General features: G+C 65.6%; 48 protein-coding genes, 1 tRNA gene and 1 pseudogene. 24 read left to right on the top strand and 26 right to left on the bottom strand.

Going from position 1 to position 52,733, the window contains the following annotated elements; translation table 11 throughout:
* On the top strand, positions 1-225 hold a 225-nt coding region (locus AC3WJI_RS13700; RefSeq protein ID WP_492757830.1), incomplete at its 5' end, for a phage tail assembly chaperone.
* Positions 218-784, top strand: coding sequence for a tail tape measure protein (locus AC3WJI_RS13695; protein WP_492757829.1), 567 nt, complete (start codon positions 218-220; stop codon positions 782-784). The genes AC3WJI_RS13700 and AC3WJI_RS13695, both read left to right, overlap by 8 nt.
* On the opposite strand, the gene AC3WJI_RS13690 is transcribed toward AC3WJI_RS13695, so the two are convergent.
* Together AC3WJI_RS13690 and AC3WJI_RS13685 are read right to left on the bottom strand one after the other, a co-directional pair.
* Positions 781-1,038 carry a hypothetical protein gene (locus tag AC3WJI_RS13690; protein ID WP_492757828.1) on the bottom strand — a complete coding sequence of 86 codons (258 nt, stop codon included), beginning with the start codon at positions 1,036-1,038 and terminating at the stop codon, positions 781-783. The genes AC3WJI_RS13695 and AC3WJI_RS13690 overlap by 4 nt on opposite strands.
* 85 nt (positions 1,039-1,123) lie before the next feature.
* Entirely contained in the window at positions 1,124-1,471 is a 348-nt protein-coding gene (locus AC3WJI_RS13685) for a hypothetical protein (RefSeq protein WP_492757827.1), read from the bottom strand.
* A gap of 76 nt (positions 1,472-1,547) precedes the next feature.
* On the opposite strand from AC3WJI_RS13685, the gene AC3WJI_RS13680 reads away from it, so the two are divergent.
* From AC3WJI_RS13680 to AC3WJI_RS13645, 8 genes are all read left to right on the top strand, one after another.
* Positions 1,548-3,800 carry a DUF2460 domain-containing protein gene (locus AC3WJI_RS13680; protein ID WP_492757826.1) on the top strand — a complete coding sequence of 751 codons (2,253 nt, stop codon included), beginning with the start codon at positions 1,548-1,550 and terminating at the stop codon, positions 3,798-3,800.
* Positions 3,797-4,603 carry a phage/gene transfer agent baseplate hub protein gene (locus AC3WJI_RS13675; protein ID WP_492757825.1) on the top strand — a complete coding sequence of 269 codons (807 nt, stop codon included), beginning with the start codon at positions 3,797-3,799 and terminating at the stop codon, positions 4,601-4,603. Before AC3WJI_RS13680 ends, AC3WJI_RS13675 begins: the two co-directional genes overlap by 4 nt.
* Complete coding sequence (locus AC3WJI_RS13670; RefSeq protein WP_492757824.1) at positions 4,600-4,995, top strand: NlpC/P60 family protein; 396 nt, start codon at positions 4,600-4,602, stop codon at positions 4,993-4,995. Before AC3WJI_RS13675 ends, AC3WJI_RS13670 begins: the two co-directional genes overlap by 4 nt.
* Position 4,996: 1 nt before the next feature.
* On the top strand, positions 4,997-7,162 hold the full coding sequence (locus AC3WJI_RS13665) for a GTA baseplate fiber-binding domain-containing protein (protein ID WP_492757823.1): 2,166 nt from the start codon (positions 4,997-4,999) through the stop codon (positions 7,160-7,162).
* Positions 7,162-7,665, top strand: coding sequence for a DUF2793 domain-containing protein (locus AC3WJI_RS13660; protein WP_492757822.1), 504 nt, complete (start codon positions 7,162-7,164; stop codon positions 7,663-7,665). The genes AC3WJI_RS13665 and AC3WJI_RS13660 overlap by 1 nt, the downstream gene beginning before the upstream one ends.
* 110 nt (positions 7,666-7,775) lie before the next feature.
* Positions 7,776-8,903 (top strand): OmpA family protein, encoded by a 1,128-nt coding sequence (locus tag AC3WJI_RS13655; RefSeq protein ID WP_492757821.1) that lies wholly within the window; start codon positions 7,776-7,778, stop codon positions 8,901-8,903.
* A gap of 140 nt (positions 8,904-9,043) precedes the next feature.
* Complete coding sequence (locus AC3WJI_RS13650) at positions 9,044-9,553, top strand: Panacea domain-containing protein (protein ID WP_492757820.1); 510 nt, start codon at positions 9,044-9,046, stop codon at positions 9,551-9,553.
* Positions 9,531-9,938 carry a hypothetical protein gene (locus AC3WJI_RS13645; protein WP_492757819.1) on the top strand — a complete coding sequence of 136 codons (408 nt, stop codon included), beginning with the start codon at positions 9,531-9,533 and terminating at the stop codon, positions 9,936-9,938. The genes AC3WJI_RS13650 and AC3WJI_RS13645 overlap by 23 nt, the downstream gene beginning before the upstream one ends.
* Before the next feature lie 732 nt (positions 9,939-10,670).
* Here AC3WJI_RS13645 and ygfZ read toward each other — a convergent pair.
* A complete protein-coding gene (gene ygfZ / locus AC3WJI_RS13640) occupies positions 10,671-11,414 on the bottom strand; it encodes a CAF17-like 4Fe-4S cluster assembly/insertion protein YgfZ (protein WP_492757818.1) in 744 nt (247 codons plus the stop codon).
* 47 nt (positions 11,415-11,461) lie between these two features.
* On the opposite strand from ygfZ, the gene AC3WJI_RS13635 reads away from it, so the two are divergent.
* The gene (locus tag AC3WJI_RS13635) at positions 11,462-12,784 is read left to right on the top strand and encodes a dihydroorotase (RefSeq protein WP_492757831.1); all 1,323 of its coding nucleotides are present in this window, start codon (positions 11,462-11,464) and stop codon (positions 12,782-12,784) included.
* Positions 12,785-12,849: 65 nt separating this feature from the next.
* On the top strand, positions 12,850-13,626 hold the full coding sequence (locus AC3WJI_RS13630; RefSeq protein ID WP_492757817.1) for an energy transducer TonB: 777 nt from the start codon (positions 12,850-12,852) through the stop codon (positions 13,624-13,626).
* An 83-nt stretch (positions 13,627-13,709) separates the two neighbouring features.
* Here the strand turns inward: AC3WJI_RS13630 and AC3WJI_RS13625 are convergent, their stop codons facing one another.
* The 4 genes from AC3WJI_RS13625 to AC3WJI_RS13610 form a co-directional block, all read right to left on the bottom strand.
* On the bottom strand, positions 13,710-14,063 hold the full coding sequence (locus AC3WJI_RS13625; protein ID WP_492757816.1) for a hypothetical protein: 354 nt from the start codon (positions 14,061-14,063) through the stop codon (positions 13,710-13,712).
* A 137-nt stretch (positions 14,064-14,200) separates the two neighbouring features.
* A complete protein-coding gene (locus tag AC3WJI_RS13620; protein WP_492757815.1) occupies positions 14,201-14,467 on the bottom strand; it encodes a DUF1294 domain-containing protein in 267 nt (88 codons plus the stop codon).
* A gap of 46 nt (positions 14,468-14,513) precedes the next feature.
* Positions 14,514-16,490 (bottom strand): hybrid sensor histidine kinase/response regulator, encoded by a 1,977-nt coding sequence (locus AC3WJI_RS13615; RefSeq protein ID WP_492757814.1) that lies wholly within the window; start codon positions 16,488-16,490, stop codon positions 14,514-14,516.
* 98 nt (positions 16,491-16,588) lie between these two features.
* On the bottom strand, positions 16,589-17,335 hold the full coding sequence (locus AC3WJI_RS13610; RefSeq protein WP_492757813.1) for a DUF1134 domain-containing protein: 747 nt from the start codon (positions 17,333-17,335) through the stop codon (positions 16,589-16,591).
* A 159-nt stretch (positions 17,336-17,494) separates the two neighbouring features.
* On the opposite strand from AC3WJI_RS13610, the gene AC3WJI_RS13605 reads away from it, so the two are divergent.
* A tRNA-Ser gene (locus AC3WJI_RS13605) sits at positions 17,495-17,584 on the top strand.
* A gap of 478 nt (positions 17,585-18,062) precedes the next feature.
* Here the strand turns inward: AC3WJI_RS13605 and AC3WJI_RS13600 are convergent.
* Positions 18,063-19,601 carry an FAD-dependent monooxygenase gene (locus AC3WJI_RS13600; protein WP_492757812.1) on the bottom strand — a complete coding sequence of 513 codons (1,539 nt, stop codon included), beginning with the start codon at positions 19,599-19,601 and terminating at the stop codon, positions 18,063-18,065.
* A gap of 625 nt (positions 19,602-20,226) precedes the next feature.
* Between AC3WJI_RS13600 and AC3WJI_RS13595 the strand changes: the two genes are divergently transcribed.
* The 4 genes from AC3WJI_RS13595 to AC3WJI_RS13580 are packed head-to-tail and all read left to right on the top strand — an operon-like array spanning position 20,227 to position 24,375.
* Complete coding sequence (locus tag AC3WJI_RS13595; RefSeq protein ID WP_492757811.1) at positions 20,227-22,533, top strand: xanthine dehydrogenase family protein molybdopterin-binding subunit; 2,307 nt, start codon at positions 20,227-20,229, stop codon at positions 22,531-22,533.
* Positions 22,530-22,835 carry a YciI-like protein gene (locus tag AC3WJI_RS13590; protein WP_492757810.1) on the top strand — a complete coding sequence of 102 codons (306 nt, stop codon included), beginning with the start codon at positions 22,530-22,532 and terminating at the stop codon, positions 22,833-22,835. The genes AC3WJI_RS13595 and AC3WJI_RS13590 overlap by 4 nt, the downstream gene beginning before the upstream one ends.
* The gene (locus tag AC3WJI_RS13585) at positions 22,832-23,380 is read left to right on the top strand and encodes a 2Fe-2S iron-sulfur cluster-binding protein (RefSeq protein WP_492757809.1); all 549 of its coding nucleotides are present in this window, start codon (positions 22,832-22,834) and stop codon (positions 23,378-23,380) included. The genes AC3WJI_RS13590 and AC3WJI_RS13585 overlap by 4 nt, the downstream gene beginning before the upstream one ends.
* The gene (locus AC3WJI_RS13580) at positions 23,377-24,375 is read left to right on the top strand and encodes an FAD binding domain-containing protein (RefSeq protein ID WP_492757808.1); all 999 of its coding nucleotides are present in this window, start codon (positions 23,377-23,379) and stop codon (positions 24,373-24,375) included. Before AC3WJI_RS13585 ends, AC3WJI_RS13580 begins: the two co-directional genes overlap by 4 nt.
* A gap of 361 nt (positions 24,376-24,736) precedes the next feature.
* Here AC3WJI_RS13580 and AC3WJI_RS13575 read toward each other — a convergent pair whose 3' ends face one another.
* Together AC3WJI_RS13575 and AC3WJI_RS13570 are read right to left on the bottom strand one after the other, a co-directional pair.
* Entirely contained in the window at positions 24,737-25,729 is a 993-nt protein-coding gene (locus AC3WJI_RS13575) for an XdhC family protein (protein WP_492757807.1), read from the bottom strand.
* The gene (locus tag AC3WJI_RS13570; protein ID WP_492757806.1) at positions 25,701-25,868 is read right to left on the bottom strand and encodes a hypothetical protein; all 168 of its coding nucleotides are present in this window, start codon (positions 25,866-25,868) and stop codon (positions 25,701-25,703) included. The genes AC3WJI_RS13575 and AC3WJI_RS13570 overlap by 29 nt, the downstream gene beginning before the upstream one ends.
* Before the next feature lie 266 nt (positions 25,869-26,134).
* Here AC3WJI_RS13570 and AC3WJI_RS13565 point away from each other — a divergent pair, with 266 nt between their 5' ends.
* The 3 genes from AC3WJI_RS13565 to AC3WJI_RS13555 all read left to right on the top strand — a co-directional run bounded on the left by AC3WJI_RS13565 (position 26,135) and on the right by AC3WJI_RS13555 (position 28,455).
* The gene (locus tag AC3WJI_RS13565; protein ID WP_492757805.1) at positions 26,135-26,710 is read left to right on the top strand and encodes a UrcA family protein; all 576 of its coding nucleotides are present in this window, start codon (positions 26,135-26,137) and stop codon (positions 26,708-26,710) included.
* Positions 26,711-26,852: 142 nt separating this feature from the next.
* Positions 26,853-27,872: a zinc-dependent alcohol dehydrogenase family protein gene (locus tag AC3WJI_RS13560; protein WP_492757804.1), complete on the top strand. Its 1,020-nt coding sequence runs from the start codon at positions 26,853-26,855 to the stop codon at positions 27,870-27,872.
* 34 nt (positions 27,873-27,906) lie between these two features.
* Entirely contained in the window at positions 27,907-28,455 is a 549-nt protein-coding gene (locus AC3WJI_RS13555) for a GNAT family N-acetyltransferase (protein ID WP_492757803.1), read from the top strand.
* Positions 28,456-28,678: 223 nt separating this feature from the next.
* On the opposite strand, the gene AC3WJI_RS13550 is transcribed toward AC3WJI_RS13555, so the two are convergent.
* From AC3WJI_RS13550 to AC3WJI_RS13520, 7 genes are all read right to left on the bottom strand, one after another.
* On the bottom strand, positions 28,679-31,234 hold the full coding sequence (locus AC3WJI_RS13550; protein WP_492757802.1) for a TonB-dependent receptor: 2,556 nt from the start codon (positions 31,232-31,234) through the stop codon (positions 28,679-28,681).
* Positions 31,235-31,634: 400 nt separating this feature from the next.
* A complete protein-coding gene (locus AC3WJI_RS13545; RefSeq protein ID WP_492757801.1) occupies positions 31,635-33,857 on the bottom strand; it encodes a xanthine dehydrogenase family protein molybdopterin-binding subunit in 2,223 nt (740 codons plus the stop codon).
* On the bottom strand, positions 33,854-34,843 hold the full coding sequence (locus AC3WJI_RS13540) for an FAD binding domain-containing protein (RefSeq protein ID WP_492757800.1): 990 nt from the start codon (positions 34,841-34,843) through the stop codon (positions 33,854-33,856). Before AC3WJI_RS13540 ends, AC3WJI_RS13545 begins: the two co-directional genes overlap by 4 nt.
* A complete protein-coding gene (locus tag AC3WJI_RS13535; protein ID WP_492757799.1) occupies positions 34,840-35,397 on the bottom strand; it encodes a 2Fe-2S iron-sulfur cluster-binding protein in 558 nt (185 codons plus the stop codon). Before AC3WJI_RS13535 ends, AC3WJI_RS13540 begins: the two co-directional genes overlap by 4 nt.
* A 108-nt stretch (positions 35,398-35,505) precedes the next feature.
* Positions 35,506-35,964 (bottom strand): nuclear transport factor 2 family protein, encoded by a 459-nt coding sequence (locus tag AC3WJI_RS13530; protein ID WP_492757798.1) that lies wholly within the window; start codon positions 35,962-35,964, stop codon positions 35,506-35,508.
* 226 nt (positions 35,965-36,190) lie between these two features.
* A complete protein-coding gene (locus AC3WJI_RS13525; protein ID WP_492757797.1) occupies positions 36,191-37,126 on the bottom strand; it encodes a LysR family transcriptional regulator in 936 nt (311 codons plus the stop codon).
* A gap of 197 nt (positions 37,127-37,323) precedes the next feature.
* The gene (locus AC3WJI_RS13520; protein WP_492757796.1) at positions 37,324-37,734 is read right to left on the bottom strand and encodes a hypothetical protein; all 411 of its coding nucleotides are present in this window, start codon (positions 37,732-37,734) and stop codon (positions 37,324-37,326) included.
* Between the two features lie 57 nt (positions 37,735-37,791).
* Between AC3WJI_RS13520 and AC3WJI_RS13515 the strand changes: the two genes are divergently transcribed.
* Positions 37,792-38,388 (top strand): TetR/AcrR family transcriptional regulator, encoded by a 597-nt coding sequence (locus AC3WJI_RS13515; RefSeq protein WP_492757795.1) that lies wholly within the window; start codon positions 37,792-37,794, stop codon positions 38,386-38,388.
* Positions 38,389-38,687: 299 nt separating this feature from the next.
* On the top strand, positions 38,688-39,470 hold the full coding sequence (locus tag AC3WJI_RS13510) for an alpha/beta fold hydrolase (RefSeq protein WP_492757794.1): 783 nt from the start codon (positions 38,688-38,690) through the stop codon (positions 39,468-39,470).
* 193 nt (positions 39,471-39,663) lie between these two features.
* Here AC3WJI_RS13510 and AC3WJI_RS13505 read toward each other — a convergent pair whose 3' ends face one another.
* Positions 39,664-40,773, bottom strand: a complete 1,110-nt coding sequence (locus AC3WJI_RS13505; protein ID WP_492757793.1) for an aldo/keto reductase — start codon at positions 40,771-40,773, stop codon at positions 39,664-39,666.
* A 97-nt stretch (positions 40,774-40,870) separates the two neighbouring features.
* Between AC3WJI_RS13505 and AC3WJI_RS13500 the strand changes: the two genes are divergently transcribed.
* Positions 40,871-41,764, top strand: coding sequence for a LysR family transcriptional regulator (locus AC3WJI_RS13500; RefSeq protein WP_492757792.1), 894 nt, complete (start codon positions 40,871-40,873; stop codon positions 41,762-41,764).
* 109 nt (positions 41,765-41,873) lie between these two features.
* Here AC3WJI_RS13500 and AC3WJI_RS13495 read toward each other — a convergent pair whose 3' ends face one another.
* Genes AC3WJI_RS13495 through cyoA form a run of 7 tightly spaced genes read right to left on the bottom strand, consistent with a single transcriptional unit; the run spans position 41,874 to position 48,582 of the window.
* On the bottom strand, positions 41,874-42,404 hold the full coding sequence (locus AC3WJI_RS13495) for a response regulator transcription factor (protein WP_492757791.1): 531 nt from the start codon (positions 42,402-42,404) through the stop codon (positions 41,874-41,876).
* Positions 42,404-43,699, bottom strand: a complete 1,296-nt coding sequence (locus AC3WJI_RS13490; protein ID WP_492757790.1) for an ATP-binding protein — start codon at positions 43,697-43,699, stop codon at positions 42,404-42,406. The genes AC3WJI_RS13495 and AC3WJI_RS13490 overlap by 1 nt, the downstream gene beginning before the upstream one ends.
* The gene (locus AC3WJI_RS13485; RefSeq protein ID WP_492757789.1) at positions 43,699-44,394 is read right to left on the bottom strand and encodes an SURF1 family protein; all 696 of its coding nucleotides are present in this window, start codon (positions 44,392-44,394) and stop codon (positions 43,699-43,701) included. The genes AC3WJI_RS13490 and AC3WJI_RS13485 overlap by 1 nt, the downstream gene beginning before the upstream one ends.
* Positions 44,395-44,399: 5 nt before the next feature.
* Entirely contained in the window at positions 44,400-44,783 is a 384-nt protein-coding gene (gene cyoD, locus AC3WJI_RS13480) for a cytochrome o ubiquinol oxidase subunit IV (protein WP_492757788.1), read from the bottom strand.
* Positions 44,780-45,415 (bottom strand): cytochrome o ubiquinol oxidase subunit III, encoded by a 636-nt coding sequence (cyoC, locus tag AC3WJI_RS13475; protein ID WP_492757787.1) that lies wholly within the window; start codon positions 45,413-45,415, stop codon positions 44,780-44,782. Before cyoC ends, cyoD begins: the two co-directional genes overlap by 4 nt.
* Before the next feature lie 3 nt (positions 45,416-45,418).
* Positions 45,419-47,416 (bottom strand): cytochrome o ubiquinol oxidase subunit I, encoded by a 1,998-nt coding sequence (gene cyoB / locus AC3WJI_RS13470; protein ID WP_492757786.1) that lies wholly within the window; start codon positions 47,414-47,416, stop codon positions 45,419-45,421.
* Between the two features lie 14 nt (positions 47,417-47,430).
* Positions 47,431-48,582 (bottom strand): ubiquinol oxidase subunit II, encoded by a 1,152-nt coding sequence (gene cyoA / locus AC3WJI_RS13465; protein WP_492757785.1) that lies wholly within the window; start codon positions 48,580-48,582, stop codon positions 47,431-47,433.
* Positions 48,583-48,730: 148 nt separating this feature from the next.
* Between cyoA and AC3WJI_RS13460 the strand changes: the two genes are divergently transcribed.
* Positions 48,731-50,095: an MFS transporter gene (locus tag AC3WJI_RS13460; RefSeq protein ID WP_492757784.1), complete on the top strand. Its 1,365-nt coding sequence runs from the start codon at positions 48,731-48,733 to the stop codon at positions 50,093-50,095.
* A gap of 142 nt (positions 50,096-50,237) precedes the next feature.
* Here the strand turns inward: AC3WJI_RS13460 and ligD are convergent.
* Positions 50,238-52,662 (bottom strand): annotated as a pseudogene (gene ligD / locus AC3WJI_RS13455) (DNA ligase D).
* Positions 52,663-52,733: the final 71 nt, after the last annotated feature.

Genomic DNA, 52,733 nt, shown 5'->3' with positions numbered 1-52,733 from the left:
CACGTCGCCGTCCAGCGCCCGCACCGGAACGGGGAGGAGTTTGCTGTCGCCGCCGTCCGGCTCGCCGGGGTGGCGGGGCTGGCGTTCGGGTGGGCGCCCGAGACGTTCTGGAATGCGACGCCGGCCGAATTTGCGGCGCTGGTGCGGGCGCTGGACGGCGACGTGCCGGCACCGCCCGGATCTGGCGAGATCGCGCGGCTCAAGGAGCTTTTTCCCGATGGATGAAGAGATCGAAAAGCTGGTGCTCAGCGTGCGCGCCGACACGCGTGGCTTTGCGCGCGACGTGGCGGAGATGCGCGGGCAGATCGAGGGGCCGCTGGAAGCCGGCGCCGACCGTGCCGGGCGGGCGATCGAGAGCGCGCTCCTGCGCGCGGTGAAGAGCGGGAAGGTCGGGTTCGAGGATCTGCGCAGCCTGGCGCTCGGCGTGCTCGGCGAGATTGCGGCGTCGGCGCTGCACCAGGGGCTGGCGGCGCTGGGCGGCGGCGGCGGTGCGCATGGCGGCGGGTTGCTCGGCGCGATCGTCGGGCTGCTCGGCGGATCGCCCGGGCGTGCGACCGGCGGGCCGGTGAGCCCCGGGCGGCCCTATTGGGTCGGTGAGCGCGGGCCCGAATTGTTCGTCCCGGCGAGCGCGGGATCGGTGGCGGCACCGGTCGGGAGCGGTCCGCGCGAGGTGCGCGTGGCGATCACGATCAACGCAGGGGCGGGCGAGGCGCCGCGCGCGCTGGCGCAGTCCGGGCGGCAAGTGGCGCGGGTGGTGAAGGCGACGCTGGCTAGTCTCGACTAGGCATGGCCTTCGAGCAGGGCGCGAAGCCAGGGGAACCGGGCCGCGGCATCGTTTTGCGCGTCCAGCACCGAGGGATATAGGCCGGAAAGCGCTACCGGTGTCCAATAATCGTAAATGCCGCCTCCCTCCGCGGTCTCGTCGAGCGTGACGAAATGCTCTTCACGATAACGGAATACGCCCGACGGCTCGCGCGCGATGACGAGGCGCCGCGTCTGTTCGGAATTGGTCCATTCGAGGATCGGCTCGGCGGGCATGCGGCCAGCATGCGCGATGCGCGGGCGTTTGCAAACGGCGCACGGGCTGAAGTCCGCGCGGCGCGGGCGCGAGTGGAGTAACTGGCTAGTGCCGGATCGCCGACCTGGTCTGGACGATCCGCCACGCTTTAGCAGTCTTCGCGAGCGTGGCGGTGCGCGTTTCGCGGTGATCGGGATAGTGGAGCGTGAAGCGGCATTCGAGCGTCCGCGGGGGCAGCTCGAAGGGTTTTCCGCAGGAAAGGGCAGTGATGCGCTGCGGCCGATCGAGGGCGATCACGCCCGGGCTGTCGGGGTGCGCCTCGCCCTCGATGTGGTTGATAGTGCCTTCGAGCCTCTGGCGATCGTCTTCGATTGCGCGTTCGAGGTCCGCACGCGTCGGACAGAAGCCGGGATCGACGCACGGCGTAGCAGCGAGCAGCAGGGCAAATAGCATCCGGTCCTCCGATCGCGGGCGATCCTAGGAAGCCGGGAACGGATTGTCAGCCTTAGCGCGGGACAAGGAGAGCAGCATGGCACATTGGCTCGCATCCGAACGGCGCGGGCAGGCGGAGGGCGTGCTCTCGCGCTTCGATCCTGCCTATTGGACCGTCAATTTCCCGCGGCCGATGATGGCGGCGGTGACGACCACGGCGCCGGATGCGCTGCGCGTCGATGCGGTCTTCTATCGGCAGGACGATCTCGCCGGGCTGATCTGGGAGGCCGAGGACCGGCACGACCATCCGCTGCTGCGCTATGACACCGATCGCGACTTTCGCGGGTGCAGGCTGCGGTTTCGCTGGCGCTCTTCCGGGGTGCTGGCGCTCGATGCGGTGAGCGGGCCGGTGCTGACGATCGAGGGGCGCGACGCTGGGGGTAATCCCCGCGCCTGGTATGTGCGGCTGTGGAACTACGCCAGCGGCAGTCCCGAGGACGCGCTGGTGTCGATCGACTTTGCGAGCGTCCAGGGCGGCTTCCTGCTGCCCGGCGAGGCCGATCCTGTGTTCGCCGGGGATGTCGATCGGATGTTCGTGTCGCTGGTGCCGCAGGGTTATTCGGGGAGCGACGCGGCGCTGGCGGCGCCGGTCGAGGCCTGGGTCGAGATTAGCGGGATCGCCTGCGAAGGATCGGGCGCGGTGCTGGCGCTCGGCGACGTAGTGGTGCCCGAGCATGGGCTGCAGATCGCCAATGGTTATGACGATTGCTATCACCTGACCCCGGCGCGGGTGCTGCGCAACATGCTCCAGCTCGGCTATCGCGGGAGCATCCTGCATTATGTCGGCATGAGCCATTATTTCCGGCTCGAGCCCAATTCGGGGGGCTATTATGCCAGCCTGGCGGGGGGAACGCTCAACGTGGCGTGTGCGGCGTGGCATGCCGACTTCGCGCGGCGGGCCAAGGCGTTCGATTATGCGGTGATCTGGTCGCTGTCGTACGAATTGCTCGACCAGCATTGCTGGAACGACTGGAAGCAGCGTGCCGCCGACGGGTCGCCCGGGCTGACCGGGTGGAGCCCGCCCTCGGCGCTGCTGTCGCCGGCGCAGGACGGGGCGATGTATTACCTCCGCGTGGTGGCGCTGGCGTTTGTCGGGATCGCGCAAGCCGCGGGGCTGGCGGTCAAGTTCCAGGTCGGCGAGCCGTGGTGGTGGGTGATGCCCGACGGGCGGCTGTGCATCCATGACGATGCCGCGAAGGCGGCGCTGGGCGATCCGGTGGAGCAGAATGTGCGCGGGGCGGTCGATACCGCAGTGCTCGACGCGGCGGGGGCGTTGCTGGCGGAGTCGACGCTGAAGCTGCGCGATGTAGTGCGCTGGGCGCCGGGCGCGGAAGTGATGCTGCTGGCGTATCTGCCGACGGTGCTCGATCGCGCCGCGCCCGAGCTGGTGCGCGCGAATCTGCCGGTCGGCTGGGCCGCGCCGGCGTTCGATATACTCCAGCTCGAGGATTATGACTGGGCGGCGGCGGGCAATTCGGCGGCGAGCGCCAAGGGCGTTGCGCGCGCCGAGGCGCGGCTCGGCTATCCGGCGGCGCATCAGCATTATCTAGCGGGGTTCGTGTTGAACGCCGCGGACAAGGACCAGTGGCGGGGAATCGCGGCGGCGGCCGAGCGCGGGCGCAAGCGGGGCGTCGCGGCGACCTTCGTCTGGGCGCTGCCGCAGGTGCTGCGCGACGGTTTCGTGCATTTCGATGGGGAGGAAGACGTGGACGCGTTCGACGACGTGCAGTTTCCGCTCGCGCTGGGGCGCGAGGCCGAAGTGGCGCCCGAGGTCTCGACGGCGATCGTGACCAGCGCCGGCGGCCGCGAGAACCGCAATGCCGAATGGGCCGAGGCGCGGCTGCGCTACGATGTCGGGCCGGGGGTGCGATCGGAGGCGGACATCGCCGCGCTGATCGGGTTCTTTCGCGCGCGAATGGGGCCGGCGCGCGCCTTCCGGCTGCGCGATCCGTTCGATCATGACGGCGTGGATGTCGTGCTGGGGGTCGGCGACGGGAGCGAGGCGCGGTTCCAACTGGTCAAGCGCTATGGCGAAGTGGTGCGGCGGATCACCCGGCCGGCGGCGGGCAGCGTGCGGGTGGCGGTGGATGGCGCCGGGACCGCCGCGTTCACGCTGGAGGCGGGGGGCTGGGTGACGCTCGACGTGCCGCCGGGTGCGGGCGCGGTGGTGACGGCGAGCTTCGCGTTCGACGTGCCGGTGCGCTTCGCCGAGGACCGGCTGAGCGTGAGCCGCGCGACCTATCTGGCGGGGGCGGCGGCTTCGGTGCCGCTGGTCGAGGTGCGCGAATGAGCTGGCTCGACGGCGAGGTCACCACATTGGCCTTGTGCTGGCGGATCGACCGGCGCGACGGTGTGACGATCGGGATCACCGCGCACGACCGCGACCTCGATATTGACGGGCTGGTCTATCGCGCGGCGCCGGGGATGACGCCGAGCGCGATCAGCCGCAGCGCGAGCCTCGACGCCGACAGCATGGACGTGACCGGCGCGCTGACCAGCAATGCGATCGGCGAGGCGGATCTGCTCGCCGGGCGCTGGGACGGTGCCCGGGTGGAATTGTTCGCGACCGACTGGCGCGACGCGACCGTGCGCGTGCCGCTCGGCGAGGGGACGATCGGGGCGGTGGAGACGCGGAGTGATGTGCTGACTGCCGAATTGCGCGGGCGGGCGGCGGCGCTCGAACGGCCGGTGGTCGAGGAGACCTCGCCCGAATGCCGGGCGATGCTGGGGGACCGGCGGTGCCGCGTGGCGATGGCGGGGCGGAAACGCTTCGCGCGCGTGCTTGCGGCAAGCGATGCGGTGCTGACGCTCGATGCCGTGGAGCCGGTCGCCAATGCCTATGGCGGCGGGCGGCTCCGCTGGTTCGGAGGCATGAATTCGGGGCTGGAGGATGCCGTCGCGCGCTCGGAGGGCGCGACGCTGACCTTGCGGCGGCCGCCGCGCTTCGCTGCGGTCGGCGCGCTGGTCGAGGTCGAAGAGGGGTGTGACAAGAGGCTGGCGACCTGTGCGGGGCGGTTCGGAAACGCCGTCAATTTCCGCGGCGAGCCCTATCTGCCGGGGATCGACCTGCTGACGCGCTATCCCGGGGCATGAGCCCAAGCGAGCGCGCCGTAGCGGCGGCGCGGGATGCGATCGGCGTGCGGTTCCGCCTGCACGGGCGGGAGCAGGACGGGCTCGATTGTATCGGGCTCGCCGGGCTGGCGCTGCAGGCCGCAGGCGTCGAACTGGCATTGCCGACCGGTTATGCCCTGCGCAGCAATGATGTCGCGCGGATCGTCGCGGCGGTGGAGGCGGCGGGGTTGGTGGCGGTTGGCGAAGGTCGCGACGGTGACCTGTTGCTGCTGCGCGCCGGGCCAGGGCAGCTGCATTTCGCGATCCAGAGCGGGCACGGGATGATCCACGCCGACGCGATGCTGCGCCGCGTGGTCGAGCGATGCGAGATCCCCTGGCCGGTGCTCGGCCGCTGGCGATGCCGAGGAGACTGACATGGCGACGGTGGTATTGACGGTCGCCGGCACGCTGATCGGCGGGCCGGTGGGCGGCGCGATCGGCGGGATGATCGGCAGTGCCATCGACCGCGAAGTGCTGTTCAAGCCCAAGGGGCGCGAAGGCCCGCGGCTGACCGAGTTGCGCGTGCAGACCTCGTCCTACGGCACGCAGATCCCCAAGATCTTCGGGACGATGCGGGTCGCCGGATCGGTGATCTGGGCGACCGACCTGATCGAGCATCGCAGCAAGCAGAGCGGCGGCAAGGGCCGGCCGAGCACGATCGGCTACAGCTACACCGCGTCGTTCGCGGTGGCGCTGTCGTCGCGGCGGATCGCCGGGGTCGGGCGGATCTGGGCCGACGGCAAGCTGCTGCGCGGCGCGGGCGGCGACTTCAAGACACGCAGCGGCTTTCGGCTGTACCTCGGCAGCGAGGACCAGGCGCCCGATCCGCTGATCGCCGCGGCGGAGGGGCTGGCGGCGACGCCGGCGCATCGCGGCATAGCCTATGCGGTGTTCGAGGATCTCGAACTCGCCGATTTCGGCAATCGCATCCCCTCGCTGAGCTTCGAAGTGATCGCTGATCCCGCACTGGCGGCGGGCGCGATCGCGGCGGAGCTGGCGGGCGATGTGCTTGCGGTGCCGGACGATACGGTAGCGCTGGCCGGGTTCGCGGCGTCGGGCGCGAGCGCGCGCGCCGTGGTGGAGACGCTCGCTGGGGCGGCGGGCGGCTGGTTTCGTGCCGACGGCGATGCTTTGAGCCTGATACGGGGCGGCGGCGCGGCGCTGCCGCTCAGCGATGGCGGGGCGGCAGAGGCGCAGGGCGGGCGCGGGCGCCGCGACATCGCCGCGGCGGAGAGCGCGCCGCGGACGCTGACGCTCGCTTATTACGAGCCGGCGCGGGATTATCAGGCGGGCGTCCAGCGCGCGGTTCGTCCCGGCGCCGGGGTGCGCGAGGCGCGGATCGAACTCGCCGCGGCGATCGACGCCGACAGCGCCAAGGCGATGGCCGAGGCATCCTTGACGCGGCTCGACCTCGAGCGCGAGCGGCGGACGCTGGCGCTGCCCTGGGGGGCGCTGGCGACGCGGCCGGGCGAGCGCGTGACGATCGCGGAGGCGCCGGGGCTGTGGCGCGTCGATCGCTGGCGGCTCGAGAATATGGTCGTGCTGCTCGAATGCGTCGCGGTTGCGCCGGCCACGCCGACCCCGGCGGCGAGCGGCGGGCGTGTGCTGGGCGCACCCGATCTCGCGATCGGCGAGACGGTGGTCCATGCCTTCGAGCTTCCGCCGCTGGGGCCGCTCGCCACGGTGCCGCAGCTCGCGATCGCGGCGGCGGGAACCGGGCCAGGCTGGCGCAGCGCGGCGTTTCTCACCAGCGTCGATGACGGTGCGAGCTGGGTATCGGCGGGCGCGTCGGCGCTGCCGGCTATACTCGGGCAGGTGGTCGTGCCTCCGGGCGCGGCGCCGGCGCAGCTTGCCGATCGAATCCATGCGGTCGTGGTCGAGCTCGCCAACGGTGCGATGCTGTTGCACGACGCCGATGACGCTGCACTGGCGGCGGGCGCTAACCTGGCAATGGTCGGCGACGAGCTGCTCCAATTTGCCCGGGCCACGCCGCTCGGCGGGCGGCGCTGGGAATTGCGCGGGCTATGGCGGGGACGCCGGAGCACCGAACCGGCGATCGGCGGGCAAGCGGCCGGCGATCGCTTCGTGCTGGTCGATGCCGAGACGTTGACCGTGTCGGACCTGCCGCTGGCGGCGATCGGCGGGACGGTGCGGGTGCTTGCGCAAGGTGTCACCGATGCGGAGGCCGCCGAGGGGGTGGCGCAGGTGCGGGGCCTGGGGGTGGTTCCGCCGGCGCCGGTGCACTTACGCGCGCGGCTGCTCGGCGACGGCACCACTGAGATCGTCTGGACGCGGCGCAGCCGGAACGGCTGGGATTGGATCGACGGCGTCGACGCGCCGCTCGGCGAGGAAAGCGAACGCTACCGCGTCACGCGCACGCGCGCGGTGGGAGATGTCGACACGGTCGAGACGAGCACGGCGCGGGTCGTGCTCGATCCCGAGGAGCGCGCCGCGACGGTGAGGATCGGCATTCGCCAGATCGGCGCGCATGGCCTGTCGCCTATGGCGATCCTGGAATTGCCGATAGCGGGAGAAGCATAATGACCGAGACTGCGACGCCGCGCCTGGCGCTGCCTTTGCTCCAACCGGGGCAGGCGCAGAAGGAGATGACCTGCAACGAGGCGTTGGCGCGACTCGATTTCGTCGTGCAGGGCGCGATCGTCGCGACGGGGCTGAACGTGCCACCGGCGAACCCGGCATCGGGGAAGTGCTGGATCCTGGGGGCCGCACCCGAAGGATCATGGGCCGGACATTCGCATGCCGTCGCCGGCTGGACGGCCTCCGGCTGGATTTTTATCGCGCCCGAGGAAGGAATGCAGCTCTGGCTCGGCGCGGACCAGGGCAGCGCGCGCTTTTCAGAGGGGCAATGGCACCTCGGAAAACTGCACGGAAAAGTTTTTGTCGAAGGAGACCAAGTGGTTGGCACGCGCGGTGAACCGATCGCGGAACCGAATGGGGGGATGACGGTTGATGCCGAAGCGCGGGCAGCGATTGTTTCGGTGCTGGAAGCATTGCGCGCACATGGTTTGATCGAGCGAGGTTAAACCTGTGACGTTCATGCAACAGTCCCCGGTTTTGTGTGCTTGCGCAGAAACTTTCGTTTCGGTAGTGAGTTTGTCGCTGTCCGTAGTGACAACTTTGAAAGGGGATTAAAATGCGGAAGCTTGCCGTAACTCTGGCACTTGCGACGACCGCGCTCAGCACGCCCGCACTTGCACGCGATGATGCATGGTACGTGGGTGTCGAGGGCGGCGCCATGCTGGTCGAAGACATCGATTGGGACGTTGGTGCTGCAATCGACAGCACGACCGTCGACCACCGCGCCGGCTATGACGTCGGTGGCACCGTGGGTTATGACCTCGGCGTGTTCCGCCTCGAAGCCGAAGTCGGCTATCGCTCGGCGGGCGTGACCGGTCTGCGCTCGACCACCACCATTCCGTTCGTCAATGCAGCCGGCGGCACGTCGTTCGCACCGGGCGGCACCTATGACGGTGCCGGCGGTCGTACCTCGGCGCTGAGCTTCATGGTCAACGGCCTGTGGGACTTCGGCGACGACGATGGCGTCCAGGGCTTTGTCGGCCCCGGTCTCGGCGTCGCGCGCGTCAAGACCCGCCTTGCCCTGAACGGCAATGGCAATGGCATCGACGATTCGGACACGGTCGTCGCCTGGCAGGCGATCGCGGGTGTCCGCGCGCCGATCAACGACAACATCGACGTGTCGCTGAAGTATCGCTTCTTCAACGCACCGGGTGTCGAGCTGGTCGATATCGGTGGCCGCAACTGGTACGGCCGTTTCCGCTCGCACAGCATCATGGGCGGCCTGACCTTCAACTTCGGCGCGCCTGAGGAAGTTGCACCGGTCGTTGAGACCCCCGCGCCGCCGCCGCCGCCGCCGGTCGCTGAGCAGCCTGCTCCGCCGCCGCCGGTCCAGTGCACCCCCGGACCGTACATCGTGTTCTTCGACTGGGATAAGTCGGACATCACGCCGGAGGCTTCGAGCATTCTCGACAACGCCATCAGCAACTACCAGAACTGCGGTAACTCGCAGGTCATGCTGGCGGGCCACGCCGACCGTTCGGGTTCGGCGAGCTACAATGTCGGTCTCTCGCAGCGTCGTGCCGATGCGGTTAAGGCCTATCTCTCGGGCCGCGGCATCTCCGACGGTGTCATCTCGACCGAAGCGTTCGGTGAAAGCCGTCCGCGCGTCGAGACTGCCGACGGCGTCCGCGAGCTCCAGAACCGCCGCGTGGAAATCATGTACGGCCCGGGCTCGGGTCAGTAAGCCACGCAGGTTCTTCGGGACTGCAAGGAACAAGGGGAGGTCGGGAAACCGGCCTCCCTTTTTCTTTGTGCGGCCCAGGCCCCGAGCGGCCGCTTCGTTTCTGTGCCGCCTTGTTGTATAGCGTGCTCGAAGGAGCGCTGATGGCCGCCTGGTCTGCCGAGATTGCCAACGAATTCATCCGCCGCGCCGCGGCCGAAGGGCGCGCGCTCACCCAGATGCAGCTCCAGAAGCTCGTCTATATCGCGCATGGCTGGAACCTCGCGATCAACGGCGACAAGCTCACCCGCGACGACCCGCAGGCCTGGGACTATGGCCCGGTCTATCGCGACTTGTGGAATGCGCTGCGCAGCTATGGCCGTGCGCCGGTGACCCGCGAGATCCGCAACGGCGAGTATCTTCCCGAGATCGTCGACGACGAGACCGCCGCCCTGCCTGCGCGTGCGCGACTGGACGCGGACGAAGCCGCGATCATCGACCGGGTCTATCAGAGCTATGGCCGCTTCCATGCCTTCAAGCTCTCCGCGCTGACGCACGAGCCCGATACGCCGTGGACCGACGTCTACGCCGAAGGCGATGGCCGCTTCCAGACCATCGCGCCCGACATGATCCGCCGGTATTTCCTTGACCTTGCCGCCCGCCAGGCCGCCTGAGCCGACGCTCGACGCGATCGATGCCGGGACCGCGTTGGTCGAGGCGAAGACGCGCCCCGACCTCAACGACCTGCGCGAGAGCGAGGAACTCGAGGCGGTCCGGCTGCGCAACCGGCTGGCGCGCTCGCAGATCAAGAACGTCAAGGCCGACCGGCGGATGCGCAAGACCTATGCGGGGCGCATCCTGCTGTATCTCGAACTCTATTCCAGCGCGGTCGGCATCATGGTGCTCGGCTCGGGCTTCCACGTGGCGGGATTCGCGCTGCCGGTCGAGATCCTCGCGACGCTCGTCGGCAGCACCGCGGTCGCGGCGATCGGGCTGGTCGGCTTCATCGCGCGCGGCCTGTTCCGCACGCCGCCACCGGATCCTGGGCAGCTTCCCTGAGCAACGCTAAGACGCAAAAAGTTCTCGGGCGCTTTCGCCCCCAGTTGCAGTCGTTCGACGCTGGCACAGCGGATTCCAGAAGCGACAGACAGCAACCTGCCAAGGGGTATTTCCGGGTCTGAAAAGGGTTGTTGCCGATGCTAACGGCAAACAGGATATGTCGCGCATGATAGCGCGCTCGATCCTTGCAGGCTTCCTGATAGCACCGTGCGCATGTGCCGTACCGACAGAGCGAGCGCTTCCGCCTTGTTGGGTGAATAAGTCCTACAAGGATGGCGATCGGGTTTCCGGCAGGGTGACCCTTCTCATAAGTGACGAGGCAGATTGGGTATCGGACGGTCCTTCGATAAGCGTGTCTCCCCTGACGTGCGAGAACGGGTCATTTCGCGTATTGAACCCGCCATCCAATCTGATGAAGCTCCGAAAGGCATTTCATGAGAAGCGCCCAGTGTTCGGTAGCGTCTATGACGCAGATATACGCGGAACGGTTCGGCTGATCCGGCCTGCGAGCCACATCAAGTCCGAAGATGACAGCCCCTTCTCACTCGAAATTTCAGAAGCGCGCAATCTGGTGAGCATCCCGCAGCCTCGCTGGTGGAACTCCCCGGCCGGCGCGTCGGTGCCTGCAACTGACCGTTAGTCGATTGATGCCGTTGAAGCGTCTGTCAGCTTCCCACCCAACGTCGGCCCTTCAGCGCTCGCGCCGGTAGCGGTAGGTCCTGCGGACACGGCCTAGCCGGCGGGCGCCTCTGCAACCAGCGCCGGGACGAGCCAGGCGGGCGGGGGGGCGTCGCCGAGCGCTTCGACGCGGCGCAATTCCACCATCACGCCGAGCTCGGGATAGACCGCGCGGGTGCGGTCTCCCGCCTCGCCGAGCGGGGCGACCACTAGGCGCCGGTTGACCTTGGCGCGATAGTGCATGCGCGCGGTGTTTTCCTGGCCGACATAACAGCCCTTGGTGAAGCTGACTCCGTTCAGCTCGGCGGCATTGGCCTCGAGCCAGAGCGTCTTGTCCTGGCCGAGCTCGGTTGCGCCCTCGGTCACGCCCAGGGCAAGGCGATGTGCCTGCCATCCTTGGGCAGGCGCGCCGCCGGGGGGTCCGAGCCAGCGGCGCCCGAGTTCGGCCAGGCGGGGGTCGGGGACGCCTTGCGCACCGTCGAGCGCCCAGTGCACGCCGCCCTCGACCGGCTCGATCGTTATCGCGCGGCGCAGGCGATAGAGCGTCAGGCGGCGGGCGAGGGCGTCGCGTTGCTCCGCCTCGCAATCGATCAGGATCGCCTCGCCATCGGCCCAGAGCAGGAAATCGAACAGCGCCTTGCCCTGCGGCGTGAGCAGGCCCGCCCATTGCGGCGCACCGGGCGTGACCAGCGCCATGTCCTGCGTAACCAGCCCCTGGAGGAAGCCGCGGACGTCCTCACCGCTGAGGCGCAGCAGCGCGCGGTCGGTCAGCCATGTTGCGGGACTGGTTTCGCTCATGGGGAACAGGTAGGAGCCGAGGACGCACGACGAAAGAGGGCGCCATGATGAACGTCGATCTCAAGCTCAAAGGCGGACGCGTACATCTGCCCGGCGGACCGGCCAAAGTGGATGTGGGGGTCAGCGGCGGCCGCATCGTCGCGATCGGTCAGGTCGGCGACGCGGGCGAGACGGTCGACTGCACCGGGCTCGACGTGCTGCCCGGGGTGATCGACAGCCAGGTCCATTTCCGCGAGCCGGGGCTCGAATATAAGGAAGACCTGGAAAGCGGCAGCCGCGCGGCAGTGCTGGGCGGGGTGACCGCGGTGTTCGAGATGCCGAACACCAAGCCGAATACCGATAGTGCCGAGGCAGTGAACGACAAGCTCGCGCGGGCGAAGGATCGTATGTGGTGCGATCACGCCTTCTATGTCGGCGCTACCAACCACAATGCCGCGGCGCTCGCCGAGCTCGAGCGGATGCCCGGGACGGCGGGGGTCAAGATCTTCATGGGCGCGTCGACTGGCGACCTGCTCGTCTCCGACGACGCCAATCTCGCGCGGGTGCTCGCGTCGGGCAAGCGCCGCGTCGCGATCCATGCCGAGGACGAAGAGCGGATGAATGCGCGGCTCGACGAGCGCGTGGCGGGCGACCCGGCGTCGCATCCGTTATGGCGCGACGACGAGAGCGCGCTGCTGGCGACGCGGCGAATCCTGAGGCTGGCGCGCGCGGCGAAGCGGCGGATCCATGTGCTGCACGTCACTACCCCCGCCGAGCTCGAACTGCTCGGCCAGCACAAGGACATCGCGACCTGCGAAGTCACCCCGCAGCACCTGACGCTGGCGGGCGAGGATGCCTATCCGCGGCTCGGCACCTGGGCGCAGATGAACCCGCCGATCCGCTCGGGCGCGCATCGCGACGGGCTGTGGCATTGGCTGCGCCAGGGCGTTCCCGATGTGATCGGTTCGGATCACGCGCCGCACACGATCGAGGAAAAGGCCAAGGAATATCCGGCGAGCCCGAGCGGCATGCCCGGCGTGCAGACGCTGCTGCCGCTGATGCTCAACCATGTCGCCGAGGGGCGGCTGACCCTGCAGCGGCTGATCGATATGACCAGCGCCGGCCCGCAGCGGATCTTCGGGATCGCCGGCAAGGGGCGGATCGCCGTGGGCTATGATGCCGACTTCACCGTAGTCGACTTGCATGCGCGCTGGACGATCGAGGAAGCATGGCTGGCCTCGCGTTGCGGCTGGTCGCCGTTCACCGGCATGATGCTCACCGGCAAGCCGGTGGGCACGATCATTCGCGGCAACCGCGTGATGTGGGAGGGCGCGCTCGCCAATGCGGCGATCGGAGCGCCGGTGCGCTTCGAGGCAGTCGAATTCGGCTGATCGCAGCGATGCATCCATGAAGGGCCAGCGCTCGTTCATCCGGTCTGTGGTGTCGGCGAGACGGCATGACCTTTGTGCGATCGACACGGATGGAGCGCGGCCGGGCCGCGTTGGGCGCGGCGGCGTTGACGGCGCTGCTCGGCTATGCGCTCGCGGTGGGCCTGGCGCTCGGCAATGGCGCATCGCCCGAGGCGGCGCTCCAGCTGTTCGAGGTTGGCCCGGAGCCGCCTCCACCACCGCGCGAGAAGCTGGCGCCGCACCGCATCCATAGCAGCCGGCCCGAAGGCGCGGCCTCACCGCCCAATCTGCGATCGGAGCCTACCGAGATCGTCGCGCCGGTGCCCGTAATGCCGGTCGCGGTGCCGCCGCCGGTGGTGGCGGCGCCGATCGCCGGGGTCGGAAGCGATCCGTCGGCGGGGAGCGCCGAGGTGGCGGGGCCGGGGACGGGGAGCGGCGGCGAGGGCGACGGGCGCGGTAGCGGTGGCTCGGGCGACGGCGATGGCGATGGCGGCGACGAGACTCCCCCGCGCCGAATTCGCGGCGACATGCGCGACGCCGATTATCCGCGCGGCGCCGCCGAGGCGGGGATCGGCGGAACGGTGAGCGTGCGCTATTATGTCGAGACCGACGGCCATGTCAGCGACTGCGACGTGACGCGCTCCAGCGGCAACGCCGAGCTCGACGCGGCGACTTGCAGCTTCATCGTGCGGCGCTTCCGCTTCCAGCCCGCGCGCGACGGCCGCGGCAGGCCGGTGCCCGCCGCGATCGTCGAGAACCATAGCTGGGAAATCCAGCAGGAGCCTGCCGAGGCACCGCCACGGCGACGACGGTTTGGCTGGTAGGGCGACGGTATCAGCGCGTCATCTATGCGAAATGGAGGCCGATCTCGATCACGCGCGGCGAATAGCGCCTGGATGGTTTGCGGTCATACGTCAGCGTGCCGTTCAAGCCACCAAACATGCGCCGCAGTGCCGCCAGCGATCGCGCCGAGAATGCAGATCCAGTAGCCGTCGGTCGCGGCACCGAGAAGTAAAGTCGCGGCCGGGATTAGTGCACCCAACAAGGAGCCGGCGATGTCGTAAATCGCTGCCTTCTCCAGTCCGGCATGCTCAAGCATGAACGTGAAGGGGATGCCGATGACCAGACTGGCGGTGAACACAAAAACGAAACATACGGCCAGAGGAGATAGCGCGAGGCATAAGGAGGCCATGATGGCGCGTTCACCGGGCACCACGGGGTCAACGATGTTGATGATACCCAACGGCAAGGTGACGATCATGGCAGGGATAGATCCAGCCAAAGTGCCCGCCGCCACCGCCTTCGCAAATGCTCTCATGCACGGCTTGTTGGCGCAGCGGTTGGAACGAGGCAATGCCCGCTAGCAGAGCGATCGCCGACTCGCGGCTTCGTGACTCTTCAACCTAGAGCGAAGCCGATCGCGGCGCCGAGCTGGATGAAGGCGATCAGCATCAGCCAGGTCGAGAAGGGCTGCTTGCGCGTCTTGTGGTGGAAGAGGCGGCGCGCGGCGAAGGCGCCGGGGGTGCCGCCGATACAGGCGAGGAAGAGCAGGTCGGCTTCGGGGATCCGACGCTTGCCGGCGATCGCGCGCTGCTTGTCGTCATGGAAGCGCAGCATCGTCCAGAGATTGACGAGCAGTAGCGCGGGGATCGCATAGGCGAGCATCGCCGCAACATAACCCCTGTGAGGTTAGGGAAGTCCTGCGCCGTAATCAGCGCCGTTTGCGGCTGGGAAACTCGAGCACCTCGGCCGCGGGGCGTGTCGCTGCCACGGCATGCGCGACGCAGCGGAGAAGCTGGTCCTGGCGGAACGGCTTGGCGAGCTTGGGCAGATCCACCGCCGCGCCCTCGGGGAGTTCGGCATAGCCCGACACCAGCACCACCGGCAGCCCGGGCCAGCCCGCCTGTGCCGCCTCGGCAAGCTGCGCACCGGTCATCTCGGGCATTGCGAAATCGGTGACGAGCACGTCGACGCGGTTTTCGCTGAGCAATTGCAGCGCCGCCTTGCCGGAGGTCGCCTGGAGCACGCGGTGCCCGCCATCCTCGAGCATCGCCGCGGTGTTGGTGAGCACCAGCGCATCGTCGTCGACCGCGAGCACCACGAGCTGCGTGCCGAAGCTCGGTTGCTCACTGTCGCCCGTCTCAGCGGGGGCCGCGTTCACCGTTCCGTCCGATACCGGCAGCCAGATCTCGGCGGTGGTGCCCTCGCCAGCCTCGCTTCGCAGGGTCAGCTTGCCGCCGCATTGTTCGGCGAAGCCGTGGACCATCGACAGGCCGAGCCCGGTGCCCTTGCCGATGCCCTTGGTCGTGTAGAAGGGCTCCATCGCGCGGGCGAGCGTCTCGGCGTCCATGCCCTGGCCATTGTCGGTCACCGACAGGCAGACATAGGCTCCTGGCTTCATCCCCGCACCCAGGCCGACCTCCTCCTCGCGTGCGGCGATCACGATGCGCCCGCCATCGGGCATCGCGTCACGCGCATTTACCGCGAGATTGAGCAGCCCGAGCTCGAGCTGCGCGGGATCGGCATGAACGCGCTGGATCACCAGGGGGAATTGGGTGTCGATCCGCACCCCGCCGCCGATCGTGCGCTGGAGCAATTCGGCCATGCCGCGCACCAAAGCGGTGGGGTCGACCGTCTCGAGCTTGAGTTCCTGCTTGCGGGCGAAAGCGAGCATGCGCTGGGTGAGCGTCGCGCCGCGCTCGGCGGCTTTCATCGCATTGTCGATGAATCGCGAAACGTCGGCGCCCTCGGCGAGCTTGCGGCGCGCGAGATCGAGGCTGCCGACGATCGCGGCAAGCAGATTGTTGAAATCATGCGCGACGCCGCCGGTGAGCTTGCCGATCGCCTCCATCTTCTGCGCCTGGTGGAACGCCTCCTGCGCCTGTTCGAGCGCGAGCTGCGACTGGCGCCGCTCGGTCAGGTCGCGGGTGATCTTGGCGAAGCCGATCAGTTCGCCCGAGGGCGCGCGCACCGGATCGATGACGACGCTGGCCCAGAAGTGGGTGCCGTCCTTGCGCACGCGCCAGCCTTCGGCCTCGAAGCGGCCCTGGGTCCGCGCCTGTTCGAGCGCCTTGACCGGAATCCCCGCGGCGCGATCCTCGTCGGTATAGAAATTGGAGAAGTGGCGGCCGATGATCTCATCGGCGCGATAGCCCTTGAAGCGCTCGGCGCCGGCGTTCCAGCTCGCGACCTTGCCGTCGGTATCGAGCATGTAGATCGCGTAATCGGTGACGCTCTGGACGAGCAGGCGGAAGCGTTCCTCGCTGCTGCGCAATGCCTCTTCATTGGCCCGGCGCTCGGTCAGGTCGCGGGTGACCTTGGCAAAGCCGATCAGATTGCCCGCGGGGTCGCGGACCGGATCGATGACGACATTGGCCCAGAAGTGGGTGCCGTCCTTGCGCACCCGCCAGCCCTCGGCCTCGAACCGGCCGACATGTTCTGCGGTGTGCAGCGCGCGGGCGGGGATGCCGGCGGCGCGGTCTTCATCGGTATAGAAGCGCGAGAAATGCTGGCCGACGATCTCGGCTTCGGCATAGCCCTTGAAGCGCTGTGCCCCGGCGTTCCAGCTGACCACCACCCCGGTCGGATCGAGCAGATAGATCGCATAGTCGGTGACGCTCTGGACGAGCAATTCGAAGCGATTGATGGCCGGTTCGGCGCCGGAATCGGAAGCAGCGATGGTGGTCATGAAGTCCCCGCGGGTCCGGCATACGGCCCGGCTCCCGGCGCAAAACGCAACCGTTGAGACTTCGTTCCCAAATATTTGAGTTCAGGCGGTTCTGTGCCTCAGAACGGCAGCCAGCGCTGCTTTTCGCTGAACTTCATGTAGCCGGCGTTGACGCCGAGCCGCCAGCCGACGCCGAGCCGCACCGGGATCAGCACCACGTCGCCGCGGCGCATATAGCTCGCCGAGAAGCCACCGACGAAATAAACGCGGCCCTCGCCCGCCGGGAAGCGCTTGTAGAGCTCCTGGCTGTCGTAGAGATTGTAGACGAGGACGAACACCTTGTTGGCGTCGCCGCCGACGTCGAAGCCGATCGACGGGCCGGTCCAATAGACCTTCCGCTGGCCCTCGACCTTGTGGAACATCTCGCCCGAGCCATAGCGCAGCCCGACGCCGAGCGCGCCCCCGGCCTCGCGCCCGGCGATATAGGCATTGGGCTCGCCCTGATCCTTGAGGATGTTCTCGATGATCCCGGCGAGCCCCGAGGCGCCCTTGCCGAACACGCCTTCCGCCGCGCCGATCAGATCGTCGTGCTGATAGGTATTGGCCTGGCTGCGGGCGTCCATGGCGCCGCGGGTATCGGCGGGCGGCGGGGTCTGGACGGGTTGCGGATCGACCGGGACTTCGCGCGGCACTTCCTGATAGGCGCCCTGATCGATCGGCTGCGGATCGTTCTGCGGCGGGGGCGTCTGCAGGTCCGAATCGATCGCGCTGTTGGGATCGATCGTCGTGATCTGGGCGGAGGCGGGAATTGCGCCGAGCCCGAGCGCGGCCGTCGCCGCCCACAGCATCCAGGTCCGCACGCGCATTCGATCGTTACCCCCGCAAAGTCCAGCTTGGCACGCTAGCCCGCGGCGGATGACGCTGCAATGAACGGGCGACGACGGGAATCGATTTCGCGCCGAGGCGGTTATGCCCGTTGATCGCGCAAAACTCCGTCGCTATAGGCCTCGCTTCGAGCCTCTTGCGGAGACGTGGGTGAGTGGCTGAAACCAACGCTTTGCTAAAGCGTCATACGGGAAACCGTATCGAGGGTTCGAATCCCTCCGTCTCCGCCATCGGCACCATTTTCGGCTCTCGCCAAAAACTCCGAAATACGCTATAAACCCGCAGAAATCAGCGGTTTTTCGTGCCGTTAGATCTCAAGCTATCCGACGATGTCCCAAAAAAGTGTGGGGTAAAGTGTGAGGTAATTCGGCTCACGAAGAGCGTGAGAGGGGTTGGAAGAACGGCAAGCTCAGGCGCAGTGGACCGCGACCTTGAGGACCTACGCGTCCCCCAAGATGGGTGATCTGCTGGTTAGCGAGATTGAGGCCGTTGATCCGCGACGCTTACCAAGCCGGAGACGGCTCGCCGCGTCCGTCAACGCATCGGCACCGGTCTGGACTGGGCTTACGCGAAGGGCTTTCGTACGAGCGAGGCGCCGGTGGCGCTCGCTCTCCAAGGCCTGCCTCGACAGCCCAAAAGGATGGCCACTTCGCCGGATGTCCTATGCGGCCGTACCTTGCCGCGGAGAGCCCGTTCGCTCAACTCGCTTCACTCGCCCGCATGCTCTTGAACGGCACCAAACCACTTTGCCAAGAGCGGCGCCACTTTCGCGCTGTCCAATCGGGTACTTGCCCATGCCACGAAACCATCGGGTCGAAGCAGCAAGGTGGACAAACCTGTCTGGCTCTTCACGTCGGCAATAAGCGTTTGAACCTGGCCTTCGTAGCGGCGGCCAAGCGTCCGTAGCGAAGTGCTGCCCTCGCAATCGATCAGGAGCGCGCGCCCTTTGCGAAGGTGCTCGTTCAAGCGCGTGCCGTCGCTCAGTACGAGATCAGGAGCACTACGCCCGATCAAGGGGTGCTCCGCTCCCAGATTGTAAGACAAACTGACGCCCCAAATTCGCTCGGCGACATAGGTGGCGCCATCTCGCGTGGCGATCAGGTCGCGGACGATAGACCGGAGTGCTTTCGCGCTGCGTTGCGGCCGCATAATTGCAACCTGCGCACGCGACCAGTCGAGCACTTGCTCGGCGACCGGCCGACGCTCGTGCTCGTAACTATCGAGGAGGTCGGGGTCCGCGCCGCGCCGGATCATGGCGGCGAGCTTCCAGCCGAGATTCATCGCATCGCCGATTCCAAGATTGAGCCCCTGCCCGCCCAGAGGCGAGTGGATGTGTGCGGCGTCGCCGGCAAGCAGCACTCGCCCTTTTCTATAATCGGTCGCGAGAAAGGCACGATCTGTCCAGGTGGTAGCCAGGCCGAGCCGCTTTATCGCAACGTGACTGCCAGAGATTCGGTCGAGCACGGCCTGAACATGGTCGCGCGTGACCGCACCGGCACGGTGAAAGGCGCCGCCGTCGAACTCAATCATCCTGATCATACCGGCGTCGTAGATGTAAGTACCAAATTCCGTCTCGTGATATCCAGGTGCCAGCACCTCGGGGCGAGTGAGTTCAATCTCGCCAAAATAGCCGGTGAATTCGGGTTCGGTTCCGGCGAAGCCGAAACCAGCCGCCTTGCGAACTGCGCTGCGCGCGCCGTCGCACCCAACCAGCCAGCAGCCTGCGGCCGTCTTCCGACCGTCGTGAACGACCACCGCATGCTTTGTGGTTTCTATGTCCGTGACAGCGAACCCGCGCCGGATGACAACGCCAAGCGCTCCCGCGCGGTCGGCCAGAACGGCCTCGATGCTCGCCAGGTCCGCCGCGACAGGGCCGGAGAAATTCTGCGAGTGATAGGGCCACTTGGCCTGATCGATCTGGTCCTCGAAGATATCGATGCCGGCGAAGTGCCCCGCGCGCTTTCGTTTCTGGCTCGGCCTCGGGCCCGCAGTTGCGATCGCGTCCACGTCGATGGCCGCTCTGAGAGCCTCGAGCATGCCCCGTCGATCGAAAGCCTCGATGGTCGCCACGGAAAGTCCGCGCAATCCGAAAGGGGCGCGCTTCAGGGGGCTCTCCGGAGCGGGTGCCTTTTCGAGCACCTGCACGGAACAACCGGCGAGACGAAGTTCGCATGCGAGAAACAGACCGACGGGGCCGGCGCCGGCGATGAGCACGTCGTAAGGATCGGCACTGGGGAGGTTCATCATTTTGCTCCATTATCGATGTTCGACCGGAGCGTTTCTCGAAGCGGAGACCCACGCCGACGAACAACTGGACGCCGACAAGCGTCCGCAGTTCGTCGCGGGGATCTCGTGCACGAAGCCAAAGACCAGAGCTTCCGTTACCGGAAGGACTTGGGCTTACCAAACCAAGTCTGCCTTTTCCGACAAAGCCCGTTTAGCGGCGGGCGGGTCGAGGCGCAACGGGTGTGGATCGCTGCGATCCGGTCACGACGCGCAAAGGCGAGGCGCCGATGCCGGTTTCTTACCGTCATACATTTCTCCGCCAAAAGGAAAGATCGAAACGCGCATGGGGTCCCGGGCCGGTGCATGGTGCGCCCGACCACCAATGGCGACCGCCTCGCTATGCTCGAGTCGGTAGCCCCCGTCTGTCACGTCGCGCATAGCCCGCCACCCGCAAGTGATGCGCTTGGCGCGGCCTCTGCCATGGTCCGCCCTGTGGCGACAATTTGGCGCGGAAAGTCGCCTCCGCCGCGCGCTATTTATCCTCGATCACCTTCGGAGGACGCGTTCCATTGCCGAGCCCCTATTTACACCCCGCGATCATCGGAGTCCGCTGGCCGTTCGCCTGGCGACGCGATCAGCAGATTGGATGGCGGCGATCGACGCGCCGCTGCGTTGCCCGGCCGGCAAGGCCGGCAAACGGCCGCTATGCGTGAAAAAAATGTCGCAGGTTGAGGGGGCGCCTTCGGCAACATCCCCGTCCGGCACGACGCACTCCGGCGGAGCTTACGACAGACTGAAGCGCGTCGACGCGCCCTTGAAGGTTACAGGCGCAGCAAAATATACTGCGGATCATCAGCTCGGCGATCTGACGCACGCGGTGCTGGTCTGTAGCCCGATCGCGCGCGGCCGCGTCGTATCTATCGACGTGGAACCGGTTCTTCGCATGCCGGGCGTGCTCGGCATTGTCTCGCATTTGAATGCGGCGGAGCTGCGGGGCGTGCCGGCGCCTGCCTGGCCCATGCAACCCGAAGAGTTGCTCCGGCGTCCGGATCACGGTGCGGCATTATCAATGGCCGATACCACCATCCGTTACGCCGGCCAGGCCGTTGCTGCGGTGATTGCCGACAGTCTGCACCATGCCACCGATGCCGCGCACTCCCTCAGGATCAGCTATGTTGAGGAGGAGCCGATCGTCAGCCTCGGCGAGGGTGAGGATCAAGCGAAGAGTCCGCAGACCGGTCAGATCCCGGGCGGTGAGCCAGCTACATCATCGCGCGGAGACGCGGACGCCGCACTCGCGGACGCGGCGTTCAAAATTTGCGCGACCTACGTCTCACTCGCAGCCCATCATAACCCGATCGAGGCGCCCGCTACGACAGCCTTGTGGAACGACGGGAAACTTCTGGTCTACGATTCAAACCAAGGTCCGCACATCGTCGCGGCTGCGCTCGCGAGCGCGTTTCGCCTCGATACAAAGGATGTGCGCGTCGTCACCAAGTTTGTCGGAGGCGCATTTGGCTGCAAGCTCCAGCTATGGCCGCACGGCTACATAGCGGCCTTGGCCGCACGCCTCGTGAGGCGTCCGGTCAAGCTGGTCCTAACAAGGCCGCAGATGTTCACTTCCGTCGGGCACAGGCCAGCGCTGATCCAGCATCTGGCACTGGGCGCCGATCGCGAAGGCAAGCTAATGGCGATCAAGCACGAAGCCATTGTCAAAACAGGGCTGATCGACGAATATGTCGAAGGCTGTGTCGGGCGCACCCGTACGCGCTATGCCTGCCCGAACGTATCGGTTCGCACGCGGCTCGCGCACTTGAGCCTGCCGGTCGGAACATCGATGCGGGCACCAGGCAAGAGCACCGGCTCGCTTGCGCTAGAATGCGCAATGGACGAACTCGCCGCGGACTTGCGCCTTGATCCGATCGAGCTTCGTCTGCGCAACTTTGCCGAGATCGATCCGGATGCGGAAAAGCCGTGGTCGAGCTCGGCTTTGCGAGAATGCTATGCGGTCGGCGCGACCAGGTTTGGCTGGCGGGCCGGCGGGCAACGCCGCGGGGGCAAAGAGGGCCGGCTGTTGATCGGCCATGGCATGGCCACCGGCAGCTATCCTCGCTACGCCTCAATGGCGACGGCGCAAGTGACTCTCCACAAGTCCGGGCGCGCCACCGTCTCGACCGGAGTCTCGGAAATCGGGACCGGCAACACGACGGTGATGCCGCGGATCGTGGCTGAGGCGTTCGGCCTCCGTGTCGAGGATGTCGATCTTCAATTCGGCGACACTGAACTGCCCTTCGCGCCCCAGGCTGGCGGCTCGCGCATCGTCGCGAGCGTGGGGCGAGCCATTCTGCTGGCGTGCGACGATTTGAAGACCAAGGTCGCGGCAGTGGCAGGCGCGCAAAGCCCGCTGGCTGGCGATGCATGTCTCGAATTGATGAACCGATGCGGAATCGAGACTGCGGACGGCTTCGGCAAATGGTCTCCGGAAGGCCCGCTGCCGGTGAGCGTCGAGAGCAATGCGGCGCATTTCTGCGAAGTTGTCGTCGACCCGAATCACGAGACCATTCGCGTGCGCCGGTTCGTCAGTGCCGTCGACATCGGTCGCGTGCTCAGCCCGGTCACCGCTCGCTCCCAGATCATCGGTGCAGTGACGATGGGCCTTGGGCAAGCATTGTGGGAAGGGACGCACGTCGATGCGCGGTTCGGCCGATACATCAACACCGATCTTGCCGAGTATCTTGTGCCCGTAAGCGCCGATGTTCCTGAGATCGATGTCGCCTTTGTCGGAGTACCGGACCCCGACAGCGGCGTGCTGGGCGCGAAGAGCGCCGGTGAGATCGGCATCGTCGGCGCGGCGGCGGCCGTCGCGAACGCTGTGTACGATGCGACCGGCAGCCGGCCGCGCAGCTTTCCGATCCGTTTCGAAACACTCCGGCACGGAGGATCAGAACTGTGAAGCATTACATCGTTTTTCTGGAGTTCAGTGACACCTTTGAGGCGCGCAGGCCGGAATTTCGCAACGAGCACCTCACAAAGGCATGGGCGGCGGTGGAACGCGGCGAATTGATCCTGGCGGGCGCTCTGACCGACCCGGTGGATGAAGGGATCTTTCTGTTCAAGAGCGAGGGCCCCGCGCCCGCGCGAAAGTTCGTCGACGAGGATCCCTATGTGAACAACGGGCTGGTGCGGAATTGGCGCATCCGTGAATGGGCGACGACGGTGGGTGAACAGGCGTCTTCCATCGTGCGGCCAGAATGATGACCGAGCAAGTGTCGTCCGCGGGAGATACGCCGGGCCCGATCGATGTGTCTCTCATCGTCAACGGAGCGCAGCACAAGATCGCAGTCGACACGCGCGTGACGTTGCTGGATGCACTGCGCGACAGGCTCGGCCTCACCGGCAGCAAGAAAGGGTGCGACCAGGGGCAGTGCGGCGCGTGTACCGTGCTCGTCGAGGGGCGGCGGATCAATAGCTGCCTGTCGCTGGCCGTCATGCACGACGGGGATCAAATCGCTACGATCGAGGGCTTGGGCTCGCTCGAGCAGCTTCACCCGATGCAAGCCGCGTTCGTCGCGCACGACGGGCTTCAATGCGGCTATTGTACGCCTGGCCAGATCTGCTCTGCCGTGGGCATGCTCGATGAATTTGACCGCGGGCTGCCAAGTCACGTCAGCGCCAGCCTCGGTCGGCCGCTGCTTTCCGACGACGAAATCCGCGAGCGGATGAGCGGAAATATCTGCCGTTGCGGCGCCTATCCCAACATCGTTGCCGCAATCCGCGACGTGCTGGAGGCGCAGGCATGAGAGCTTTCACCTATGAGCGGGTATCGACGCCATTCGAAGCTGCCGACGCGTTTGCGCGCACCCCCGGTTCCCGTTTTCTCGCCGGCGGGACCAACTTGGTCGACCTCATGAAGCTTGGCATCGAAGCCCCTGCGCATCTCATCGACATCAACCGCATTGGTCTTGATCGCATCGAGACCTGTGGCGACGGGGGGCTGCGTATCGGGGCGCTCGTGCGGAACTCGGATGTCGCTATCGACGAGCGTGTTCGCCGCGATTATCCCGTTCTCGCACGCGCCCTGCTGTCCGGCGCATCCGGTCAGCTGCGAAACAAGGCATCGGTGGGCGGCAACTTGCTGCAGCGAACGCGATGCGCCTACTTCTATTCCGGCGATCTGCCTTGCAACAAGCGGCGGCCGGGCTCGGGCTGCTCGGCGATCGAGGGACTCTCGCGCTCGCTCGCCGTCATCGGCGGGAGCGACGCGTGCATCGCGACCCATCCCTCCGACATGGCGGTCGCCCTTCGGGTGCTGGACGCCGTAGTCGAAACCGTGCTGCCCGGCGGTGCCACTCGATCGATACCGGTGGCAGACCTGCACGTGCTGCCCGGAACGACGCCGCACATCGAGACGGTTCTCGCAGCCGGCGAACTTATCACCGCGGTCATTCTGCCTGCTCCGATCGGGGGAAAACAGCATTATCTCAAGCTCCGCGACCGCACCTCCTACGCCTTTGCCAATGTGTCGATCGCACTTGTCGCGCATTTCAATGGTCAGGAGCTGAGTGTGGCGCGCGTGGCCTTCGGTGGCCTGGCGCCAAGGCCGTGGCGGGTTGAAGCAGCGGAAGAAGGGCCTCTTGCCGTCGAACCAGCCCGCCGGATTGCCGAGGTGGCGCTGCGTGAGGCGAAGCCGACGGTACAGAATGAATATAAGCTTCCGCTCGCCGAGCGCGCACTGTCGGCACTCATCGACGACGCGCGCAATGCCGAGATCGACCGGCGCACGTTCGATCGCTGAGCCGACCAGGGACGGCGCAATGCCAGAAACTGGGTATCAGCTGCCAATAGCGTTCGCCGGTTTTCGAGCGTACCGACATTGGTGATGCCGATGGGGGTAGGTGCCTGCTTCACGCCCGACGCAAGGCCGAGCAATGGCGGTCCTACCTTCGAAGGACGGGACGGCGTCGCGTCTCTAGGACCGAACCGACAACACCGGCGTGCGCTCGCATCTGCTCCATCCAACATCCCATATGTGGGCAAGCTGTCGGTAAGCATCCGTGTCACTGGCGGGGGGGTTAAGCGGCAGCGGCCGGATGGGTTCGCCCTGAGCGGCGATCACGTCGCCGCCTGGGTATAGACTGGGCGGGGATCAGATCGGCTCAGACCTTGGCAATAGGCACCGGATCGTCAACTCGATAGGCTTCAGGGTTCGACATCGACGGCTCGGGAGGCTGCTGCAGCCCGCGCAAGGCGGCCACTCCAACCGCGGGCGCTGATCCGGGATGGAGCGGCGACCGCTTGCGTCGCCTTTCCTGATCCTCAGCGACGACTTCAGCAAGGATCGAGATCGCCAGAGTCATCGGGTCACGCGCAGAGCGTATCACTCCCACCGGACTTCGCACCCGGGCGACGTCGGCCGGTTCGACGCCCCGGTCGGAAAGTCGCTGCAATCGCGCCCGCCGCGCAAGATCGCCGCCGATGCTGCCAATGTAGAACGCTTCCGTCGCTAACGCCCAAAGAAGGATCTCCTCCTCCCATTCATGGTCGTGGAAGAGGAGAATGATCGCAGTGCAGGCGTCGGCTGTGCAACCGGACGGTGGCTGCCCCAGTGCCAGCCCCGGCCCACCGGCGACCCGCATATCGGTTTCGATCCCGGCGGCATTTGCGAGTCGGACGAGCGCGCGGAGCTCCGGACCGCTTCCAAACGCGAGGATGCGCAGCGCCGGCTCGAAGGTGCGCATGCTGGAGCCGAAGGCTTCCGTGACGGGTAGCGTCAGTGCCGCAGGTCGACGCGCGTCCAGTGCCTTGCAGACCTGTTCGATCTCCGCCCGGTTCGGGAAGGGATCAACAAGGACGTCGATCCCGGCGCCACACGGCAGTCGAAAATCGATCCACGGCGATCCCGCGCCGTAACGCAGCACGACCGGCCCGCCCGCCGAGCGGGCTGCTGCGGCCTGCAAGGCAAGTTCGCGCTCGAGGCACCCGTCGCTGAGACTTCCGGCGAATTGATCATCCTGCGTGATTGCGAGCTGAGCCCCGGGCGCACGCGAAAAGCTGCCATCTACGCGCATGATTGTGCACAATGCGCCGGGCGTGGTGCGCAGCAGGCGAAGGGCCGCCTGTTCAGCGGTATTCGGCACAGTCGCTGTCATTCTGCAGAATGCGCAAGTTCAGTCGGTTGGGGCGCCGCAACGCAGCCGCAATCGTCGACGCCGACGTGCGCGCCACCGCCACGCGGCGGATCGAGAGCCCGAGACGTGATAAGGCGAGCCCGTAACTATTCGTACGCATAGTCGCGCGACGCCTTCCCTGCCTGCTTGTCGCGACGCAGCAGTACATGGAACTGCCCTCCTGTCCGCCTCCAAAACGTCGCGCCTGCGCGGAGACAAATTCACGCGCCACTGACGGTGCATCCTGGCGCTCTGTCACTATGTCAGAAAGCCTCCACGCTACCCGAGCAAAATGGGTCTGGTTACCTTCTATCGCCAAGCGAGGTGCGCGTCGGCCGCTTGACTACATCTGTAATCGTCGACTACGATTGTAGTCATAGGTGAAAGATGAAGGATATATACAATGTACTATTACGATGGACGGTTGGTCCGAGACAATGCCAAGCTTTTTCGGCGCGGTACTCCGACGCACAGGTGAATAACGCGCGAATTATTCGAAGCACTGATCTGAGGGGCACGTTAGTATGTCAACTAGGATCACGCCAGACGATACGATTATACGTTAATATTCGAAAATATGTTGATAGGCACGCTTCATTGAATCTGATTTTATTGCAGGCTATCAGCATAAATAGGCATTTCATATGGTCGTTCTTTGCGTTGGCAATGCTGTCAGGTGGATCTTTGACCGAAGCATCGGAAGTCGACGATCCTCGCATCGTGGTCAGAACGTCTGACCTGGATCTAACGACAAAGGGCGGCCAAGCACATCTGGACAGACGAATACACGCAGCCGTAGAAATCTTATGTCCGCCGCACAGTGCTCTTGAACAATTAAGTCCGGCTTCCGAGTGCAGGCGACGCGCCTATCGAAAAGCTGCGATCCAGCGGAAGCAAGCCGTTGCCGAGGCGGTCAAGGCCCGCAAGGCTTCCGAGGCTGAATCGGAACGGACCAGCCGCTGACCGGACAAGATCCGCAAGGCTGAGACCGAGCTGGCAAAAGCGACCCGTCCGCTGCGCCCAGCTCGATACACCCGAATGGATGGCTCGTGCTCCGACACTTCGCCATCAGCCATGCAGTGAAGGAACGGAACCGATGAAGGCCATGATACTCGACGCGCCGGGCGGACTCGACCGGATCCGGCTGACGCAGCTCGAGGATGCGCGCGCGCCCGGCAGGGGCGAGATCCGCATCCGCGTTGCAGCAAGTACGCTCAACTTTCACGACTACCACGTGGCCACAGGCGCTTCCCCAAGTGCAGACGGGCGCGTGCTGCTGCTCGACGGAGCAGGAACGGTCGACTCGGTGGGCCAGGATGTAACCGACTTTGCGCCTGGCGATGCAGTGGTGAGCACCGCTTTCCCGCAATGGCGTTCCGGTCCCCCAAAGGTCGACGACTTCTCGCAAACGCCTGGCGACGGCGTCGATGGTCTCGCTTGCGAATTGTTCACAGCCTCGGCGGCGGGGTTCACCCGCGCTCCCTGCGGGTACAGCATGGCCGAAGCTGCGACTATCCCGACCGCGGGCGTCACCGCATGGCGCGCACTTGCAGTCAACGGCCCGCTGCGGCCCGGCGACACCGTTCTGGTCCAGGGTTCCGGCGGCGTCTCCATTTACGCGCTCCAGATCGCGAAGGCGCTGGGTGCGACGGTGATCGCCACCTCATCGTCGGATCGCAAGCTCGACCGGCTGCGAGAACTCGGCGCCGACCACCTGATAAACTACCGCGAGGAGCCCGAATGGGGGCGACTCGCTCGCGCATGGGCGGGCGCAAGGGGAGTCGACCATGTCCTCGACGTGGGCGGCCCTGCGACGCTCGCGCAGTCGATCGAGGCAGTGAAGATCGGCGGCCATGTCGCGATGATCGGCACCCTTGGCGGCTTCGACGCCATGCTCCCGGTGATTCCCGTGCTCGCCCGGCAGATCAGGATCCAGGGTTGTCTCAACGGCAGTTGGCAGGATCAGGCGGACTTCGTCGAATTCCTCGGCCAGCACCAGATCAGGCCCGTGATCGACCGTAGCTTCCCTCTGGAAGCACTTGCCGAGGCGTTCCGCTACGAAGAGTCCGGCGCGCACTTCGGCAAGATCGTGATTGAGATCCAGCCAAATCCCCTTCGCGCCTGATCTCAGCCCCAGGCTCATCAAAGGCGACACCGAGATGATGATAACGTACCGACCGGCCCGTGCGGAGGACGTCCCGACGATCACCGCACTCGTTGCCCGCTCCATCCGGGCGCTGCACTCGGAAAGCTACGGGGCCGATTTGATCGAAGAAGCGATCCGTCACGCTTATGGGGTCGACTGGCAGCTTGTGCGCGATCAGACCTACTTCGTGGCCGAGGCCGAGGGCCGTGTCGTCGGCGCCGGCGGATGGAGTTTTCGGCACACGCTGGCCGGAGCGCACGGACCGGATGATCTTGCCGCGCCGACGCTTGACCCGCTGATCGATGCTGCACGTATCCGCGCCTTCTATATCGATCCCGCATGCGCGCGCGCCGGAATTGGCCGCGCACTCTTGCAGAAGTGCGAAGCCGCCGCCGCGCAGGCGGGTTTTCATAGTGCCGAACTCACCGCAACGCTCCCGGCCGTGCCGTTCTACGCTTCCGCGGGGTACCATGAGATCGGCCCCTTTGATCTGCCACTTCCCAGCGGAGCAATTCTCTGCCTGAAGCTGATGCGAAAGGTCTGGCAATCCGGCACGGCGTAATGCCTCCCGACCGGCGGCGCGCGTGAAGGTGGTAATGTGTGACGGTGCCTCAAACGCCTCGGTCCGCACGGTGACGGTATCTCCCGAAGCAACGTCGGCGCCGCCGACGGATTGAGGATCGGACGAGCCCGCGCCTGCAGCGCCGGCGGCATCGCGGTCCGTCGCCGGCCTGAAGCGGCAACCCCGATTGTTCACGCTCAGAGCCCGCGAAGGGACGCGCGCGTCAAAAGTTCGCGCGCAGTCCGATGCCGAAGGTCTGGTCGCTAAGGAAGAAGGAACGCGGCCTCTCGGACACCGTAAACACTTCGGTGCCGCGCTGGTTCGTGATGTTCGACACGTCGACGAAGAGCGAGAGGCTTTTCCGCAGCTCATAAGTCGCGCTCGCGTCCCATATGCCGAAGGAGCGGCGGGTCTGAGGCAGGTTCAAGGCGCCGCCGGGGTTGAGATTGACCGGGTAGCTTTCGCGCCAGTTATACGCCAGCCGCGCGCGGAAGCCGCCTTTCTCATAAGTGAGCGTCGCATTGTAGGTGCTCGGCGACAGGCCCGACAACGGCTCTTTGCGCCGCAGCGTGGAATTATACCGGTTCGAGTTGATCTTCGTATAGCTGAACCGTCCACCCAGTCCGCCGAGCAGCCCTGGCAGGAAGTCATATTGCTGCTGATATCCGAACTCCCACCCGTCGAGCTTCGCCTGGTCGGCGTTGACGAGCTGATCGATCAGGAAGGTCTGACCATCGATGACTTCGGGAAGTGACACGCGCTGATAATAGCCGTCGATGTCCTTCTTGAAGTAACCGACATACACGAAGCCCGGCCGGCCGAAATACCACTCCACTGTACCGTCATATTGATGCGCCTTGTACGGCATCAGGTTGGGATTGCCTCCCGAGCCGCGATTCTCGTCATAGTCCAGGGTTCTGGTTGGCGACAGATCGAGGAAGCTCGGTTTCGACATCACCTGCGAATAGGCGGCGCGGACCACGAGGTTTGGCGTGATCCGCAAGGCAAGGTTTACGCTGGGCAATGCCGCGCTGTAGCGGCGATCGATGTCCACCGGCTCGAACTCTCCGGTCGTCGGAGCAGTGCGGAAGCCATTGGCTTCCTGTTTGGTGGCAACGAAGCGGACACCGACATTGCCGGTGAGGCGCATGCCCGCAATCTCCTGCCGGATCTTCGCCATCACATAAGCCGCACGGGTGGTTTCGGCGAAGGAATAAGCGAGCAGCGGCTCGATCGCAGGGAAATCCGCCGGAATGCCATAGGCCTCAAGCAATCCCTTGAACTCGCGCACGGAGTCAGGCGTGGGCCGGAGCCAGACCGTGTCGGTCAAGGCGAAACGATTGTCGAAAAGATTGTCTGGAGTCGGCGCGAGAATATCGGTCAGCGGCGAGGCGGGCGTACGGCCGATCAGGTTGATTCCTTCGTCGAAGCCGATGCGGTCCGCGGTGCGACTGGTGAAGCGCACGCCCCATTGCAGCGCCTGGACGATTGGCAAGTCGAGATCCCAGGTCGCGTCGAGCCGCGCGGCTTTTTCGACACCCTCGTTTGGATAATTGTAGGTCGAGATGCGGTCGGGCCGATAGCCTGCCGGATCGAGCAGGTCGATGCCCTGATAATCATAGAAGGGCGTCTCGGGTCGCAGGTCCATCACGTAGAGCGGCGCGATGCCGCCGACGGTGAAGTCGCGCCGCATCTCGTTCTTGGTGCTGCGCAAATAGCTTAGATCCAGCGCCGCGTGCATCCGGCCCCGGTTCAGTTTCACGCCGGCAGCAGCCTGCCAGACCGAGTTCTTCTCGTCCTGAATGTAGCTGGTCACCTGGAACGGCACGTTCCGGAACGTACCCGATTGGAATGTCAAATTGTCCGGCCGCACCGTATAACCCGACTGGAGCGCCGCCCGCGCGCCGTAGCGGGTCTCGTTCAACCGCGCCGCGATGAACGAATGGTCCTGCGTACCAGAGTAACTGTTGTAGATCCCGTCGACATAGATCTCGAGCCCCGGCTGCTTGTACTGGATCCGGCCGCCGACGGCCCACCGTTCGAACTCGCCCAAAGAATAGCGCGTGGTCAGCGTCGTCGGAACATAGATGCTGTCAGCTGGATTGTTGTTGTTGGTGAGGCCGTCACCGCTGCGATCGACGAGGTTCCGCCGGTCCGCGAACGCATCCACCGCGAGCCGGTCGGTGCGGAAGTCGCGACGATCATACAGCCCAGATATCAGCACGCCCAGCTTTCCGTCACCGACTGACCAGTTATTGCCGAGAAGGCCCGAGAGGCTGGGATTCACGCTGTCGCTGAGGCGGCGATAGATGCCGCGCACCGTCGCGGATCCGATTGGTCCCTTGAGGTCCGCGGGACTGCGCAGCCGTACGTCAACCGTTCCGCCAAGGCCGGCCTCGATCTGGTCGGCCTGCGGGCTCTTGTAGACATCGACCCGGCCTACCAGGCCTGCAGGGATCTCGCCGAGATTGAGCGAGCGTCCGACGCCGCTGAAGATGGATCGTCCGGCCAGCGAGGTAGTGATCTGGTTGAGGCCTCGCACGCTGACGCCCGATCCCTCGCCGGTGAATTCGTTGCGATCGAGCGCAATTCCCGGGACACGCTGCAGCGCCTCGGCGACGTTGAAGTCCGGAAGCGCGCCAATGTCTTCGGCCACGACGGAATCGACGATCTGGTCGGACTCGCGTTTGGTGTCCTGCGCCGATCGCTCGCTTGCGCGTGCGCCGACGACGATAATCTCCTCCTCCGACGCTGCGGCCGGTGGCACCTCCTGCGCCACGGCTGGCGCCTGTGCCCAGCCAGGACCGGCATGAACGATCGCTAGCAAAGCTCCTGAACACAGCAGCCGCACATTTCCCGGCATCGCTCTCTCCCTTGTGAGGCGCACCTGACCTTTTGATCATCGCTGTCGCGCCTTTAGCAGATTGGTATGATCAATCGTCTAATTGGTCAAGCCATCTCCACAAATGAAGGGAAGTTTGGTCAGGCCTTTCCTGTCTGCCTCGTTGCCGATCCGGAGCGGTGATGCCGTGGTCGTGAAGCTGGTTGGCACGACGCCGTTGGTGCCAGGCCGGATGGACGCCAATCAAAAATGGCCTTTCCAAAGCGCTTGCAGCGTTGCCGAAGAACGTAACTCTTCTGGGTCAGGCCGATCTGAGGTCGACAAACAGACCGGATAATCAGTCCGGAAGCCCCGGCAGGAGCTTGTCGAGCGTGATCGGAAAATTCCGCACCCGTACACCAGTCGCATTGAAGACAGCATTGGCGACGGCCGCACCCGATCCGCAGACCCCGAGTTCTCCGACGCCCTTGGCGAAGAGCGGGTTCGCGGCGTGGTCGCGCTCCTCTAGAAACAGCACGTCGATGTCGGGAATATCGGCATGGACCGGGACGTGATATTCTCCAAGATCGCGGTTCACGACCTTGCCGGTCCGCGGATCATGGACAAGGTCCTCGGTCATCGCTCCACCGATACCGAAGACAATGCCGCCGATCGCCTGAGAAGTCGCCGTCTTGCTGTTGAGAATGCGTCCGGCCGCGAACACGCTGTTCCAGCGTCTGACCCGGATTTCGCCCGTTATCGCATGCACGCCCACCTCGCAGAAATGCGCGCCGTAGGAGCATTGGCTGAAGCGCGCATTGCTCTCGCCCGGCGCCGACGCGCCTTCGACTACCATGCCGCCTCCCACAAGGTCCGCGAGCCGCCGCCTGGTGGCGCCGGAGATCAACATGCCGTCCTCCAGCTCGACGGTGTCGGCCGGAACTCCGGCGGCCTCTGCCAGCATCGACCGTAATTTCTCGCAAGCCGCATATACTGCCGAGCCGCTGGTCGTCGCTCCCCAGCTCCCGCCCGAACCGGCGCTGGCCGGGTCATCGGTGTCGCCCAGCCGAACGTCGACATCCGCAATTGCGACGCCGAGCAGGTCGGCGGCGATTTGCGCGAGGATGGTGTAAGTGCCCGTGCCGATGTCGGTCATCTCCGTCTGGACGACAACCCGACCATCGTCCCCGATCCGGACGCGGGCCTTGCTGGGGCCGAACAGGTTCCCGCGAGCCGCGGCTGCCATGCCGTGCCCCACCAGCCACTCGCCATCGCGCAATCTGCCGGGTTCCCGGTTGCGCGACGTCCAGTCAAACCGCTCGACGCCGGCACGCAGGCACTCGGCGAGGGACCTGCTGGAAAAGGGAATGCCCAGTTCGGGATGCCGCCGGGGTTCGTTGCGAAGCCGCAGATCGACCGGATCCATGGCCAGCTTCTCGGCCAGCTCGTCCATCGCGCATTCTAGCGAAAGCTGACCGACTGCTTCTCCCGGCGCACGCATCGATACGCCCAAAAGCTTGTTCACCCGAACGACCTTGTGGTCGACCATGCGATTTGCCCCGGCATAGAGCAGATGCGTGGCGATCCCTGCCGGTTCGAAAAACACCTCGCCGGCGAGCTGATCCGTGATCGTCTCGTGCGATATGGCGGTGATATTGCCGATCGGATCGGCACCGAGCCGAATCCTTTGATGCGTGGCCGGTCGGCGGCCCGTCATCTCGAAAACGTGCTGGCGAGACATGACCACCTTGACCGGGCGTCCGATTTGCTGGGCGGCGATGGCAGCCGCCATGGCTTCCGGCATGAGGCCGAGCTTGCCGCCGAAGCCGCCCCCGACATAGGGCGATACGATGCGCACGTCGGTTGCGGCGAGGCCCAGCGCGGTCGCCAGCTGGTTCCGCGTCACTACCGGCGATTGATAGGAACCGTGTACGGTCAGTCGGCCGTCGCGCCACTCGGCGACTGATGCGTGCGGCTCCATCGCGGCATGGGCCTGGCTGGGGGTGGTCCAGACTTCGTCCACGATTGCCGCAGCCTCGGTCATCGCCTCGTCGATGTCCCCCTGTTCGGTGTGGATCAGGAACAGACCGAATATGTCGTCGGTCGGCGGCTCCGCCGCGTTCAAGGCGCCCTCGAGTTCGAAGATGCCTTCCGCAGGCTCGAATTCGACCCGCACGGCCTGCGCTGCGGCGCGAGCGCCTTCGAAGCTCTCGGCCACGGCGACGGCGATGGGCTGCCCGAAATAGACGACGTCGTGGACACCCTGGACGGGGGCGGCGTCACCGCCGAAATCCCCGGCGTTGCGAATGAGGCGGTCGTCGGCGATCACCGCAAGAACTCCTGGCAGCGCCCGCGCCGCCTCGGCATCGAGCCGCCTAACCCGGCCGCAGCCAAAGGGCGCACGCACGAGCACCCCATGCGCCAGCTTCTCCGGAAAATGCTCGGCGGCATAGCGCGCCCGGCCGCTCACCTTGAGCGGGCCCTCTGTGCGGCTCACCGCCGTGCCGACCAATGGCCGGCGCACATCGTCCAGCAAACTGCGCGCGAATGGCGCATCCATTTTGATGCTCGCCTCGGTCATGCCGCATCTCCGGTCAGCTCCGCGAGCACCGCGCCGAGAGTTCGGCGCAGCAGCGGAATCTTGAACTCGTTGCCGCCATGGCCCTTCGCCTCGGCCAGAAGGGCATCCGCGACCTCGTCGAACAGGCGAGCGTCAGGAACCTCGCCCACGAGCAACGCTTCGGCCCGTCGGTCGCGCCAAGGAAGGGTGCCGATACCGCCGAACGCGAGCGATGCATGTGAAATGCGCCCATTCTCCATCGCCACCACGGCTGCGATCGAGACCAGCGCAAAGGCGTAGGACGCACGGTCCCGCACCTTGCGATAATGCTGGCGTCCCTTTCCGGCCGGCGGGAGCACGACTGCAGTAATGAGCTCGCCGGGTGCGAGCGTGTTTTCTAGGTGGGGCGTGCCTTCCGGCAACCGATACAGCGCGTCCAAAGGCCGCATGTCATGACCGCCCGAGCGACTGCGCGTTTCGATCACGGCATCCAGCGCCCGCATCGCCACGGCCATGTCGGACGGATGCGCGGCGATGCAGTCGTCGGACGTGCCCAGGATCGCCATGATTCGGTTGAATCCGCCGATCGCCGAGCAGCCGGTACCCGGCTCGCGCTTGTTGCACGGTGAGGCCGGATCATAGAAGAAATAGCATCGTGTCCGCTGGAGGAGGTTACCGGCGGTAGTCGCCTTGTTGCGAAGCTGGCCCGAAGCCCCGGCCAGGATCGCGCGCGACAAAACGGGGTAGCGCGCACGCACCAGCGGGTGTGCTGCCAGTTCCGAATTCGACACCAGCGCCCCGATGCGAATGCCGCCGTCCGAGGTCTCTTCGATACCGCGAAGATCGAGGGCGTTGATGTCGACCAGATGCCGTGGCCGTTCGATCCCGAGCTTCATCAGGTCCAGGAGGTTCGTCCCGCCCGCGATAAATCGCGCTTCGGGCCGATCGCGACAGAGATCGAGCGCCGCATCGACAGTCGACGGGCGCGCATAATCAAATGCGATCATGCCGGCTCTCCATCCCCCGTCTCGTCGGATGCATAGTGCGCGATTGCCTCGACGATGCGAGGATAAGCGGCACAGCGGCATAGATTGCCACTCATCCGCTCACGAATCTCCGCCACGGTCACCGTCGGTCGCCCCTCGACACTCGTGCTGATGTGACTCGGCCAGCCTTGGCGGATCTCTGCGAGCATACCGATTGCCGAGCAGATCTGGCCTGCGGTGCAATATCCGCACTGAAATCCGTCAGCCTCGATGAACCCGGCCTGGAGCGGATGGAGCTGGTCGGGTGCACCAACGCCTTCGATCGTCGTGATCTCATCGTCGACGTGCATCACCGCTAGTGACAGGCAGCTGTTGATCCGCCGCCCGTTCGTTAGAACCGTGCAGGCACCGCACTGGCCGTGGTCGCATCCCTTCTTGGTGCCGGTCAGTTGCAGGTGCTCGCGCAGTGCATCCAGGAGGCTCACCCTCGCGTCGAGCACCAAGGCATGACGCTGGTGGTTGACGGTGAGGTTCAGCTCAGTTGGCGTTTCCGCCTCGATCCATCGGGCTGTCATTCGCTCTTCTCATTATTGGCGACAAATGCGCTCCGCGGCGGCACGATGGCGACGAAGGTGTCTCCGGTGTGCATCCCGGGAATGCTCTTCGAGCTGCTATCGATTGCGCTACTTCGCCGGCGCCGGCTTATCGAGGACGGCTTTGAAAGCCGGTATATCGAGGAAGGCAGTCACCTCGATGATCCGCTTATTCCGTAGCGTCAGGATCCACAGATAATTGTTCCGGTACGTCGATCCGTCATAGACATCGCCTGTTCCTTCCCAGCGGACGAGCACATCGTCTCCATCGGCCCAGATGCGCTGGACAGCGGGTCGAAGAGGGCCGGTCAGCCGCGCTGCCAACGGCCGTGCCGCGCCATCGAGCAACGCTTCTCTGGAATGATAGGTTTTCGCCACTGTCGGATCAGAACCAACGATGTGCCACACGGCGTCATCGGACAGCAGGCTGAAAAGATCGCCTTCACCCTTGGCCCAATCGTCGAACGCCTGACGTATGAAGTTGCGGTTGGCTTCTTCGTTCGATGTCGTCACGGCTCGCCGCTCCTGCGCAAGGGCGGGCAGCGTCACGACGCAAGCCGAGGCCGCAGCTAACAAGCTTGCATACAGACCTGCGCGCGCCACTACCGATACCCCTCCAGATGGATCTGTGAAAGCTGGTGGGGAATACTCGAAACCGCGCCGGAGTTTCGGAGCCAAAATGTCCGCTCTGGACGGAGGCTGGGTCGACGCTTCATCGCTGTATCGCCCGCCTCCCCGGCGCGAAGTCCTGATCGCGGGCAGTGGAATTTGCGGTTCAGTTCGCAGGATCCGCTTCGGCTCGGAGCGTGTCAGCGAACTGCAGCGATTCGATGAAGTTCATAAAGGTGCGGAGCGCTTGCGACCGGTGGGCATCGGGTGCCGCGTAAAGATAAGCGGGCCACAACAGTGTGTTCCAGTCCGCGAGGATCTCCACGAGCCGGCCGCTCAGCAGGTGCTCCTCGGCAATGAAATCGAGGAGTCGCACAATGCCATAGTCGCTCAACGCCGCTGCAACCAGTGAGGGCGCGTCATTGACGACCAGGCCGCAGTCAACCGCAACGGGGCATTGCGTCCCGTCGTGGGTCTGAAAGTTCCATACATGCGGTTTGCCGGTCACGTCATCGAGCATGCGGATGCAATTGTGGCCCGACGCAATTTCCTGAGGATTGGTAGGCAACCCATGCTTCTCGATGTAAGCCGGCGTTGCGCAGGTCACGACCCGGCTCTCCATGATCAAGCGTTTGTCGAGCCCTTTGGACTCCGGCGCGCCAAACCGGACGGCAACGTCGACCCCCTCCACCAGGAGGTTGTCAACCCGATCGCGCACGAGCAGATTGACCTTCAACTGCGGGTGCATCGCCAGCAATTGTGGCATTGCCGGCACTAAGAGATAGGGGCCGAAGGCTGCATCGGTCGACACGCGCAGCCGGCCTCGTACCGGGCCGTTGCCGGACGGTGACGCGATCTCGCCGAGCCTGTCCAGCATTGGCATGACTTCCTCCAGGAATGCCCGCCCCTCGCCGGTGAGCTTCAGCGCCCGAACGTTTCGGTCGAACAGGCGCATGCCGGTTCGTTCCTCGAGCCGGGCAATGGCCTTCGCCACGCCGGAGCGCGACAGGCCGACGTGATCGGCGGCCCTAGTGTAGCTGCCGCTCTTGGCGACAGCTACGAAAACAGTAATGCCGCTGATGATCCGCGCGTCGTAGAGCATAGGCTAGCGCGCCATGAAGGAGCAGTTGCGCCGGGCCATCGTCTGCCGCAGCAAATTCTCTGTATACGGTCGCACACTTGAGCATCCGCAAACGAACATCCGGGCAGCCGAGCTTCTTCCCGGACCTCCCGGTAGGAAAGCAGACAGCGGCACGTACGCCACGACCGGTTTCAAGCGCCCTGCTCCAGCATCTTCTCTCAAGCTCGTGGCAGAGTGGTAGTCACGATGAATTTCCACGCCGCGACAGCGGCCTCACGGTGCGGATCAGCCTCAAGCGCGTAGCGCGGATTGTCCATGATCCGCCGCAAGACGCCCAGGTTCCCGTACCGCACGACGACGATGTCGTCCCAGCACTCATCCGCATTCCCAACGATCACACCGCGCACGTTCCCCACCCAAAACAGGCCATAGTCTTCACCCTTCGCAATCTCTGCGAACGCGGCGGCATAGCGCGTGAAATAGGCGTCCCTGCCTGAAGTGGGGGGAGCCTGGGTGTCGTCACCGTAGCGCGCTTCGCCGTGAAAACGCAGCATATTCACCATATAGACAGGCTCGTCCGGACCGATTTCGGCAGCGGCCTTGTCCAGCATCTCCATCGTGAACGCCATAAGAATGCCCTCCTATGCGTCCAAAGCGACGACGCCATTGCCATGCAATACGGACGAATGTATTTATTGGCAATGCCAAGACCCTCATTGCGCGACAAGATCATTTCTTCTGGCGTCGAAACGGTTCGCCGCGCGGGGTTCGGTGGGGCCGGCATACGGGAAATCACGCGAGAAGCCGGCGTTCCCCAAGGCTGCTTCACGAACCATTTCCGATCCAAGGAGGATTTCGGCGCCGTCGTGCTGGAACAATATCGTGCACGCGTCGAGGCAATCATGGCAGACACTTTGCATAATGCGCTGCTGACGCCGATGCGGCGCATAGCTGCATATTTTGAGGCGGTCTCGACCCGCCTTGAAGCGGAAGAATGGCGGTTCGGATGCTTGATCGGAAATATGAGCGCAGAAGTTGTCGAGAGCAGCGAATTGCTGCGCCGCCAACTGAGTGCCATCTATGCAACGCATTCCGCGGCTTTCGTGGAGCCAATCAACGCGGGCCAAGCCTGTGGGGAAATCCGTCAGGACCTGAGCGCCGAGGACATTGCGGCTTTCCTGCTGACGTCCTGGCATGGCGCCATGATACGCATGAAGGTCGATCGCGACGGGACGCCCCTCGAGCAGTTCAAAAGATCGGCCTTCGCGTTCATCGCGGCCTGACCGTCACGTTCTCGTTGCACTGAGGCATATTTAGGCCCGCCCGAACAGATACCGGCGCGCCTCTCTGGCCGGACAGGCGCATCACGCATCCCGAGGCCGATCTTAATCTGCTAGACCAACACCTGCGCAACCCCGGCATCTACGTCGCGAAGAATCATCCCGACAAAGTGGACAGATACTCGCGAGCGCCAGCCTTTCTGGTGACCTACAGGAAGCGCGCGGTGTCACCGCGAGACCGTCGTGTCCTGGAGGCCGGCGTCTTTCGGCGAACAGAAGAATCTGAGTTGGGGAGTAGAGCGATGTTGAAGCTGATTGCTGCTGCAATGATTGCGAGTGCCGTCGCAGCCGGCGCGCAGGCGCAAGCCAACCAACCTGCTGGCAAGCCGACGATCGTTCTTGTCCATGGCGCGTTCGCCGATTCTTCCAGCTGGAACGGTGTAATCCGGATCCTCAGCAAAAAGGGATACAGGATCGTTGCTGCCGCAAATCCGCTGCGCAGCGTTGCAGGAGATGCCGCCTATGTTGCCACCGTCCTGAAATCGATCCAGGGGCCCGTCGTACTTGTCGGCCACTCTTACGGCGGCACAGTCATTTCCACAGCCGCGTCGGCGGTCGATAACGTCAAGGCGCTCGTCTATGTCGCCGGCTTCGCTCCCGATATCGGTGAATCAAGTCTCGATCTCACCGGAAAGTTTCCAGGAAGCACGTTGGCCGGGACCTTAGCGCCTCCCGTTCTGCTGCCGGACGGAAGCCATGACCTGTATATCGATCAAGCTAAATTCCCCCATCAATTCGCAGCAGATGTCGCCGCGAACGAGGGAGCCGGGATGGCAGCGACCCAGCGTCCGATCCGCGACAAGGCACTGAACGAAAAGTCCACCACGGCGGCGTGGAAGACGATAGCGTCCTGGTCGATCTACGGAACCGGCGACCTCAATATTCCTCCGGCGGCGATGGCCTTCATGGCCGGACGCGCGAAGTCGAGGCCGACGGTCGTAAAGGGCGCGTCACACGTGGTGATGATTTCGCATCCGCGCGAGGTCGCCGCAGTGATCGAGGCGGCTGCCGCGCACCAACCGTGACGCGCGTGCCAGCGTGAGCCCCGGTTGTTAGCTGGAGTGCTCGCGGTAGCGATTGCCAGGCCGGGCACGGGTCCGATTCGACCAGACCGCGGTTCAGAGCATTGATTGGGACAAGCGAGAGCGAAACCCTCGGCCGGTTCGCTCTCGGCCGACAGTGAACGCAAAGCACTTCTCGAACATGTCAGACGCTTCGTCAGGCGGCGCCCCACTCCCATGGCTGCACGCAATGCCCGCCAAAAATGCGGTCGCGCGGCAAGTCGAAGATGAAATATGGGTTGAGCATCGGTGGCGCGCCCGCGGCGGCGAGCCGAGCTTGCTGTTCCGGCGACAGCAGGATGTCGAGCGATGCGATGTTTTGCTCGATCTGCGCTACTCGGCTCGCGCCGATCAGAACGGAGGATAAGCCCGGCCGGCCGGCCACCCAGGCCAGGGCGACTTGCGCCATCGGGCGACCGATCTCGACCGCCACGGTCCGAAGTACGTCCGCAATGGCGAAATTGCTTTCGGTGAACAGCATGCCGCCAAAGGGATTGTCGCCATTAAGCCGTCCGTCACTCCCGCCTTTCCGAGGCTCGGCAGCGCGGTTCGGCAGGCTGCCCGCCGGACCGGCATCGGCAAGTTTTTCGCGGCTATATTTTCCGGTGAGCATCCCTGCGGCGAGCGGGCTCCATGCCACCAGCCCAAGCCCGAGTGCGCGCCCTGCCGGAATGAGGTCCAGTTCGACACCACGATCGATGAGCGAATAGGAATATTGAAGGCCGATCGGCTCCGGCAGGCCGTGCGCACGAGCGAGCGTTGCGATCTGGGCGACATACCAGGCCGGTGCGTTTGAGCAGCCATAGTGCAGGATGTCGCCGCGGCGGACCGCATCCGTCAACGCACGCAGAACCTCCTCCGGAGGCGTCGTGCGGTCCCACACATGAGTCCAGTAGAGGTCGATGAAATCGGTGCCTAGCCGTCGCAGCGAACCCTCGATCCCGTCGCGGATATTGCGCACGCCGTTGCCACCGGCGAGTGGCGTATCCTCGCGGCGCGGAAAACCGGACTTGGTCGCGATCACCAGCCGGTCCCGCGCGCCCCGCTCGAGGATGAAGCGGCCAAGCATCTTCTCGCTCTCCCCGCCGGAATAGACGTCGGCGGTGTCCAGGAAATTGCCGCCGGCATCGACATAAGCGTCGAAGATCGCGCGCGCGGTCGCCTCGTCGGCGCCCCAGCGGCCGGCGCCGAATGTCATGGTGCCAAGCGCGAGCGGGCTGACGACCAGCCCGGAGCGGCCGAGGGTGCGATAATTGGTGAGGCTCATTGTTGCATCTCCTGCGATATTTGTCAGGAAGGTAGCGGCGAGCGGGCCACGTCATTAGCCTCTGTTTGCGGCAAGGGTTTGTGAAGGACTTGCACTAATGAAGCGTGGTGAACTCGACGATCTGGCAGCGTTCGCGGCTGTGGCGCGGGCTCGCAGCTTCACCCGCGCGGCGGCAGAGCTCGGCTTCTCACCTTCGGCGCTCAGCCATGCAATGCGGGGTCTCGAGCGGCGCCTTGGCGTCCGGCTGCTCGCCCGCACCACCCGCAGCGTGGCGCCAACGGCGGCGGGTGAGCAGCTACTGCGCGTACTGGACCCGGCCCTCGCGGAGGTCGGGCGCGGCCTCGCGTCTTTGGCGCATTGGCGCGGACGACCATCGGGCCGCATCCGACTGACCACCTTCTCGTCGGCCGCCCGGATGATATTGGCAGCAAAGTTGCCGCAATTTCTCGTTGACCATCCGGACGTATCGGTTGAGGTCAACGTCGACAGCCGCTTGGTCGATCTGGTTGCAGAGGGGTATGACGCAGGCATCCGGCTCGGTGACAGTGTCGAGCGTGACATGATCGCGGTACGGGTCGGCCCTGACATGCGGACCATCGTCGTCGGCACTCCCGCCTATTTCTCGCGAAATCCGCCTCCTATGGTGCCCGAGGATCTCGAAGCGCACAATTGCGCTAATTACCGCATGGTCGGGGGCGGACTGCTGCCGTGGGAATTCGAACGAGACGGCCGCGACATCCGTTGCCGCCTTGGGGGCCAGTTGATCGCCAATGACGAGAATGTGGCCTCTGCGGTGGTCAGAGCGGGCGCAGCTCTGGGTTATATGTGGGAGAGTGACGTTGCGGCGGAACTTGCCGACGGGCGCTTGATACAGGTCTTGAGCGAATATTGTCCGCTCGGGCCTGGACTGTTCCTCTATTATCCCAGTCGCCAGGTGACCCCCGCGCTCCGCGCGCTCGCCGATACACTCAGATGGCGGGCGATGGACTGAGACGACAAGGCTTGGACAGGAGGGCAAAGCGCTTTGAACTACCGTGTCCCCATCGCTTGATTTTCCACACCTTTTCCGCAGCGATGGGCTCCTCCGGGGCCTCGGCTCCTTACTTCACCGGCCGCTTCTCCAGCTTTCGCGCCAGCGTGCGGCGGTGCATGCCCAGGCGGCGGGCGGTTTCGGAGATGTTGAAGCCGGTATCGGCCAGCGTCTCGTTGATCATCTCCCATTCGTGGGTCTTGATCGAGGAGGCGCGATTAGTGAGCGGCACGTTCGCGTCGCCGGCGGGCTTTTCGAAGGCCGCCTCGATATCGTCGGTGTTCGACGGCTTGACGAGGTAATGGCAGGCGCCGAGCTTGATCGCCTCGACTGCGGTCGAGATGCTGGCATAGCCGGTGAGCACGACGATCAGCATCGCGGGATCGCGTGCGTGGAGCAGCTGGATGCAGGGCAGGCCCGAGGACGTCGCCAGCTTGAGGTCGACCACGGCGCGCTCGGGTATCTCGGCATCGAGCAGCGCCTGGAGCTGGGCGATGTCGGCGGCGACGCGGACGCGGTAGCCGCGGCGCTCAAACGAACGCTGCAGGGTGCGCGCGAAGGTCTCGTCGTCTTCGACCAGGATCAGGCTGGGCCCCTCCATCAACGCTTCTCCTGGATATTGGCGAGCGGCAGCATCAGGCGCACTTCGGCGCCGCCGCCGACACGGTTGCTCGCCTCGAGCCGGCCGCCGAGGCGGCGCACGACGTTGGTGGCGAGGAACAGCCCGACGCCGTGGCCGGCGCCCTTGGTCGACTGATAGAGCTTGCCGATCTGGCCGAGCGCCTCGCGGCTGAAGCCGTCGCCCCAGTCGCACACTGCGATCGACAGCATGCGGTCCTGGATCGTCGCGCTCAGCCGCACGCCCGAGGGCGATGCCTCGGCGGCATTGTCGAGCAGGTTCCAGATCGCCTGGCGCAGCGCGGCGTCGACTGCGATCACGGCGCCCTCGGCCCCGCCGGCATAAGCGAGCGGCACTTGCGGATAGGCGACCTGCCAGGCCTCGGCGACCGCATCGAGGAACGGGCCCGCCGCCTGGCTCTCCATCGCCTCGCCGCGGGTCTGGCCGGCCGAGTGGAGGATGTCGGAGACGATCGCCTTGCAGCGCTGGACCTCGCCGCGCATCTCCTCGACCTCGGCGGCGAGCTCGGGGTCGCCGGCAATTGCCGGCATGCGGCGCCAGTCGGCGAGGATCACCGAGAGCGTGCCGAGCGGCGTGCCGAGTTCATGCGCCGCGCCCGAGGCGAACAGGCCCATGCGGACGATGCCGTCCTCCTGCGCGGCATGCTGGCGCAAGTCGGCGACGTGCGCGTCGCGGGCGCGCAGGTTGCGGCTGATGCGGGTGATGAACAGCACCAGCAGGCTCGCCACCATGGCAAAGGCGAGCCAGCGGGCGGCGGCGAACAGATCGGCGCTGTCGGTGACGAGGCCCTGGGGAAGCGCGAGCGGCACATAGCTGACGCTCAGCAGCGCATAGCTGAGCGCGGTCGCCCCGAGGAGGACGGCGACGGCGGCGGAGGGCAGCAGGATCGCACCGAGCACGACCTGGACGAGGTAGAGCGAAATGAACGGGTTGGTCGCGCCGCCGCTGAAATAGAGCTGGAGCGTCAGCGCCGCCATGTCGAGCAGCAGCGCCACCATGATCTCGCCGTCATAGACACGGTGCCGCGGCAGCGCGATCGTGCCGAGCAGGTTGGCGAAGGCGAGCGCGAGCACGACGCCGAGCATCTCGAGCACCGGCAGCGGCACGCGCAGCGCGAAATGGACGAGCAGGATCGTCAGGGTCTGCCCCGCGACCGCCAGCCAGCGCAGCTGGACGAGCTGGCGCATATTCTCGGCCGCGGCGGTCTCGAGCGTGCCGACGGCACCGCGAGTCAAAGCGAGGAGCGGCGCGTCCATCAGCGCCGGCCGGTGCGCAGGAAAAAGACGGCCGCGGCGCCGCTGAGCGCGGCGAGCGCGAACCAAGTCAGCGCATAGACGAGATGGCTGTTGCGGAACTGGATCACGGTGAGCCCGCCTATCGGATAGCCGCCGGGATTGGGAGTGGCGTCGGCATCGACGAAGAAAGGCGCGACGGTGCCGAGCCCGCGCGCGCGGGCGATCGCGGGGACGTCACGCGAATACCAGCGATCGGCGGCGGGATCATTGCTGCGCAGGAAGCCGCCATGCGGCTCGCTGACGCGCATCAGCCCGGTGACCGTCACCGGGCCGGGGACCTGGCCGGCCGCGCGAGAGGCGGGCGCGCGGCGTTCCGGGGGGACGAAGCCGCGGTTGACGAGCACGGTGCCGGCGGGAGTGACGAGCGGAGTGAGCACCCAGGCGCCGGGACCGCGCTCGGTCACAGCCTGGACCAGGGTCTCGGACTCGTGGCGGAAGCTGCCGGACAGGCGCACGCGGCGATATTCGTCGGCGCGGGGATCGCTACGCGCCCATTGGCCGGGGTCGGGGAGCGGCGCGGGGGCGACGTGGATCCGCGCTTCGACGCGGGCGATCAGGTCGAGCTTCCAGGCGCGGCGCTCGATCTGCCAGATGCCGAGCGCCGCGAAACCGATCGCCGCGAGCAATGCCAGCGCGGCGAACAGCCCGCGGCGCATGCGGCTCAGGGCTGGGCGCTCATGTCCGCCGGCATCGGCATCATGTTCGCGTTGAGGTGGTACATGATCCATAGCGAGCCCGCGAGCACGATCAGCACGATCACTGCAGTGAAGACATAGGCCATCAGGGTCCAGCCGCCCTCCGCCCGCGTGTTGACGTGAAGGAAGAAGACCGTGTGGACGATGATCTGCACCGCGGCGAAGGCGATGATCACGATCGCCGTGGCCTGCGGGTTCTGCAGCGCGCCGCTCATCACCAGCCAGAACGGCACGGCGGTGAGCACCACCGAGAGCAGGAAGCCGATCAGATAGCCCTTGCGCGTGAAATGGGGCGCCTCGTCATGGCCGTGGCCATGATCGGACCCATGCACGTGGGAAACGTCGTTCATCGCAGGACCCCGAGCAGATAGACGAAGGTGAAGACGCCGATCCAGACGACGTCGAGGAAGTGCCAGAACATGCTGAGGCACATCAGCCGGCGCTTGTTCTCCGGGATCAGCCCGTGCTGGGTGAGCTGGACCAGCATCACGACCAGCCAGATGATCCCGAACGTGACGTGCAGCCCGTGCGTCGCGACCAGCGTGAAGAAGCTCGACAGGAACGCGCTGGTCTGCGGCGTCGCGCCTTCGTGGATCAGATTGCCGAACTCGTAGAGCTCGATCCCGACGAAGCCCGCGCCGAGCAGTCCGGTCAACGCCAGCCACAGCTTGGTGGCACCGACCTTGTCGTCCTGCATCGCGATCACGGCGAAGCCATAGGTGATCGACGAGGTCAGCAGCAAAGCGGTGTTGAGCGCGACGAGCGGCAGCTCGAAGATCTCGCGCGGGGAGGGGCCGCCGGCATAGGCCGTGCTCAGCACGCCATAAGTGGCGAAGAGCGTCGCGAAGATGAGCGCGTCGCTCATCAGGTAGATCCAGAAGCCGATCAGCGTGCTGCCGCCGGCTTCGTGGTGGTGCGCATCGTCGGTGTCGTAGAACGACACTTCGGTCGGGTGCGGGTTGGTGATCGCTTCCGCGGCCATGGTTCAGGCTCCTGCCGCGAGCAGCTTGGTGCGCGCGTCTTCGCTCGCGGTCACTTCGTCCGCAGGGATGAAGTAGTCGCGATCATAGTTGAAGGTATGGACGATGCTGACGACCAGCAGGCCGACCGCCGACACGATCGCCAGCCACCACATGTACCAGATCATCCCGAAGCCGAGCGCGAGGGCGAGGGCCGAGAGGATCACCCCGGTGCCGGTGTTGCGCGGCATGTGGATCGCGCGGAAGCCGGCGGTCGGGCGCTGCGCGTGGCGGTCCTTCATGTCGTACCAGGCGTCGAGATCGTGGATCACCGGGGTGACCGCGAAATTGTACTGCGGCGGCGGCGACGAGGTCGACCATTCGAGCGTGCGTCCGCCCCAGGGATCGCCGGTCGTATCGCGCAGCTTGTCGCGATTCTTGATGCTCACTCCGATCTGGATGATGAAGCCGAGAATGCCGATCGCGATGATCCCGACGCCGATCGCGGCGATGATGAACAAGGGCTGGGTCGCGGGATCCTCGATATGCTGGAGGCGGCGGGTAACGCCCATCAGCCCGGCGACGTACATCGGCGTCCAGGCGACCCAATAGCCGATCACCCAGCCCCAGAAGTGCACCTTGCCCCAGAACGGATCGAGCTTGAAGCCGAAGGCCTTGGGGAACCAATAGTCGATCGCCGCGAACAGCCCGAACACCACGCCGCCGATGATGACGTTGTGGAAGTGCGCCACGAGGAACAGCGAGTTGTGGAGCACGAAGTCGGCCGGCGGCACCGCGAGCAGCACGCCGGTCATGCCGCCGACGGTGAAGGTCAGCATGAAGGCGATGACCCACTGCATCGGCATCTCGTACCGGATCCTGCCGCGGTACATCGTGAACAGCCAGTTGAAGATCTTGGCGCCGGTCGGGATCGAGATGACCATCGTGGCGATGCCGAAGAAGCTGTTCACCGATGCGCCCGAGCCCATCGTGAAGAAGTGGTGGAGCCACACCAGCCACGACAGGATCGTGATGACCACCGTCGCGTAGACCATCGACGAATAGCCGAACAGCCGCTTGCCGGTGAAGGTCGAGGTGATCTCGGAATAGATGCCGAACGCGGGCAGGACGAGGACGTAGACCTCGGGGTGGCCCCAGATCCACACCAGGTTCCAGTACATCATCGGATTGCCGCCGAGATCGTTGGTGAAGAAGTTGAAGCCGGCATAGCGGTCGAGCATCAGCATCGCGAACGCGGCGGTCAGCACCGGGAAGATCGCGACCACGAGGATGTTCGAGCAGAAGGCGGTCCAGACGAAGATCGGCATCTTCATCATCGTCATGCCCGGCGCGCGCATCTTGATGACGGTCGCGACCATGTTGATGCCCGAGAGCGTCGTGCCGACGCCGGCGATCTGCAGCGCCCAGAGATAATAATCGGGCCCGGTGCCGGGGCTGTTCTGGAGGTTGGCGACGGGCACGTAGTTGAGCCAGCCCGCGGTCGAGAACTCGCCGACGAACAGCGAGATCATGACGAGGATCGCGCCCGCCGCGGTCAGCCAGAAGCTGAGGTTGTTGAGGAACGGAAAGGCGACGTCGCGCGCGCCGATCTGGAGCGGCATGACGAAGTTGACGAGGCCCACGACCAGCGGGATCGCCACGAAGAAGATCATGATCGTCCCGTGCGCCGAGAAGACCTGGTCGAAATGGTGGGGCGGCAGATAGCCTTCGCTACCGCCGAACGCCATCGCCTGCTGGAGGCGCATCATCACCGCGTCGGCAAAGCCGCGCAGCAGCATGATGATGCCGAGGATGATGTACATGATCCCGATCTTCTTGTGGTCGATCGAGGTGAACCATTCGCGCCACAGCCAGCCCCACAGCTTGTACTTGGTGACTGCACCGAGGACGACGATGCCGCCGAGCACGACGCCCGCAAAGGTGACGAGCAGGATCGGCTCGTGGATCGGGAAGGATTCGAAGGTGAGGCGGCCGAAGATCGCCTTGAGGATGGATTCGGACATGCTGGCTCCGGCGATCAGGCTGCGGCGGCGCGCGGGGCGCCGGGGACGAAGGTCTGCGTCATGTCGCGGTTCTTGTGCGACGCGGGCTTGGTCGCGCCCGGCGGGTCCGAGGCGCGCGGCTTGGTGACGTTGGGGCCGGTGCCCTTTTCGTCGCCCTGCTTGAAGATCGCGCCTTCGGGCTTCTGACCCGCGGGCGGCGGATTGTTGCGGCCCGACGGCATGCCGGCGCCGGCACGCGGATCGTGCGGATGCCCGCCGCCCGACTGCATGTCGTGGCGCATGACGTCCTTCATGCACGGGGTGTTCGGGTGGACGCAGCGATTGAAGATGCGATCGAACAGGTCGCCATCGACGCCCGAGAAGTAGAGCGCGGGGACCTTTTCGCTCGGCTTTTCGAGCTCGAGGAAGCGCGCGGTGTCGAGCGCGGGACCGCTGCCCTTCACCCGGGCGACCCAGCCGTCGAACCCGCCCTGGTCGACGCCGTAGAGCTTGAAGCGCATGTTCGAGAAGCCGGCGCCGCTGTAATTGGCGGACATGCCCTCGAACTGGCCGGGCTTGTTGAGCACCGCGTGCATCGTGCTGCGCATGCCGGGCATGGTGTAGATCATGCCGGCGAGCGTCGGCGCGTAGAAGGTGTTCATCATGTTGCTCGACGTGAGATCGAAGCGGACCTGCCGGTCGACCGGGAGGACGAGCTCGTTGACCGTGGCGACGCCCTGTTCGGGGTAGATGAACAGCCATTTCCAGTCGAGCGACACCACCTGCACGGTGAGCGGCTTCGCCTTGGGATCGATCGCCTTCTCGGCCGAGACGCGGTTGATCGGGCGGAACGGGTCGAGCAGATGCGTGCTCCACCAGGTCAGCGCGCCGAGGCAGATGATGATCAGCAGCGGCGCCGACCAGATGACCAGTTCGAGCGCGGTCGAATGGTCGAAATGCGGATCGTAGGTCGCGTCCTTGTTGCTCTGGCGGTAGCGCCAGGCGAACACGACGATCAGCGCCATCACGGGCACGATGATCAGCAGCATCAATGCGGTCGAGATGTAGATGATGTCGCGCTGCTGGAGCGCGATGTCGCCGGCGGGATCGAGCACGGCGTTGTTCCCGCACGCGCTCAGCAAGGCGGCGAGCGGCAGCACAAGGAGAAGCCGGCGGGCAATGGACATTGGTTTGTCTTCGCGCATGGCCTCCGCCTATCCCGGCGCGCGCCTGCGCCGACATTGGACATTTTGTCCTATCCCCGTCGCGGCGCTTTTCTGGTGCAACGCGCGTTCAAACGCAATAACACAGCAAGAAGCTGCCGGAGCCAAAAGAATGAGTGCACCGATCGCCGCGTCGAACTCGACGCCGCTCGAACGCGACGCCCGGGTCGTCAACGCCCGCGACAAGCGGATCGCGCCGGGCGAGATCGCCATCGGCGTGATCGTCGGCCGCACGAGCGAGTTCTTCGATTTCTTCGTCTATGCCATCGCCTCGGTGCTGGTGTTCCCGTCGCTGGTCTTCTCGTTCGTCGATCCGCTGACCGGCACGCTCTATTCGTTCGGCCTGTTCGCGCTCGCCTTCCTCGCGCGCCCGCTGGGCTCGGCGATCTTCATGTGGATCGACCGCAATTACGGCCGCGGCGTCAAGCTGACGATCGCGCTGTTCCTGCTCGGCGGCTCGACGATGGCGATGGCGTTCCTGCCGAGCTATGAGCAGGTCGGCGCCTTCGCAATCTGGCTGCTCGCGGCGTGCCGGGTCGGCCAGGGCGTGGCGCTGGGCGGCGCATGGGACGGGCTGCCGTCGCTGCTCGCGCTCAACGCGCCCGAGAAGAATCGCGGCTGGTATGCGATGATCCCGCAGCTGGGGGCGCCGCTCGGGCTGATCGTCGCGGCGGGGCTGTTCGCCTTCTTCCTGTCGACCCTGTCGCACGAGGACTTCCTGTCCTGGGGCTGGCGCTATCCGTTCTTCGTCGCCTTCGCGATCAACGTCGTCGCGCTGTTCGCGCGGCTGCGGCTGGTCGCGACGCCCGAGTTCGAGCATCTGTTCGAGAGCCGCGAGCTGCAGCCCGCGCCGTTCTGGGAGACGGTGCGGCTCGAGGGGCGGACGATCGCGCTGGGTTCGTTCGCGCCGCTGGCGAGCTTCGCCTTGTTTCACCTGGTGACGGTGTTCCCGCTCTCCTGGGTGACGCTCTATTCGGGCGAGCAGGCCGAGCGCTTCCTCGTCATTGAGATCATCGGCGCGGTCGCCTGCGTGCTGTCGATGCTCGCCTCCGGAATCATCGCCGACCATGTCGGGCGCCGCTCGGTGCTCGGCGTCTCGGCCGGGCTGATCGCCGCCTATAGCGGGTTCGCGCCGCAATTGCTTGGCGCCGGCGGGTTCGGCGAGACGGTGTACATGCTCGCGGGCTTCGTCCTGCTCGGGCTGGCCTTCGGCCAGTCGTCGGGCGCGGTCAACGGCAGCTTTTCGAGCGAGCGCCGCTATACCGGCGCCGCGACCACCGCGAACTTGTCCTGGCTGCTCGGCGCGGGCTTCGCGCCGTTGGTGGCGCTGCTGCTCGCGAGCACTTTCGGATTGTGGTCGGTGGGCGTGTATCTGCTCTCGGGCGCGCTGTGCACGCTCGCTGCGCTCGGCATCAACAAGGAATGGGCGCGCCGGAGCGAGTCCGAGCGCGAAGCCGGGGTGACGCCGCAGGGCTGAGCGCGGTCGGAGGTCTCACTGTTCCCCGGCGAAGGCCGGGGTCCAGTTGCGAGACGGTCAGAGAGCTTGGTACCTGCTCGCCGGGCCCGTCGAACCTGGGCCCCGGCCTTCGCCGGGGAACAGGCTGGCTTCGGTTAGATTCTCACAAATCCGGCAGCGTCTGCTCCGCTTCGCCCCAGCCTTGCAGTGCGCGGCTGGTGGCGCGCTCCAGCAAGGTCGCGGCGTCGCGGATCGTATAGGCCTTGGCAGTGTCGAGGTCGCGAAGCTCGGTCCAGGTGATCGGCGCGGCGACCGGCGCGTTCTCGCGGGCGCGCGCGACATAGGGCAGCACCGCGGTCGCGCCGCGCTGGTTGCGCAGATAGTCGAGGAAGATCTTGCCCTTGCGCGTGACCTTCTTGAGGTTGGCGGTGAAGCGCTCGGGCTCGGCCTGCGCCAATGCCCGCGCAAAGCGCTCGGCGAAGCTGCGCACCGCGGGCCATTCGGCGCTCGGGATCAGCGGCACGACGACATGGACGCCCTTGCCGCCCGAGAGCAGGGGCCAGCTGGTCAGCCCGATATCGGCGAGATGCGCATTGATGTCCTGCGCGGCCTTCTTGACCATCGTGAAGTCGAGCCCCTCGTCGGGGTCGAGATCGAACACCAGCCGGTCGGGCTTCTCGATGTCTGCGACCGGCGCGCCCCAGCCGTGGAACTCGATCGTCCCCATCTGGACGCAGGCCATGATCCCGTCGAGATCGTCGACATAGAGATAGGGTTGGACGCTGCCGTCCTTCTCGCGGACGTCGACATGGTGGACATGGTCGCCGAAGCTGCCGGCGTCGTGCTTCTGGAAGAAGCAGTGCTTGGCGCGACCCTGCGGGCAGCGCACCAGGCTGATCGGGCGGTTGCCGAGCCAGCGCAGGGCGATCGGCGCGACCGCGGCGTAATAATCGGCGAGTTGGCCCTTGGTCAGCCCGGATTCGGGATAGATCACCCGCTCGCGGCTGCTGATCTTGATGCTCGATTGGGCGACCTCGGACGCCTTGGGAAGCGACGCGGGCTTTTCGGCGACGATCTCGGCGGGTTTCTTGTCCTCGCGCAAGGCGATGAAGCTGGCGTGGCGGACGACGTTCTCGGCGGTGAACTCGCTGAACGCCACCTCGGCGACGAGCTTCGGTTCGATCCAGCGTGCGCCCCGTGCTTCCGGACGCGGGACCTTCACCGGGGGCTTGTCAGCGGCGATCTTATCGAAACGGTCGCGCAGGTCCTGCAGCCGCGCCTGGTTGAACCCCGTGCCGACCTTACCGGCATAGACCAGCCCGTCGCGGCCGTTGACCGCGAGCAGCAGCGAGCGGAAGCCCCGGCCCTTGGCCTCGCTCGGCGTCCAGCCGATGATGACGAACTCCTGGCGGCGGATGCACTTGACCTTGAGCCAGGACTTGGTGCGGGTGCCGCGATAGGGCGCGTCGGCGCGCTTCGAGACGATCCCTTCATAGCCCTCGCGGCACATCGTTTCGAACAGTTTCTCACCCGCGCCGACGATATGCTCCGAGAAGAGGATGCGCTCGTCGGCGCCTTCGAGCAGCGCGCGCAGCCGCTCCTTACGCGCCAGCTGCGGAAGCTTGGCGACGTCCTCGCCGCGATCGGAGAGCAGGTCGAAGGCGAAGAAGGTCAGGCCTTGCCCGCCCGCCGAGATCGCTTCCTGCAGGGTCGAGAAATCGGGCTTGCCGTCCTTGTACGCGACGATCTCGCCGTCGATTAGCGCGGGGCCGGGGAGCGATGCGGCCGCCTCCGCGATGCCGGAGAATTTGTCGGTCCAGTCTAGCCCCGAGCGCGTGTAGATCTTCGGGCCTTTGCCGCCGGTCGCGATCAGCGCGCGATAGCCATCATATTTGACTTCGTGGAGCCACTGATTGCCGGCGGGCACGCTGTCGACCAGCGTGGCTAACTGGGGTTGGGTGAAGTCGGGGTGTTTCGCTCCTCCCCGGGACGGGGAGGATCTTGGATGCCTTCTTCCCCTCGGCGATCTCCTGCATCGTGCGGCCGGTCTTGATGCTGGTCAGCCCGGTCTCGACGAGGAAGTCGGTCGCGCCGGCATGTTCATCGTTGATCTTTCGCAGCAGCCAGTTCTCGTTCTTCTCCTTGCCGCGCGGCTTCAGCCGGATCAGCAGCCATTCGCCCTTCATCCGCTCGCCTTCGAGGCGGAAATGGAGATGGCCCTTCTCGATATCCTTGGCGCTCTTGCCCTCGATCGGCTCCCAGACGCCGTCGTCCCACAGCATCACCGTGCCGCCGCCATATTGGCCTTTGGGGATCGTGCCCTCGAAATCGGCATAGGAAAGCGGGTGATCCTCGGTGCGGACGGCGAGGCGCTTGGCGTCGGGATCGAGGCTCGGGCCGCGCGTCACTGCCCAGCTCTTGAGCACGCCGTCGACTTCGATGCGGAAGTCCCAGTGGAGCCGAGTGGCGTCGTGCTTCTGGACCATGAAGCGGTTGCCGCCGGTGCGCGCGATCTTGCCCGCGGGTTCGGCGGTCTGGGTGAAGTCGCGCTTGGCGTTGTATTTGGCGAGCGGGTCGCGATCGCTCATTCTCCCCTCCCGCTTGCGGGAGGGGCAGGGGGAGGGGAGGACCTCACGCCGGCACGCTTGCGGCACTGCGC

The organism is Sphingomonas sp. FW306-1B-B10E, from assembly GCF_058782005.1.
Note: the sequence above shows the minus strand (reverse complement) of the source record. Positions and strands in the feature narration are given on the sequence as shown.

Excerpts from the sequence above, each read along its gene's own strand:
- AC3WJI_RS13650 (WP_492757820.1), top strand. The coding sequence starts at position 9,044 with ATGGCCGCCTGGTCTGCCGAGATTGCCAACGAATTCATCCGCCGCGCC.
- AC3WJI_RS13625 (WP_492757816.1), bottom strand. The coding sequence starts at position 14,063 with ATGATCGTCACCTTGCCGTTGGGTATCATCAACATCGTTGACCCCGTG.
- AC3WJI_RS13695 (WP_492757829.1), top strand. The coding sequence starts at position 218 with ATGGATGAAGAGATCGAAAAGCTGGTGCTCAGCGTGCGCGCCGACACG.
- AC3WJI_RS13585 (WP_492757809.1), top strand. The coding sequence starts at position 22,832 with ATGATGACCGAGCAAGTGTCGTCCGCGGGAGATACGCCGGGCCCGATC.
- AC3WJI_RS13545 (WP_492757801.1), bottom strand. The coding sequence starts at position 33,857 with ATGACCGAGGCGAGCATCAAAATGGATGCGCCATTCGCGCGCAGTTTG.
- AC3WJI_RS13510 (WP_492757794.1), top strand. The coding sequence starts at position 38,688 with ATGTTGAAGCTGATTGCTGCTGCAATGATTGCGAGTGCCGTCGCAGCC.
- AC3WJI_RS13685 (WP_492757827.1), bottom strand. The coding sequence starts at position 1,471 with ATGCTATTTGCCCTGCTGCTCGCTGCTACGCCGTGCGTCGATCCCGGC.
- AC3WJI_RS13535 (WP_492757799.1), bottom strand. The coding sequence starts at position 35,397 with ATGACAGCCCGATGGATCGAGGCGGAAACGCCAACTGAGCTGAACCTC.
- AC3WJI_RS13500 (WP_492757792.1), top strand. The coding sequence starts at position 40,871 with ATGAAGCGTGGTGAACTCGACGATCTGGCAGCGTTCGCGGCTGTGGCG.
- AC3WJI_RS13505 (WP_492757793.1), bottom strand. The coding sequence starts at position 40,773 with ATGAGCCTCACCAATTATCGCACCCTCGGCCGCTCCGGGCTGGTCGTC.
- AC3WJI_RS13680 (WP_492757826.1), top strand. The coding sequence starts at position 1,548 with ATGGCACATTGGCTCGCATCCGAACGGCGCGGGCAGGCGGAGGGCGTG.
- AC3WJI_RS13495 (WP_492757791.1), bottom strand. The coding sequence starts at position 42,404 with ATGGAGGGGCCCAGCCTGATCCTGGTCGAAGACGACGAGACCTTCGCG.
- AC3WJI_RS13615 (WP_492757814.1), bottom strand. The coding sequence starts at position 16,490 with ATGACCACCATCGCTGCTTCCGATTCCGGCGCCGAACCGGCCATCAAT.
- AC3WJI_RS13690 (WP_492757828.1), bottom strand. The coding sequence starts at position 1,038 with ATGCCCGCCGAGCCGATCCTCGAATGGACCAATTCCGAACAGACGCGG.
- AC3WJI_RS13610 (WP_492757813.1), bottom strand. The coding sequence starts at position 17,335 with ATGCGCGTGCGGACCTGGATGCTGTGGGCGGCGACGGCCGCGCTCGGG.
- cyoB (WP_492757786.1), bottom strand. The coding sequence starts at position 47,416 with ATGTCCGAATCCATCCTCAAGGCGATCTTCGGCCGCCTCACCTTCGAA.
- AC3WJI_RS13540 (WP_492757800.1), bottom strand. The coding sequence starts at position 34,843 with ATGATCGCATTTGATTATGCGCGCCCGTCGACTGTCGATGCGGCGCTC.
- AC3WJI_RS13490 (WP_492757790.1), bottom strand. The coding sequence starts at position 43,699 with ATGGACGCGCCGCTCCTCGCTTTGACTCGCGGTGCCGTCGGCACGCTC.
- cyoD (WP_492757788.1), bottom strand. The coding sequence starts at position 44,783 with ATGAACGACGTTTCCCACGTGCATGGGTCCGATCATGGCCACGGCCAT.
- AC3WJI_RS13670 (WP_492757824.1), top strand. The coding sequence starts at position 4,600 with ATGAGCCCAAGCGAGCGCGCCGTAGCGGCGGCGCGGGATGCGATCGGC.
- AC3WJI_RS13460 (WP_492757784.1), top strand. The coding sequence starts at position 48,731 with ATGAGTGCACCGATCGCCGCGTCGAACTCGACGCCGCTCGAACGCGAC.
- AC3WJI_RS13580 (WP_492757808.1), top strand. The coding sequence starts at position 23,377 with ATGAGAGCTTTCACCTATGAGCGGGTATCGACGCCATTCGAAGCTGCC.
- AC3WJI_RS13635 (WP_492757831.1), top strand. The coding sequence starts at position 11,462 with ATGAACGTCGATCTCAAGCTCAAAGGCGGACGCGTACATCTGCCCGGC.
- cyoC (WP_492757787.1), bottom strand. The coding sequence starts at position 45,415 with ATGGCCGCGGAAGCGATCACCAACCCGCACCCGACCGAAGTGTCGTTC.
- AC3WJI_RS13555 (WP_492757803.1), top strand. The coding sequence starts at position 27,907 with ATGATGATAACGTACCGACCGGCCCGTGCGGAGGACGTCCCGACGATC.
- AC3WJI_RS13630 (WP_492757817.1), top strand. The coding sequence starts at position 12,850 with ATGACCTTTGTGCGATCGACACGGATGGAGCGCGGCCGGGCCGCGTTG.
- AC3WJI_RS13565 (WP_492757805.1), top strand. The coding sequence starts at position 26,135 with ATGAAGGATATATACAATGTACTATTACGATGGACGGTTGGTCCGAGA.
- AC3WJI_RS13525 (WP_492757797.1), bottom strand. The coding sequence starts at position 37,126 with ATGCTCTACGACGCGCGGATCATCAGCGGCATTACTGTTTTCGTAGCT.
- AC3WJI_RS13660 (WP_492757822.1), top strand. The coding sequence starts at position 7,162 with ATGACCGAGACTGCGACGCCGCGCCTGGCGCTGCCTTTGCTCCAACCG.
- AC3WJI_RS13485 (WP_492757789.1), bottom strand. The coding sequence starts at position 44,394 with ATGCGCCGCGGGCTGTTCGCCGCGCTGGCATTGCTCGCGGCGATCGGT.
- AC3WJI_RS13675 (WP_492757825.1), top strand. The coding sequence starts at position 3,797 with ATGAGCTGGCTCGACGGCGAGGTCACCACATTGGCCTTGTGCTGGCGG.
- AC3WJI_RS13515 (WP_492757795.1), top strand. The coding sequence starts at position 37,792 with ATGTATTTATTGGCAATGCCAAGACCCTCATTGCGCGACAAGATCATT.
- cyoA (WP_492757785.1), bottom strand. The coding sequence starts at position 48,582 with ATGTCCATTGCCCGCCGGCTTCTCCTTGTGCTGCCGCTCGCCGCCTTG.
- AC3WJI_RS13575 (WP_492757807.1), bottom strand. The coding sequence starts at position 25,729 with ATGACAGCGACTGTGCCGAATACCGCTGAACAGGCGGCCCTTCGCCTG.
- AC3WJI_RS13520 (WP_492757796.1), bottom strand. The coding sequence starts at position 37,734 with ATGGCGTTCACGATGGAGATGCTGGACAAGGCCGCTGCCGAAATCGGT.
- AC3WJI_RS13665 (WP_492757823.1), top strand. The coding sequence starts at position 4,997 with ATGGCGACGGTGGTATTGACGGTCGCCGGCACGCTGATCGGCGGGCCG.
- AC3WJI_RS13570 (WP_492757806.1), bottom strand. The coding sequence starts at position 25,868 with ATGCGTACGAATAGTTACGGGCTCGCCTTATCACGTCTCGGGCTCTCG.
- AC3WJI_RS13560 (WP_492757804.1), top strand. The coding sequence starts at position 26,853 with ATGATACTCGACGCGCCGGGCGGACTCGACCGGATCCGGCTGACGCAG.
- AC3WJI_RS13595 (WP_492757811.1), top strand. The coding sequence starts at position 20,227 with ATGGCGGCGATCGACGCGCCGCTGCGTTGCCCGGCCGGCAAGGCCGGC.
- AC3WJI_RS13655 (WP_492757821.1), top strand. The coding sequence starts at position 7,776 with ATGCGGAAGCTTGCCGTAACTCTGGCACTTGCGACGACCGCGCTCAGC.
- AC3WJI_RS13600 (WP_492757812.1), bottom strand. The coding sequence starts at position 19,601 with ATGATGAACCTCCCCAGTGCCGATCCTTACGACGTGCTCATCGCCGGC.
- ygfZ (WP_492757818.1), bottom strand. The coding sequence starts at position 11,414 with ATGAGCGAAACCAGTCCCGCAACATGGCTGACCGACCGCGCGCTGCTG.
- AC3WJI_RS13620 (WP_492757815.1), bottom strand. The coding sequence starts at position 14,467 with ATGCTCGCCTATGCGATCCCCGCGCTACTGCTCGTCAATCTCTGGACG.